General features: G+C 71.3%; 57 protein-coding genes and 2 tRNA genes (1 of these 59 cut by a window edge). 23 read left to right on the top strand and 36 right to left on the bottom strand.

The features are described from left to right. The 3 genes from ACFQS1_RS30885 to ACFQS1_RS30875 all read left to right on the top strand — a co-directional run. Positions 1–758 carry the 3' portion of an MOSC domain-containing protein gene (locus ACFQS1_RS30885; protein ID WP_378975220.1) on the top strand. The gene continues 37 nt to the left of window position 1, outside the view, so only the last 758 of its 795 coding nucleotides appear in the window; its start codon lies beyond the left edge, outside the window; its stop codon occupies positions 756–758. Between the two features lie 63 nt (positions 759–821). Then, positions 822–1,736 carry an expansin EXLX1 family cellulose-binding protein gene (locus ACFQS1_RS30880; protein WP_378975218.1) on the top strand — a complete coding sequence of 305 codons (915 nt, stop codon included), beginning with the start codon at positions 822–824 and terminating at the stop codon, positions 1,734–1,736. A gap of 107 nt (positions 1,737–1,843) precedes the next feature. After that, positions 1,844–1,999: a hypothetical protein gene (locus tag ACFQS1_RS30875; RefSeq protein WP_378975216.1), complete on the top strand. Its 156-nt coding sequence runs from the start codon at positions 1,844–1,846 to the stop codon at positions 1,997–1,999. Here ACFQS1_RS30875 and ACFQS1_RS30870 read toward each other — a convergent pair. Next, positions 1,986–2,414, bottom strand: a complete 429-nt coding sequence (locus ACFQS1_RS30870) for an SRPBCC family protein (RefSeq protein ID WP_378975214.1) — start codon at positions 2,412–2,414, stop codon at positions 1,986–1,988. The two genes, ACFQS1_RS30875 and ACFQS1_RS30870, sit on opposite strands and share 14 nt — an antisense overlap. A gap of 23 nt (positions 2,415–2,437) precedes the next feature. On the opposite strand from ACFQS1_RS30870, the gene ACFQS1_RS30865 reads away from it, so the two are divergent. Continuing rightward, positions 2,438–3,013 carry a TetR/AcrR family transcriptional regulator gene (locus tag ACFQS1_RS30865; protein WP_378975212.1) on the top strand — a complete coding sequence of 192 codons (576 nt, stop codon included), beginning with the start codon at positions 2,438–2,440 and terminating at the stop codon, positions 3,011–3,013. Here the strand turns inward: ACFQS1_RS30865 and ACFQS1_RS30860 are convergent. Then, positions 2,995–4,365 carry a DHA2 family efflux MFS transporter permease subunit gene (locus ACFQS1_RS30860; RefSeq protein WP_378975210.1) on the bottom strand — a complete coding sequence of 457 codons (1,371 nt, stop codon included), beginning with the start codon at positions 4,363–4,365 and terminating at the stop codon, positions 2,995–2,997. The two genes, ACFQS1_RS30865 and ACFQS1_RS30860, sit on opposite strands and share 19 nt — an antisense overlap. 63 nt (positions 4,366–4,428) lie before the next feature. Here ACFQS1_RS30860 and ACFQS1_RS30855 point away from each other — a divergent pair, with 63 nt between their 5' ends. Continuing rightward, positions 4,429–5,118, top strand: coding sequence for a TetR/AcrR family transcriptional regulator (locus ACFQS1_RS30855; protein WP_378975208.1), 690 nt, complete (start codon positions 4,429–4,431; stop codon positions 5,116–5,118). 4 nt (positions 5,119–5,122) lie between these two features. Here the strand turns inward: ACFQS1_RS30855 and ACFQS1_RS30850 are convergent. The 6 genes from ACFQS1_RS30850 to ACFQS1_RS30825 all read right to left on the bottom strand — a co-directional run bounded on the left by ACFQS1_RS30850 (position 5,123) and on the right by ACFQS1_RS30825 (position 8,787). Next, positions 5,123–5,206 (bottom strand) — tRNA-Leu (locus ACFQS1_RS30850). A gap of 235 nt (positions 5,207–5,441) precedes the next feature. Next, positions 5,442–5,918, bottom strand: a complete 477-nt coding sequence (bcp, locus tag ACFQS1_RS30845) for a thioredoxin-dependent thiol peroxidase (RefSeq protein WP_378975206.1) — start codon at positions 5,916–5,918, stop codon at positions 5,442–5,444. After that, a complete protein-coding gene (locus tag ACFQS1_RS30840) occupies positions 5,915–6,916 on the bottom strand; it encodes a hypothetical protein (RefSeq protein WP_378975204.1) in 1,002 nt (333 codons plus the stop codon). The genes bcp and ACFQS1_RS30840 overlap by 4 nt, the downstream gene beginning before the upstream one ends. After that, positions 6,913–7,662, bottom strand: a complete 750-nt coding sequence (locus ACFQS1_RS30835; RefSeq protein ID WP_378975202.1) for a DsbA family protein — start codon at positions 7,660–7,662, stop codon at positions 6,913–6,915. The genes ACFQS1_RS30840 and ACFQS1_RS30835 overlap by 4 nt, the downstream gene beginning before the upstream one ends. Further along, the gene (locus tag ACFQS1_RS30830; RefSeq protein WP_378975200.1) at positions 7,659–8,126 is read right to left on the bottom strand and encodes a MauE/DoxX family redox-associated membrane protein; all 468 of its coding nucleotides are present in this window, start codon (positions 8,124–8,126) and stop codon (positions 7,659–7,661) included. Before ACFQS1_RS30830 ends, ACFQS1_RS30835 begins: the two co-directional genes overlap by 4 nt. A 124-nt stretch (positions 8,127–8,250) precedes the next feature. Further along, a complete protein-coding gene (locus tag ACFQS1_RS30825; protein ID WP_378975198.1) occupies positions 8,251–8,787 on the bottom strand; it encodes a sigma-70 family RNA polymerase sigma factor in 537 nt (178 codons plus the stop codon). A 104-nt stretch (positions 8,788–8,891) separates the two neighbouring features. On the opposite strand from ACFQS1_RS30825, the gene ACFQS1_RS30820 reads away from it, so the two are divergent. The 5 genes from ACFQS1_RS30820 (at position 8,892) to ACFQS1_RS30800 (ending at position 16,320) form a co-directional block, all read left to right on the top strand. Then, a complete protein-coding gene (locus ACFQS1_RS30820; RefSeq protein ID WP_378975196.1) occupies positions 8,892–10,553 on the top strand; it encodes a copper resistance CopC/CopD family protein in 1,662 nt (553 codons plus the stop codon). Positions 10,554–10,696: 143 nt separating this feature from the next. Continuing rightward, positions 10,697–14,134: a hypothetical protein gene (locus tag ACFQS1_RS30815; RefSeq protein WP_378975194.1), complete on the top strand. Its 3,438-nt coding sequence runs from the start codon at positions 10,697–10,699 to the stop codon at positions 14,132–14,134. A gap of 302 nt (positions 14,135–14,436) precedes the next feature. Beyond that, positions 14,437–15,027 (top strand): oligoribonuclease, encoded by a 591-nt coding sequence (orn, locus tag ACFQS1_RS30810; protein WP_378975192.1) that lies wholly within the window; start codon positions 14,437–14,439, stop codon positions 15,025–15,027. Between the two features lie 89 nt (positions 15,028–15,116). Continuing rightward, positions 15,117–15,192: transfer RNA gene (locus ACFQS1_RS30805), tRNA-His, on the top strand. An 87-nt stretch (positions 15,193–15,279) separates the two neighbouring features. Further along, entirely contained in the window at positions 15,280–16,320 is a 1,041-nt protein-coding gene (locus tag ACFQS1_RS30800; protein WP_378975190.1) for a hypothetical protein, read from the top strand. Positions 16,321–16,371: 51 nt separating this feature from the next. Here the strand turns inward: ACFQS1_RS30800 and ACFQS1_RS30795 are convergent, their stop codons facing one another. The 3 genes from ACFQS1_RS30795 to ACFQS1_RS30785 form a co-directional block, all read right to left on the bottom strand. Next, the gene (locus ACFQS1_RS30795; protein WP_378975188.1) at positions 16,372–18,399 is read right to left on the bottom strand and encodes a cellulose binding domain-containing protein; all 2,028 of its coding nucleotides are present in this window, start codon (positions 18,397–18,399) and stop codon (positions 16,372–16,374) included. A 277-nt stretch (positions 18,400–18,676) separates the two neighbouring features. After that, a complete protein-coding gene (locus ACFQS1_RS30790) occupies positions 18,677–19,084 on the bottom strand; it encodes a hypothetical protein (RefSeq protein ID WP_378975186.1) in 408 nt (135 codons plus the stop codon). Between the two features lie 182 nt (positions 19,085–19,266). Continuing rightward, positions 19,267–20,097: a S1 family peptidase gene (locus tag ACFQS1_RS30785; RefSeq protein WP_378975184.1), complete on the bottom strand. Its 831-nt coding sequence runs from the start codon at positions 20,095–20,097 to the stop codon at positions 19,267–19,269. Between the two features lie 194 nt (positions 20,098–20,291). Between ACFQS1_RS30785 and ACFQS1_RS30780 the strand changes: the two genes are divergently transcribed. The 4 genes from ACFQS1_RS30780 to ACFQS1_RS30765 are packed head-to-tail and all read left to right on the top strand — an operon-like array spanning position 20,292 to position 25,040. Next, a complete protein-coding gene (locus ACFQS1_RS30780) occupies positions 20,292–21,551 on the top strand; it encodes a hypothetical protein (RefSeq protein WP_378975182.1) in 1,260 nt (419 codons plus the stop codon). A 20-nt stretch (positions 21,552–21,571) separates the two neighbouring features. Further along, complete coding sequence (locus ACFQS1_RS30775; protein ID WP_378975180.1) at positions 21,572–22,729, top strand: sensor histidine kinase; 1,158 nt, start codon at positions 21,572–21,574, stop codon at positions 22,727–22,729. Further along, the gene (locus ACFQS1_RS30770) at positions 22,726–23,148 is read left to right on the top strand and encodes a response regulator (RefSeq protein WP_378975178.1); all 423 of its coding nucleotides are present in this window, start codon (positions 22,726–22,728) and stop codon (positions 23,146–23,148) included. The genes ACFQS1_RS30775 and ACFQS1_RS30770 overlap by 4 nt, the downstream gene beginning before the upstream one ends. Positions 23,149–23,153: 5 nt before the next feature. Next, complete coding sequence (locus ACFQS1_RS30765; RefSeq protein ID WP_378975176.1) at positions 23,154–25,040, top strand: response regulator; 1,887 nt, start codon at positions 23,154–23,156, stop codon at positions 25,038–25,040. 33 nt (positions 25,041–25,073) lie between these two features. Here the strand turns inward: ACFQS1_RS30765 and ACFQS1_RS30760 are convergent, their stop codons facing one another. The 3 genes from ACFQS1_RS30760 to ACFQS1_RS30750 form a co-directional block, all read right to left on the bottom strand. After that, positions 25,074–27,035 (bottom strand): L-lactate permease, encoded by a 1,962-nt coding sequence (locus ACFQS1_RS30760; protein ID WP_378975174.1) that lies wholly within the window; start codon positions 27,033–27,035, stop codon positions 25,074–25,076. Between the two features lie 138 nt (positions 27,036–27,173). Beyond that, positions 27,174–27,467 carry a hypothetical protein gene (locus tag ACFQS1_RS30755; protein WP_378975172.1) on the bottom strand — a complete coding sequence of 98 codons (294 nt, stop codon included), beginning with the start codon at positions 27,465–27,467 and terminating at the stop codon, positions 27,174–27,176. After that, positions 27,467–28,627 (bottom strand): hypothetical protein, encoded by a 1,161-nt coding sequence (locus tag ACFQS1_RS30750; protein ID WP_378975170.1) that lies wholly within the window; start codon positions 28,625–28,627, stop codon positions 27,467–27,469. Before ACFQS1_RS30750 ends, ACFQS1_RS30755 begins: the two co-directional genes overlap by 1 nt. Before the next feature lie 160 nt (positions 28,628–28,787). Here ACFQS1_RS30750 and ACFQS1_RS30745 point away from each other — a divergent pair, with 160 nt between their 5' ends. After that, positions 28,788–29,192 (top strand): cupin domain-containing protein, encoded by a 405-nt coding sequence (locus ACFQS1_RS30745; RefSeq protein ID WP_378975168.1) that lies wholly within the window; start codon positions 28,788–28,790, stop codon positions 29,190–29,192. A 116-nt stretch (positions 29,193–29,308) separates the two neighbouring features. Here the strand turns inward: ACFQS1_RS30745 and ACFQS1_RS30740 are convergent, their stop codons facing one another. The 14 genes from ACFQS1_RS30740 to ACFQS1_RS30675 are packed head-to-tail and all read right to left on the bottom strand — an operon-like array spanning position 29,309 to position 41,923. Further along, positions 29,309–29,866 (bottom strand): isochorismatase family protein, encoded by a 558-nt coding sequence (locus ACFQS1_RS30740; RefSeq protein ID WP_378975166.1) that lies wholly within the window; start codon positions 29,864–29,866, stop codon positions 29,309–29,311. A gap of 10 nt (positions 29,867–29,876) precedes the next feature. After that, the gene (locus ACFQS1_RS30735) at positions 29,877–30,596 is read right to left on the bottom strand and encodes a DUF6390 family protein (protein ID WP_378975164.1); all 720 of its coding nucleotides are present in this window, start codon (positions 30,594–30,596) and stop codon (positions 29,877–29,879) included. Between the two features lie 3 nt (positions 30,597–30,599). After that, entirely contained in the window at positions 30,600–31,643 is a 1,044-nt protein-coding gene (gene hypE / locus ACFQS1_RS30730) for a hydrogenase expression/formation protein HypE (RefSeq protein ID WP_378975162.1), read from the bottom strand. Continuing rightward, the gene (gene hypD / locus ACFQS1_RS30725; RefSeq protein WP_378975160.1) at positions 31,640–32,743 is read right to left on the bottom strand and encodes a hydrogenase formation protein HypD; all 1,104 of its coding nucleotides are present in this window, start codon (positions 32,741–32,743) and stop codon (positions 31,640–31,642) included. Before hypD ends, hypE begins: the two co-directional genes overlap by 4 nt. Further along, positions 32,727–32,981: a HypC/HybG/HupF family hydrogenase formation chaperone gene (locus tag ACFQS1_RS30720; RefSeq protein ID WP_378975158.1), complete on the bottom strand. Its 255-nt coding sequence runs from the start codon at positions 32,979–32,981 to the stop codon at positions 32,727–32,729. Before ACFQS1_RS30720 ends, hypD begins: the two co-directional genes overlap by 17 nt. An 8-nt stretch (positions 32,982–32,989) precedes the next feature. Further along, positions 32,990–35,557 carry a carbamoyltransferase HypF gene (hypF, locus tag ACFQS1_RS30715; RefSeq protein WP_378975156.1) on the bottom strand — a complete coding sequence of 856 codons (2,568 nt, stop codon included), beginning with the start codon at positions 35,555–35,557 and terminating at the stop codon, positions 32,990–32,992. A gap of 1 nt (position 35,558) precedes the next feature. Next, entirely contained in the window at positions 35,559–36,155 is a 597-nt protein-coding gene (locus ACFQS1_RS30710) for a hydrogenase maturation protease (RefSeq protein WP_378975154.1), read from the bottom strand. Then, positions 36,152–36,274 carry a DUF6893 family small protein gene (locus tag ACFQS1_RS30705; RefSeq protein WP_378975152.1) on the bottom strand — a complete coding sequence of 41 codons (123 nt, stop codon included), beginning with the start codon at positions 36,272–36,274 and terminating at the stop codon, positions 36,152–36,154. The genes ACFQS1_RS30710 and ACFQS1_RS30705 overlap by 4 nt, the downstream gene beginning before the upstream one ends. Further along, a complete protein-coding gene (locus tag ACFQS1_RS30700; protein ID WP_378975150.1) occupies positions 36,274–37,509 on the bottom strand; it encodes a hypothetical protein in 1,236 nt (411 codons plus the stop codon). Before ACFQS1_RS30700 ends, ACFQS1_RS30705 begins: the two co-directional genes overlap by 1 nt. Beyond that, positions 37,506–38,144 (bottom strand): DUF6084 family protein, encoded by a 639-nt coding sequence (locus tag ACFQS1_RS30695; RefSeq protein ID WP_378975148.1) that lies wholly within the window; start codon positions 38,142–38,144, stop codon positions 37,506–37,508. The genes ACFQS1_RS30700 and ACFQS1_RS30695 overlap by 4 nt, the downstream gene beginning before the upstream one ends. Further along, positions 38,141–38,707: a DUF5947 family protein gene (locus ACFQS1_RS30690; RefSeq protein ID WP_378975146.1), complete on the bottom strand. Its 567-nt coding sequence runs from the start codon at positions 38,705–38,707 to the stop codon at positions 38,141–38,143. The genes ACFQS1_RS30695 and ACFQS1_RS30690 overlap by 4 nt, the downstream gene beginning before the upstream one ends. After that, positions 38,704–39,153 (bottom strand): hypothetical protein, encoded by a 450-nt coding sequence (locus tag ACFQS1_RS30685; protein WP_378975144.1) that lies wholly within the window; start codon positions 39,151–39,153, stop codon positions 38,704–38,706. The genes ACFQS1_RS30690 and ACFQS1_RS30685 overlap by 4 nt, the downstream gene beginning before the upstream one ends. Before the next feature lie 2 nt (positions 39,154–39,155). Then, positions 39,156–40,910, bottom strand: a complete 1,755-nt coding sequence (locus tag ACFQS1_RS30680) for a nickel-dependent hydrogenase large subunit (protein WP_378975142.1) — start codon at positions 40,908–40,910, stop codon at positions 39,156–39,158. After that, complete coding sequence (locus tag ACFQS1_RS30675; RefSeq protein WP_378975140.1) at positions 40,907–41,923, bottom strand: NADH-quinone oxidoreductase subunit B family protein; 1,017 nt, start codon at positions 41,921–41,923, stop codon at positions 40,907–40,909. Before ACFQS1_RS30675 ends, ACFQS1_RS30680 begins: the two co-directional genes overlap by 4 nt. Positions 41,924–42,069: 146 nt before the next feature. Here ACFQS1_RS30675 and ACFQS1_RS30670 point away from each other — a divergent pair, with 146 nt between their 5' ends. After that, the gene (locus ACFQS1_RS30670; RefSeq protein WP_378975138.1) at positions 42,070–42,399 is read left to right on the top strand and encodes a hydrogenase maturation nickel metallochaperone HypA/HybF; all 330 of its coding nucleotides are present in this window, start codon (positions 42,070–42,072) and stop codon (positions 42,397–42,399) included. Positions 42,400–42,443: 44 nt separating this feature from the next. After that, positions 42,444–43,076: a hydrogenase nickel incorporation protein HypB gene (gene hypB / locus ACFQS1_RS30665; protein ID WP_378975136.1), complete on the top strand. Its 633-nt coding sequence runs from the start codon at positions 42,444–42,446 to the stop codon at positions 43,074–43,076. Between the two features lie 6 nt (positions 43,077–43,082). Here hypB and ACFQS1_RS30660 read toward each other — a convergent pair whose 3' ends face one another. After that, the gene (locus ACFQS1_RS30660) at positions 43,083–43,553 is read right to left on the bottom strand and encodes a hypothetical protein (protein ID WP_378975134.1); all 471 of its coding nucleotides are present in this window, start codon (positions 43,551–43,553) and stop codon (positions 43,083–43,085) included. Between the two features lie 316 nt (positions 43,554–43,869). Beyond that, a complete protein-coding gene (locus ACFQS1_RS30655) occupies positions 43,870–44,847 on the bottom strand; it encodes an NADH-quinone oxidoreductase subunit B family protein (RefSeq protein WP_378975132.1) in 978 nt (325 codons plus the stop codon). Between the two features lie 84 nt (positions 44,848–44,931). Here ACFQS1_RS30655 and ACFQS1_RS30650 point away from each other — a divergent pair, with 84 nt between their 5' ends. Continuing rightward, positions 44,932–45,465: a helix-turn-helix domain-containing protein gene (locus ACFQS1_RS30650; RefSeq protein WP_378975130.1), complete on the top strand. Its 534-nt coding sequence runs from the start codon at positions 44,932–44,934 to the stop codon at positions 45,463–45,465. Further along, positions 45,465–46,571, top strand: coding sequence for a type III PLP-dependent enzyme (locus ACFQS1_RS30645; RefSeq protein ID WP_378975128.1), 1,107 nt, complete (start codon positions 45,465–45,467; stop codon positions 46,569–46,571). Before ACFQS1_RS30650 ends, ACFQS1_RS30645 begins: the two co-directional genes overlap by 1 nt. A 260-nt stretch (positions 46,572–46,831) precedes the next feature. Here ACFQS1_RS30645 and ACFQS1_RS30640 read toward each other — a convergent pair whose 3' ends face one another. The 3 genes from ACFQS1_RS30640 to ACFQS1_RS30630 all read right to left on the bottom strand — a co-directional run bounded on the left by ACFQS1_RS30640 (position 46,832) and on the right by ACFQS1_RS30630 (position 49,688). Next, positions 46,832–47,683 carry a helix-turn-helix domain-containing protein gene (locus ACFQS1_RS30640; protein ID WP_378975126.1) on the bottom strand — a complete coding sequence of 284 codons (852 nt, stop codon included), beginning with the start codon at positions 47,681–47,683 and terminating at the stop codon, positions 46,832–46,834. Positions 47,684–47,762: 79 nt separating this feature from the next. Continuing rightward, positions 47,763–48,623, bottom strand: a complete 861-nt coding sequence (locus tag ACFQS1_RS30635) for a helix-turn-helix domain-containing protein (protein WP_378975124.1) — start codon at positions 48,621–48,623, stop codon at positions 47,763–47,765. Positions 48,624–48,824: 201 nt separating this feature from the next. Next, entirely contained in the window at positions 48,825–49,688 is an 864-nt protein-coding gene (locus tag ACFQS1_RS30630; RefSeq protein ID WP_378975122.1) for a helix-turn-helix domain-containing protein, read from the bottom strand. A gap of 202 nt (positions 49,689–49,890) precedes the next feature. On the opposite strand from ACFQS1_RS30630, the gene ACFQS1_RS30625 reads away from it, so the two are divergent. Then, positions 49,891–50,091, top strand: a complete 201-nt coding sequence (locus ACFQS1_RS30625) for a DUF397 domain-containing protein (RefSeq protein ID WP_378975120.1) — start codon at positions 49,891–49,893, stop codon at positions 50,089–50,091. Between the two features lie 8 nt (positions 50,092–50,099). Further along, the gene (locus ACFQS1_RS30620) at positions 50,100–50,309 is read left to right on the top strand and encodes a DUF397 domain-containing protein (RefSeq protein WP_378975118.1); all 210 of its coding nucleotides are present in this window, start codon (positions 50,100–50,102) and stop codon (positions 50,307–50,309) included. A 34-nt stretch (positions 50,310–50,343) separates the two neighbouring features. Here the strand turns inward: ACFQS1_RS30620 and ACFQS1_RS30615 are convergent, their stop codons facing one another. Further along, positions 50,344–51,420: a DNA glycosylase AlkZ-like family protein gene (locus ACFQS1_RS30615; protein WP_378975116.1), complete on the bottom strand. Its 1,077-nt coding sequence runs from the start codon at positions 51,418–51,420 to the stop codon at positions 50,344–50,346. 90 nt (positions 51,421–51,510) lie between these two features. Between ACFQS1_RS30615 and ACFQS1_RS30610 the strand changes: the two genes are divergently transcribed. After that, positions 51,511–52,455 (top strand): helix-turn-helix domain-containing protein, encoded by a 945-nt coding sequence (locus ACFQS1_RS30610; RefSeq protein ID WP_378975114.1) that lies wholly within the window; start codon positions 51,511–51,513, stop codon positions 52,453–52,455. A gap of 31 nt (positions 52,456–52,486) precedes the next feature. Here ACFQS1_RS30610 and ACFQS1_RS30605 read toward each other — a convergent pair whose 3' ends face one another. Further along, the gene (locus tag ACFQS1_RS30605; RefSeq protein ID WP_378975112.1) at positions 52,487–52,690 is read right to left on the bottom strand and encodes a hypothetical protein; all 204 of its coding nucleotides are present in this window, start codon (positions 52,688–52,690) and stop codon (positions 52,487–52,489) included. Positions 52,691–52,764: 74 nt separating this feature from the next. Here ACFQS1_RS30605 and ACFQS1_RS30600 point away from each other — a divergent pair, with 74 nt between their 5' ends. Beyond that, entirely contained in the window at positions 52,765–53,445 is a 681-nt protein-coding gene (locus tag ACFQS1_RS30600) for a helix-turn-helix domain-containing protein (protein WP_378975110.1), read from the top strand. Here ACFQS1_RS30600 and ACFQS1_RS30595 read toward each other — a convergent pair. Then, the gene (locus ACFQS1_RS30595) at positions 53,327–53,779 is read right to left on the bottom strand and encodes a DUF6232 family protein (RefSeq protein ID WP_378975108.1); all 453 of its coding nucleotides are present in this window, start codon (positions 53,777–53,779) and stop codon (positions 53,327–53,329) included. The genes ACFQS1_RS30600 and ACFQS1_RS30595 overlap by 119 nt on opposite strands. Positions 53,780–54,199: the final 420 nt, after the last annotated feature.

Here is a 54,199-nt window from a genome sequence, read left to right as displayed (position 1 = left end):
GCTGCCACCGGATCGACCACGACGTGGCGCAAGTGGAACCGTGGGGTCTCGCCGGCGATCGCCGGTGGGCGATGGTCGACGCCGACGGCGTCGCGATCACCCAGCGCGAGAGTCCGGTGCTCACCCAGTTGCGGGTGACGCACCGGCCCGGCGGCCTGGTGCTCGCGGCGCCGGGCCGGCCCGAGCTGGCGGTCGACGAGCCGGCGGACGGGCCGAAGGAGTTCGTGCGGGTGTTCCGCAGCCACCTGCCCACCCCGGCGCGGATCGCCGAGAGCGAGTGGAGCAGCGCGTTCCTCGGGCGGCCGGCGCGGCTGGTGTGGCAGGCGGACGCCGGGTCCCGCGCGATCGGGGGCGTCGACGAGGTGGGCGATCCGGTCAGCTTCGCGGACGGGTGGCCGATGCTGCTGGCCACCGAGGCGTCGCTCGAGGCGCTCAACGGGTGGCTGCCCGAGGCGGTCCCGATGACCCGGTTCCGGCCGAACATCGTCGTGGCGGGGGCGGCGCCCTGGGCCGAGGACGAGTGGTCGGCGCGGTCGGCGAAGCTCCAGATCGGCGACGTGGTGTTCCGGGCCGGGCCGGGCTGCCCGCGCTGCGTCGTCACCACGGTCGACCAGGAGACCGGCGAGAAGGGCAAGGAACCGCTGCACACGCTGGGCAAGTACCGGCGGGTCGGCAGCGGGCTGCTCTTCGCGATCAACATGGCGCCGCTGTCGCGGGGATCGCTGCGTGTGGACGACGAGATTCGGCTGATCGAGTGAAGACCCTTAGGTCTGTCTTAGGAAGGTTGCCGGGAACGGTCGCGCCGCGAAGGATCCCTCAGCGTGACCGGATCTCGTCTGCTCTCGCCCCGCTGGCTCGCCGCCGGCGGCGCCGTGATCCTCGCCGCGGTGCTCGGCGTGACGCTGCTGCTGACGAACTCCGGCTCGGCCTGCGCGGCGCCGCCGTCCACGTCGGCCAAATCGGGCAAGGCCACCTTCTACGACCTCGGCGGCGGCACCGGCAACTGCTCGTTCCCGTCGGCGCCGGCCGATGACCTCTTCGTGGCGCTCGGCCCCGTGCAGTATTCGGCGGGCGCGGCCTGCGGCACGTACCTCGACGTCACCGGGCCCAAGGGCAAGGTGCGGGTCAAGGTCATCGACTCGTGCCCGGAATGCGCGGCCGGTCACCTCGACCTGAGCCGTACCGCGTTCAAGAAGATCGGCGCGGAGGTCGACGGGATCATCCCGATCAGCTACAAGACCGTCACGGGCGTCGGCGCCGGCCCGATCAGCGTGCGGGTCAAGGAGGGGTCGTCGCGCTACTGGCTGGCCGTCCTGATCGACAACCACGGCAACCAGCTGAAGTCGGTCACGGTCAACGGCAAATCCACGCACCGCGAGGACTACAACTACTGGGTGATCGACGCTGGCGCCGGCGGCGGTCCCTTCAAAATCAAGATCCTTGACGTGTACGGCCACAGCACGGTCGCCACGGGCGTGAAGCTGTCGCCAGGCGCGACGCAGAAGACATCGGCTCGCCTGTCCGGCGGCGGTGTGTCCAGCGCCAAGACCACGCCGTCGTCCGCGAAGAAGAAGGCGAGCCCGTCGCTCTCCCCATCGCCGGCCGCGCCGGCGGTGTCGTCGGCGGGCGCCCCCGCGGAGTCGACCGCGGTCGCCGCGCCTGCCGGGGACGTCGAGCTGCCGCCCGCCGAGCCGGCGGTGGACCTGGCCGCCGGCGCCGCCCAGGCCTGCGGCTGACCCTTCGCTCGCATCACTCCAGCTTCCGCGCCCCACTCCCGCCGCGCACCGGACCCCACCCGGGTGCGCGCGGACCGCCGGCCGCCGGCGGCGACGCCATCACCCCCATGGGCGTCGCCGACCCGGCGGCCCGCGGCGATCCCGTCGAAGCGGGCCAGGCGGCACTCCACCCGGCGGCCGACGGCTCGATGGTCGCGCTGGTCCTGGCGGTCGTCGACGTCAGCGCGGCCACCGGCTTCGTCCGGGCGCTCAGCCGGCGCTGACCTGGCTCGCCGCCTTCTCGAAGGCCGCGCTCTCCTGCCGCATCACCCGGGCGATCATGCCGCCGAAGAAGAGCGCGAACAGGCCCGAGCCGCGCCCCACGACCTCGATGGACACGGTGTTGCGAATGCCGTCGCCCGCGGGCGCGAGCAGGTGGCGGCCGATCATGCGCAGGCCCATCCGCCGGGTCTCCCAGGTGAACTCGGTCATCGGCTCGATGCGCGTCACGGTCCAGACGGCGGTGGTCTGGCCGGGCTGCTTGACCCGGGCCGAGCTGCCGACCCGCAGCTCGCCCGGCGTGAGGAGCTCGACGTGCTGGACGGTCGGCATGAACGTCGGCCACTTCACGACGTCGGTGGTGAGGCGCCAGACGACCGACGCCGGTGCGTTGATGACGGTGCTGTGCTCTCGATACATACGGTGACTGTACCATTTGGTACATGCCCAGCGACTCCCGTGAGACCCTGCTCACCAAGGTGATGGACGCCGTCGCGCGGGACGGCCTCGCCGACCGCAGCCTCCGCGAGATCGCCGCGAGCGTCGGCACCAGCCACCGGATGCTGATCTACCACTTCGGCTCCCGCGAGGGCCTGCTCGCCGCGATCGTCGAGGCGATGGAGGCCCGGCAGCGGGCGGCCCTGGCCGGCGACGATCCGCACGAGGTGATGGCCTCGGTCTGGGAGCGGGTCTCCAGCCCCGAGGTGCGCCCGTTCGTGCGCCTGTTCTTCGAGGTCTTCGCGTTGTCCCTCCGCGGGGATGCGCCGTCCGCCGGCGGGGATTCGCCGTCTACCGGCGGGGACGCACCGGCCACGCTCGGCAATTCGCTCACCGAGCCCTGGCTGGAGGAGGCGGCCGTGGTGGCCGAGCGGCTGGGCGTGGCGCCCGATCGGGCCGCCCTGCGCCTCGGTGTGGCGGTGACCAGGGGTCTGCTGCTGGACCTGCTGGCCGGCGCGCCCAAGGAGGAGGTCGACGAGGCGTATGCGTACTTCATGCGCCTTTATGAATCTCGCGGATGAGCGCGGCCCGCCGCATCGCGGCCGGGAAGGTCGCGGATGAGCAGAGCCGGCAGCAGTGCGAGCGCGGTGATGCCGAGCGCCCAGCCGAAGCCGTGCGCGAACGCCGACGCCGGAAGGGCAGTGCGAAGAAGCGACTGCAGCACGAGGCTGATCACCGCCGCGCCGAGGGCGGCGCCGGTGCGGATGAGGATGGTCGACGCCACGGTCGCGTGCGGGATCGCCGGCTTCGGCAGCGACCGGTACGCGCCGGCCAGCACCGCCGGCGTGACCGCGCCGTGGCCGAGGCCCATCACGAAGGCCGCCCCGATCAGCAGCGGCCACCCCGCGCCGGCGTCCACCCGGGTCCACGGCAGCATCCCGGCCAGCACCAGCACGATGCCGGCGAGGGCCGGCCGCCGCGAGCCGAACCGGTCGGCGATCCGGCCGGCCAGCGCCATCGTCACGATCGCCCCCGCGCCCAGCGGCGCCACCAGCAGGCCGGCGCCGAGCACGCCGCGACCGCCCACCGCCTGTGCGTAGAGCGGGATGAGCAGCAGCACGCCGGACATCGCCAGCGAGTAGCAGAACAGCACGCTCACCGCGATCGTCATCGGCCGGTCGGTGAACAGCCGCAGGTCGATCAGCGCGCGCTCGCGCCGCCGCAGCGCGTGCCCGACGAACGCCACCAGCAGCGCGACACCCGCCAGCAGCGTTGCGACGCGGCCGTAGACCAGCAGCGCGGCCGCGGGCGAAAGCAGGGCGAGACCGGCGACATCCAGGTCGGTCCGCTCGCGCTCACCGGTTTCGGGCGGCAGCAATCGTACGGCGGCCAGCAGCGCCGCCGCGCAGACCGGCACGTTGATCAGGAACATCCAGCGCCAGGACAGGTGATCGAGCAGCAGCCCGCCGAGGATCGGTCCCAGCGCGGGCGCCAGCATGGCCGGGATCGAGACGACGGCCATCGCCCGGGCCATCCGCTGCGGGCCGGCCTGGCGGGCGAGCATCGTCTGCGCGACCGGCACGAGCAGGCCGCCGCCGACGCCCTGGAGCACGCGGAACAGGATGAGGCTGCCGGGCGACCAGGCGGCGCCGCACAGCACCGATCCGGCGAGGAAGAGGGACAGGGCGGTGATCCAGACCAACTTGGCGCCGTAGCGCCCGATGGCCCAGCCGGTGACCGGGACCGTCATTGACAGGGCCAGCAGGTAGCCGGTGAGGACCCACTGGATCGTCGCCAGCGGGGCGCCCAGGTCGCGGCCGAGCACGTGCACCGCGACATTGACGATCGTGGAGTCGATCAGCGTCATGATCGCACCGAGCGCGACCACCACGGACGTGTTCCGCAGAGCGGGGTCGAACTTCGTCGTGGTCATGCCGTACAGCGTAGCGCTTCGCCGTACGCTGTATCAGTTTTTGTACGGTGTATGGTGAACGCGATGGGCGATCAGCAGGGCCGGGTCCCCGTGTGGGCCCGCGAGAGCACGCGCCGGCGCACGGCGCTGAGCCGCGACGCGATCGTGCGCGCCGCCGTCGCGATCGCCGACGCGGAAGGGCTCGACGCGGTGTCGATCCGCCGCGTCGCCACCGACCTCAACGCCCGCGCGATGAGCCTGTACACGTACATCGAGAGCAAGGAAGACCTCCTCGACCTGATGGCCGACGAGGTCGCCACCGAGACGCTGCCGGCCGGCGAGCTGCCGTCCGACTGGCGCGAGGCGACGATCGCCATCGCCCGCCGCGAGCGCGCGACGACCCTGCGGCACCCGTGGCTGGTCGAGCTGGTCACCCGCCGGTCGGTGCTGGGCCACGTCGGCCCCAACATGCTGCGGCACAGCGAGGAGTCGATCGCCGCCCTGGACGGGCTCGACGCCGACGACGCGTGGAAATGGCGCCTGCTGACCGCGGTCGCCGATTACAGCACCGGTTTCGCGGTCCGCGAGTCCCGCGAGCACGAGCAGGCCCGCACCGGCCAGGGTCGGCTGCTCGAGCCGTACCTGACCCAGCTGGTGGCGACCGGGGAGTATCCACATCTGGCCCGCATGCTCGAGGCCGGCCGCCCCGAGGACGACAACTTCGAGCGCGGTCTGCGCTGGCTGCTGGACGGCTTTGCCCGCGAGCTCACCTAAGAGGTGCGGAAGAGGGGACTCGAACCCCTACGTCCTCTCGGACACTGGGACCTAAACCCAGCGCGGCTGCCAATTACGCCACTCCCGCCGCATCTGGCTCCACCGGGCCAAACGTTGAAAAGAGTCTAGACGGTCCGCGGCCATCCGCCCGCCCGGCACGGCGGCCGCCTTGCGGATCGAAGCCGCATGACGGCCGCCGTGGGACGGGGGACCTGTCGGTCGGAGTGACTTGCCGGAATGATCGGCAGATCGGGGGCGAACCTGCGGAAAATCCTCCCGCGGAGCCCGGATCTCGAGCCGGCCGGCGGAGGTCCCGGCGGCGCTCAGTCGATGCCCAGGTCGCGGCGGAGCTTGGCGACGTGGCCGGTGGCCTTGACGTTGTACATCGCCTTCTCGATGACGCCGTTCTCGTCGATCACGAAGGTGGAGCGGATCACGCCCATCAGCGTGCGGCCGTAGCTCTGCTTTTCGCCGAACGCGCCATACGCCGTCAGCACGCTCTTGTCCTCGTCGCTGACCAGGGGGAACGTGATGGCGTCGCGCTCGCGGAACTTGGCCAGCTTGGCCGGGGCGTCGGGGGAGATGCCGACCACCTCGTAGCCCTCGGCCCGCAGCGAGGCCAGGTTGTCGCGGAAGTCGCACGCCTGGGTGGTGCAGCCGGGGGTCATCGCCGCGGGGTACGCGTACAGGATGACCTTGCGGCCGCGCAGGTCCTTGAGCGTGAGCCGGTCGCCGTTGTCGGTGGGCAGCGAGAAGTCGGGCGCGGCGTCGCCGGCGGAGAGTCGGGCGGTCTCAGTCATGCGATGACGATAGTCCGGTCCGCCGACGATTCCGGCGTACCCGGAGGCAGCGCCGCGCGCAGGCGGAGAACGCCGGTCAGGGCCATCGCGACGCCCACGCCGAGGGCGATCATCACGAAGGCGCGGGACAGCCCGGCCGGGCCCGCGGTGGGCAGGACCGCCGCGCCGAACGCGCCGGTCTGCGCGAAGCCGGCGAACAGGGCCAGGCAGGCGCCGGCGAGGGCGAGGTAGAACGGCGGATGGCGGAACACCGCCGCGAGCGGGAGCAGGCCGGCCAGAACGAGGACGAGGGACGGGGCGCCGCCGTCGAGGGCGGTGCTCACGGCGTACGCGAAAGGTGCGAAAGCCCCAGCGAGCGCGACCGGCCGCAAGGCCCCGGACCACCGCCTGAGCAGGCCGAGTGCCGATACGAGGACGAGCGCCGCGCTGATCCACCAGAGCCAGGCGCGCGGTGCCGGCTCCCAGTCGAGCGTGCCCTCGACCTCGAAGGTGCGCACCTGCTCGCGCAGTGGGACCGTCCACGAGCGGAGGCGATGCGCGCGCGACGGGTCGGCAACCGCCTGCGGCGGCAGATCGGCGCTGAGCCAGTGGGTGCGCCGGTCGTGCCAGCGCACCGTGGTCGAGGACGAGAGCTTGCGCCAGCTGGGCGGCGCGGTGGGGTCGGCCGCGGCGGGCACCGGGTTGTCGCCGGTCCGGGTCGCATTGAGGTACGCCGCCGGCGAACGCACGTTTTCCCAGGTGCCGTCGGGGCGGATGTCGAGATATGGCTCGCCGGAGTAGCCGAGGACCTCGACGGAGTGGCCGGTCTTGTTGGTGAGCTCGAGCCGTGCCCCGGCCTCGACCGTGCGGATGCTCAGGCCCTTCTCGGGGGTGCTGATCCCGGTGACCGTCGTGCGATAGGCGGTCGCGTCGGGCGCGTCGCCGCCGTGCGCGAACGCGGGCGTGGCCGGCCCGAGCAACGCGCCGGCCACGATCACCGGGAGGGCGAGCCGTCTCACCCCGCGGCCGCGTCCACGGCCTTGGTCAGGACGTCGGCGGTGGGCACCGAGCCGTTGGGGCCGGTCACCTGCTTGCCGTTGACCACGACGGTCGGCGTGCCATTGAAGCCGCGCGCAGAGAACGTGTCGGTGACCTTGCCGACCCACGCGTCGTACGTCTTGCCGGTCACCGCCTTGGCGAAGTCGTCGCCCAGCCCGACGCCCTTGCCCAGCTCGATCAGCTTGGCGTCGCTGAGGCCGTCGCTGTTCTCCTCGGGCTGATTGTCGTAGAGGGCGTCGTGGTACTCCTTGAACTTGCCGCCCTCGGCCGCGGCGGCCGCCGCCCCGGCCGACCGGGTGGAGTACTTCGTGCCGTTCGACGCGTCGTCGAGGATCGCGACGGTGTGGTATCGCACGGTGACCTTCTTGTCGGTGACCATCTGCGCGATCGTGTCGCCGGCGGCGTTCTCGAACTGATGGCAGATCGGGCACATGAAGTCCTCGTACACGTCGATCGTGACCGGCCCGGTGCCGAGCGCGAACGCGGTGCCGTCGTCGACCGCGACGCTCGGCGTGACGACGCCGGCCGCGTCGTTCTTGGACTGGCTGGCGTAGACCCCCCAGCCGATCAGGCCGGCGATCAGCAGCACCGCCACCACCGCCACGGAGGTCCAGATTGTCACCCGGCGGCGCTTGGCCGCCGCCTTCTGCTGCTCGACGATCCGCCGGGCGGCCGCTCGATCCCGCCCCCGATTGCCCTTGCTCATCGTTCTCCCATCAACAGACCGTCCAGCGAGAACCGGGTACGCGGTTTCGCCAGCAGAATCCCGGCGAGGATCAGGAAGCCGACGTCGCGCAGGATCTCCAGGCCGTACTGTGCGGTGCGCCCGGCGGCGAGGTCGCCGCCCTTGCTGAAGCAGCCGCAGTCGATCTGCAGCCCCCGGGCCCACGCCGACACGATCCCGGCGATGAAAATCACCAGCAGCAGCGCGGCGATGGCGGCGCTGAGCCGGACCGCGAGGCCGATCAGCAGCAGCAGGCCGAGCGCGATCTCCAGGAACGGCTGGACCGCTCCGATGACCTTGGCCGTGTCGTACGAGAACAGCCGGTAAGCGTTCACCGCGCGCCCCGAGGCGGCCAGGTCACCCACCTTGAGCAGGCCCGCCGTCAGGAAGACCGCGGCGAGGCCGAGCCGGGCCACCGTGGAGATCCACGGCCAGGCAGCCGTCATCCGGGCAGACAACTGCCTGGTTTCCATCGTCGTCACGCCCTGTTAGTCGAAGTCCTCCATGCCGAGGTTCCCTCAGTCTCCTGTGCTTTGTCTGGGAACCGGCAGGGACTTCCTACCCTGGTTTTCAGACGGCCCGCGCTTGTGCGACGGCGGTCACCAGCTCGTCGCGTGCCCTGGCCACCCGCGACCGGATGGTGCCGACGGGCACCTCCTCGACGTCGGCGGCCTCGGCGTAGGACAGGCCGAGCACCTGGGTGAGCACGAACGCGGTGCGCCGCTCCTCGCTGAGCCGGGCGAGCAGATCGGCGGTGCCGAGCCGATGCGCCGGGTCGGGCACGGGCAGGTCGGTGACGGCCTGGGCGGCGAGGCGCGCGTCGAGCCGCCGGCGGCGGACCACCGCGCGGAGGTGGTCGGCGCAGGCGCGCCGGGCGATGCCCAACAGCCACGTACGGGCGGAGGAGCGGCCCTCGAAGCCGGGCAGGGCCTTGACCGCCCGCAGGAACGTCTCCTGGGTGAGGTCGTCGGCGGAGCCGGGGTCGACCAGGGCGGCGGTGAAGCGCCACACCTCGGGCTGGGTGGCCCGGACGAACTCGGCCAGGGCGGCGGCGTCGCCCGCCCCGGCCCTTCTGGCCAGCTCCGTGGTGCTCTCGCCCTCGGTCATGGTCGGAGATGGTACGGGAAGCGGAATTGTCGGAGGCTTCTGGAACCATGTGGGGCGCATCGGCGACTACCCGCCGGTGGGTACTTCCGACCGGATCGTGGAGCATGGCGCGCATGACCTTTGATCGTCGCCGGGCGCTGGCGGGCGCCGCCGGCCTGTTGATCGGGCTTTTCGGCGTGCTGCTCGGCGCCTCGCCGGCCAGCGCGCACGCCGCGCTGGTCGCCACCGACCCGGGCAACGGCACGATCGTGCCCGACGCGCCGAACAAGGTGACGCTGACCTTCAGCGAGTCGGTCCAGCTGGTCAACGGCAAGATCCAGGTGATCGGCCCGGACGGCTCCCGCGCCGACCAGGGTGACCCGACGGTGGACGGCAACACGGTCACGGTCCCGCTGCGCTCCGGCGGCGGCCGGGGAACCTATCTGGTGAGTTTCCGGGTGATCTCCGCGGACAGCCACCCGGTCGGCGGCAGCATCACCTATTCGGTGGGCGCCGCCTCGACGCCGCCGTCGGCGACGATCGACGACACCAAGGTCGATCCGGTGGTCCGGGCGCTGATCCCGGTCGGCAAATACCTCGGGTACGCCGGGCTGGTGTTGCTCGTCGGGCCGGCGCTGGTGCTCGCCCTGCTCTGGCCGCACCGGCTGAGCCGCCGCGGGCCGTCCCGTCTGATCTGGACGGGCATGGGCCTGGTCACGGTCAGCACGCTGGCGGCGATCTGGCTCCAGGTGCCGTATTCGCTCGGCACCGGCCTGTTCGACGTGCGCGTCGGCGACCTGCGCGACGTGCTCGGCAGCACGTTCGGCGCGGTCATGCTGGTGCGGCTGGGGGTGCTCGCCGCGGCGGCGTTCCTGTTGCGGCCGCTGCTGCGCGGCAACGGGGCGGGCGAGTCCAGGACCGACCTGGCGCTGCTCGGCGTGCTCGGCGTCGCGGCACTGGCCACTTGGCCGCTCACCGGCCACCCGACCGCCTCCCCGGTGGCCGGTGTCTCGGTGGTGATCGACGCGATCCACCTGGCCGCCATGTCGGTGTGGCTGGGCGGGCTGGTGATGCTGGTCGGCTTCCTGCTGCGCCGGGCCAGCGAGCGCGAGCTCGAGGCGATCCTGCCGATCTGGTCGCGCTGGGCGGCGACCGCGGTGAGCGCGCTGATCCTGGCCGGCGTGGTGCAGGCGCTGATCGAGGTGTCCACGCTCAGCGGGCTGGTGGACAGCACGTACGGGCGGCTCATCCTGGTCAAGGTGGCGCTGGCCGCGTGCGTGCTCGGCGTGGCGTGGTTCTCGCGGCGGCTGGTCCGCTCCCGGCAGGCCGAGTCGTCGCCGGGCCGGCTGCGCCGGGTGGTCGCGGCCGAGCTCGCGATCACCGCGGTGGTGCTGGGGGTGACGGCCGCGCTCGTGCAGATCGCCCCGCCGCGCACCGCCGAGGCGGCCGACACCGGCTCGACCTCGTCGACGGTGAGTCAGACGCTGACGAGCAGCACGATGGCGCTGCAGGTGGACATTTTCCCGGCCACGGTGGGCAACAACTCCATTCACCTGTACGCGTACACGCCCGACAACAAGCCGCTGACCGTCGTCGAGTGGACCGGCACGGCCGCGCTGCCGGCCAAGGGGATCGAGCCGATCGAGATCCCGCTGCTGCGGATCACCGACTTCCATGCCGTGGGCGACATCGCGCTGCCGCAGGCCGGCCAGTGGACCTTCAAGTTCACCGCGCGGACGAGCGACATCGATCAGCAGACCCTGACCATGACCGCCACCATTTCCTGACCCGATCGGCCCCGCGCCCCGATCTGCCGATGCGGGTCGGGGCGTTGTTATATCTATCAGCGATTTAGCGGCTATTTGACCACTTTGGGGATATTTGGATCTGTATGGTCGGCGCAGTACGGCCTCAGAAGGGGGAGAAGCTGATGCGGGTGCTCCGCACCATCCTCGGAATGCTGCTGCTGACCATCGGCCTGCCATCGCTGCTGGCCGGCGCCGGGCTGTGGGCGGCCATGCAGCACCGCGACCAGGGCGGCGCGTTCGGCGGCGACCTCCAGCGGCTGATCACCCCCGGGTACGCCGTCGTGGTACCCGACGTCGATCGCCTGCTGCGCTCCGACGCGCCCTTCACCCGGATCGGCGACACCCAGCTGCGCGTCACGGCCGCCACCCAGGACGGCCCCGCCTTCCTCGGCATCGCCCCGACCGCGGCCGTCGACCAGTACCTCTCCGGCGTCCCGCACAGCACGGTCGACAAGGTCGACATCGGCACCGGCTCCCTCCCCGTCGCCAGCACCGTCCTGGGCGGCCGCCGCGCCCCCGAGACGATCCCCGCCCGCGCGACGTTCTGGCTGCGCACCGGCGACGGCGAGCTGGCCTGGACGCCGGGCGAGGTGACCGGCGGCCCGTACAGCCTGGTGGTGATGAACCCCGGCGCCAAGCCCGGCCTGCGCCTGACCGCCGGCGCCGAGATCCGCCCCGGCTGGCTGAACTCCAGCACGTGGGGCCTGCTCACCCTGGGCACGCTGCTGGTGATGGGGGGCCTGATCGTCCTGGCCTGGCCCGGGCGAAGGCGCGAGGTGGTCTACGTGGTCGAGCCCAGTCAGGTGCCGGACCTCATGGCCGCGATCGGAACGCCGTTGCCGCTGGCGCTCACCGCCGGCCGGCCGGGCGGCGCCCACCGGCCCCGAACGCTCGCCGACGCCCAGAAGGCCGCGGCGCTGCCGCCGGCCACACCGCAGTTCGTCTGGCCTCCGGCCGGGACGCCGGCCCTGTCCGGCCCCGAGGCGGTCACGATGCGAGCCGCTCCCGACGCGGCCGAGTACGCGGCGGCGACGGCGATCCCGGGCGGTGCGGCCGGGCCTTCGCGCGATGATGCCGCTTTCGCCGCCGGGTTCGCCGACGGTTCGGCCGCTTTGGCCACCGCCGGCTCGGGGGAGCGCGCCTCGGAGCCGGCGAGTGCCTCCGCGGATCGGTCGCCGAAGCCCGGGGAACCGCTCAGCTTCATCCAGCAGTCGTCCGTGCCTGGGCCGATGTCCCTGCCACTGGGCGACCCGCCATCCGGGCCGGACCCCATCTTCGGCCGCCGTGGCGAACGCAGCCGCCGCCGCAACCCGGGGCCCAGCGACCTGCCGATGTTCCACGCCTCGGCGGTCGACGCCTGGGTCGCGGAGACGGCCGCCGAGCGCGCACGCGAGACCGAGGCGACGGCGGCGGCCCGGATGGCCGAGGTGGCTCGCCGCAAGGGCATCGCCGACGCGCGGGCGGCGAGAGGCGAGTTCGAGCCGGCCGGGGCCGCTTCCGCTGGGCGTGACCCGATGTCGATGCAGCATTCGCGTACGGCCGGGCAGCGCGTCTCCATGGTCACCGGCCCCCAGGCTACCGACTGGGCCGCCAACGGCTTGACCAGGGCGGACGCCCGGCGGGTCGGCCGCCAGCCCGCGCCCGGCAACGGTCCGGCGGCACCGTCCCTGTTCCCGTCGCCTGCCCAGGCTCGCGACGCGCCGGCCGCCGGTGCGTCGCCGACCGCGAGCACGGCGCCTGCTTCCGCTGCGTCGCCTGCTTCCGCTGCGTCGCCTGCCGCCACTGCGTCGCCTGCCGCCACTGCGATACCTGGCGCGGCGACCGACTCTGCCGCGGCGGATCAGCCCGTCGAGGACAGCCGGGCGGTAGCAGCCATCGGCACTGATGCCGGCGTCACGATCGGCACCCGCTCCGGCGACGGCGACGGGACCGGTTCGTCGGTTGACGCCTCCGTGGCTACGCCCGACAAATCGACGCCGGCGGGTTCGCGGTCGGCGGGTTCCGTGCGGTCGGGTGGCGAGGAGTCCTCGCCGTTCCCGAGCGTTCTGGGGCTGGGCCGGGCATCCATCGCGGCGCAGGAGCGGGCGCCGGGTGACGCAGAACTCGGCCCGTCCGCTGGGAAGGCGAACCCGGCAAGAGCTACCGTGCAACGCGAAGAATCCTCGTCACCTGCGGAAGCCTCTTCCCTCGCGACGCCCGTGGCCGGCCAGCCCCCCAAGTCCGCCGGCCCGGAAAAGGTACAGCCCGCCACGCCGGCCGCCTCCGCAGTGCCGTCAGCTTCGGCGACCACCGCGAGCGCCGGCGCCGAGCCGCCCCTAACCGCCAGTAGGGCGCGGCAGGCCGCGGGGGCGGACACCGGGGCAGGTCGCGAAGACCCTGGTCCGGTGTCCGCTCCCAAGTCGAGCCCCATCATCGCGTCATCCGGCGCCGCCCCCGACGACGTCGCCAAGTCGCACCCCGCGCCGCAGGTGACCGGAATCCCGCCGGCCCCGACGCCGTCGTCGATGCGAGTGGCCTCGGGGACGCAGGAGGTGTCGGCCGTGATGCACGCGATGGCCCGCGGCAAGCGCATCGGTGGACCGGCCGCCACCGGATCCGCGTCCAGCTCGACCGAATCAGCCAGGCCCGCCGAGCCCGCTGCATCAGCCAAGCCGGCGGCATCAGCCAAGCCGGCGGCATCAGCCGGGCCCGTCGCATCAGCCGGGCCCGTCGCCTCAGCCGGGCTGGCCGGCTCAGCCGGGCCCGCCGCCTCAGCCGGGCCGGCCGGCTCAGCCGGGCCCGCCGCATCAGTGGGCGCTGTCGAGCCGGCCGGATCAGCCGAGGCGGTCAAGCCCGGCGGATCGGTCGAAGCGGTCGGGCCGACCGCACCGGCCGGGAAGCGGCCCGACTTTCCCTTGGCGCAGCGCCCGATGCCGGCTTCCGGTGGCGTTCGGAAGCCGGCGCCCGCCGCCTGGCGCAAGGCCGCGGAGAACGTGGCCGCCCGCGCCGCCATTGAGGCCCAGTCCGACCCGGCAGCAGCCGTCGAGGCGGAGCCGGAGTCGGCGGTCGGCCCGGCGGGGAAGGTGGAGAACGCGACCAAGCCCACCAAGACGACCCGCGCCCGCGCCACCAAGGCGAAAAGCAGCGAAGCCAGCACGTCCACCAAGGAAAGCGGCACGACTGCCAAGGCGGCCAAGGCGACTCCGGCGGCCCGAGGTGCGGCCAAGGCGACCCCGGCGACCCGAACTGCGGGCAAGGCGACTCCGGCGGCCCAAGGTGCGGCCAAGGCGACCCCGGCTAAAAAGGCCCCGGCCAAGTCGACCGCTGCGCGGCCAGGTTCTGCGGCCGCGAAGTCCGGCTCGGCGGCGACCGGCAAGAAGGCCGATGCCGCGAGCGAACCGGCCGTCGGCGGGCTCGCGTCCCGGCTGTCGAGCTATCAGAAGGAGGCCGCCGAGTTGCTCGCTGCCTCCGCCCAGCGCCGTCGCCGCCGAACCGTTACCAACTCCGCGTCGGTCGAGCCGGCCCCGCCCGAGCCCGTCCGGCGTCGCCGCGCCGCGCCGGCCCGGCCCGACGACGACTGAGCCGGCATCCGCCGCCGTGCCTACCTTGATCAGGTTCGACTTCGACCTCGCTTCCCGGTGTGCCCGGTGCGGGAGACCGCGAAAGGGCCCTCCGCGCTGCCGACGCGGAGGGCCCTTTACCGGGGGAACGGAGTAACCGAAGGGGGGCTTCGTCCGTTAAGCCCAGTTTATCCCGTGAAGCGGCCAACTGGGAAGTCCTCCCCCGAAAGCGGACAAAACACGTCACCGGGCGGGTCGTGCCCGGACGGGTGGCTGGTCAAGACGTGACAGCGACACGCCGTACGCGGGCGTAGGCTGTCGGCGTGGCTGATCTTCTGGTGTGGATCGACTGTGAGATGACCGGTCTCGACCTGGGCAAGGACAAGCTGATCGAGGTCGCGGCGCTGGTCACCGACCCCCAGCTCAACGTGCTGGGCGAGGGCGTCGACCTGGTGATCCACGCCGACGACGAGGCGCTGGACGCGATGCCCCCGGTGGTGCGCGACATGCACGCGAAATCCGGGCTGACCGACGAGGTCCGGCGCTCGGTCATCACCATGGCCGAGGCCGAGGAGCAAGTCCTCGCGTACGTGAAGGAATTTGTCCCCAACCCCCGCACCGCGCCCCTCTGCGGCAATTCGATCGCCACCGACCGGGGTTTTCTCGCCCGCGACATGCCGGCGCTCGACTCCTTCCTGCACTACCGCATGATCGACGTCTCCTCGATCAAGGAGCTGTGCCGCCGGTGGTACCCGCGGGTGTATTTCGGCCAGCCGCCCAAGGGCCTCGCCCACCGGGCGCTCGCCGACATCCGCGAGAGCATCCGCGAGCTCGAGTACTACCGCCGCACGGTCTTCGTCCCGCTGCCGGGCCCGGACGTCGAGCAGGCCAAGGCGATCGCTGCCGAGCTGTAGGGGAATCGCGGGTAACCCGCTCGACGACCCCCGCGAGGATGCGGCTATGATTGGCCGGCACCGCGGGGCGAGTTCCCCGCACGGCGATGGTGGTCGTAGCTCAGCTGGTAGAGCACCGGGTTGTGGTCCCGGTGGCCGCGGGTTCAAGTCCCGTCGACCACCCCACGCGGGGAAGGCCTGGCCCATCATGGGCCGGGCCTTCCGTGTATGTACAGGCCCGCGCGACGGCGAGGCAGCGTCTACGATGCGTCGGTGATCGGACGCCCCTCGCACACCCTGCCCGAGATCTGCGCCGACCTGGCCGATGCCGTGCTCCGGCTGGACGGCCCCGAGTCGACTCGCAACCAGCGCGCCGTCGTCGACCGTGTTCCGCTGGCCGACGCGGCCGAGCTCAGCGCCGGCCTGCGCAAGCTCACCCCGGCCCTGGACGAGGTGGCGCTCGGCAACGGCGGGTTCCTGGCCACGCTGGCGGCCGGCCTGGTCGAGATGGGCGCCGACCCGCTGCCGGTGCTCGGCGTGCTCGTCGACCGGGTCGCCGCTGGGCTCGAGGCGGCCGCGCAGTTCGGCCTGCTCGCCGACAAGCTGGGCGAGGTGTCCGCGCCCCGGAACGCCGACGAGTACCGCGCGCTGCGCGACCGGATCGTCGACGCGGCACCGGCGGCCGGGCTCAGCGTCGAGGAGGCCGGGCAGATCACCCAGGCCTGGTTCTCGGTGAACGACTGGATTCCCAGCCTGCTGCTGCCGTTGCAGCAGAAGCCCAGCCGCCTGGCGTTGCCCCAGCGCGACCGGCTCACCGCCGCCACGATCGCGATGAGCGAGCACGCCGAGGACGCGCCCTGGCTCCTCGGCCTGCTACGCGTGCTCGACGACGAGGGCCTGGTGGTGGCGCACCGGGAGAGCGGCCGGGTCTTCGAGCTGACGATGAGCGGCGTCGGCGACAACATCCAGCTGCACGTGCTGCTGGCGGCCGCCCTGATCGGCGACGATCGCATCCCGGGCGAGCGTCCCGACCCGGCCTGGGTCGCCGCGGCGACCGACGGCATGATGATGCCGGAGGGCGGCGTACGCACCCAGTTCGACCTGACCGACGCGTCCGGCGCCCCGATCTGGGCCGAGGGCCGCCCGGCCGACATCCCCGTGGTCGACGGCCGCCGGGTGATCGTCCTCGATCGACCGTCGTACAGCCGCGCCTACAACGTCGGTCGCCTGTATCCGCTGATGGTCCCCGAGCTCACCGCCGACCGCGCGCTCCCCGCCGAGGAGGCCGCCGCCTGGCTGGCGCGGTTTTCCTAGCGCCCCCGAGCCGGCCGTGGCGAAGGACCCCGGCCGGCTCACGAGAGCGACTCAGCCCGCTGAGCAGAGCGTTCCGTTCAGGGTGAAGGCCACCGGCAGCACGTTCGGCCCGCTGTAGCTGCCGACGAAGCCGACCGAGGTCGTCCCGCCGTCGGCGGCGAGCGTCGCGTCGCTGGTCACCCGCATGTCGGTGCCGGTCTGGGTGAAGGTCGCGTTCCATCCGCTGTCCACCCGCTGCCACGTGGCCGGCCAGGTGAAGTTCAGCGTCCAGCCGTTGAGCGGCGCCGCGCCGGTGTTGGTGATGTCGATCTGCCCGATGTAGCCGTTGCCCCAGTCGTTGGTGTCGGCGAACTTCACCGTGCACGTGCTGGTGGCGGGCGCGCCGGTGGTGAAGGTCAGCGGCGGCGACGACCACGACAGGTTCCCGGCCGCGTCCCGGGCGAGCACGTTGACCGTGTACCGCTTGCCCGGCTGCAGGTTGCGCACGGTGAACGACGTGCCGCCGGTCTCGGCGAGCTGCTCGCCGATCGCGCCATTGGCCCGGCGGATCTCGTACTTCACGGCGCGGGCGACGCCCGGCCACGAGATGGTCGCGGTGCGGTCGGTGACCGCCGAGGCGGTCGGGGCGCCGGGTGCGTTCGGGGCCGCGGCATTGCTCGCGCTCGGGTGCATGGTCACCAGCGTGATCGAGTACGGCGGCAGCGAGGTCGCGCTGCCGGCGTGGATGCCGGTGTCCCCGTTGCCGTAGGTCAGCACGGCCGGGGCCGCCGCCGACGGGGTGTAGCCGCTGTAGGCCAGGGCCACGTCGTGGGCCGCGTCCGGGTCCTTGTTGATCAGCAGGACCGCGAGGTCGCCGTTGGGCCGGCGGGCCGCGTGCGCGGTGATCAGCGCGTTGTCGGTGGCGGCGCGCACCATCTGGTCGCCCGGGTGCACGAACGACGACATCAGCTTGAGCGCGTGGTACGGCGCGAACGGCGTGTTCAGCGGTGGCTCGCAGACCGTGCCGTCGGCCGTGCAGGTGCCGCTGGAGAGCAGGCCGAAGTCGTTGTAGTCGGCCTGCCCGGCCACGGTCGACGGCGTGCCGATGCCGTTGTGCACGTTCCACCACTGCACGGTGAAGACGCCGTTGGCGATCAGGCTGCTGTACGCGTCGGCCAGGAAGATCGCGCCCGGCTGGGTGTTCTGCCCGACGCCGACGTTGAGCTCGGTGAGGCTGATCCCGAGCTTGCTCGCGTTCGCGCCGCCGTACTTGTTGATCTGGTTGCGGAGCAGGTAGATCGAGTCGTCCAGGTACTGCGTCTTGCCGATCGCCTCGGCCGCGCTGCCGCCGCCGGGGTACCAATGCACGTCGACGAAGTCGATGTGCGGGCCGGCCGCCTGCAGCACCACCTGGTTCCAGCTGCCGGCGTCGCCCTCGCCGGTGAGCGCGTCCGGCCAGTTCGCCGGCATGGTCAGCACCGCGCCGACCTTGATCGTCGGGTCCACCGCCTTCATCGCGTCGGCGTAGGCGACCACCTCGGCCGCGTACTGGGCCGGGCTCTTGTCGGCGTGGTCGTCGGCCTCCCAGGAGGAGCCGTAGTGGCCGTTGCCGTAGTTCTCGTTGCCGATCGTCCAATACTTCGCGCCGTACTTCTTGGTGACGTTGGCATACCGGACCCAGCCGGCCGCCTCCGCGGCGGTGCCGGTCCCGTAGTTGGCGATGATCATGGGCTCGGCGCCGGTCCGGCGGACCGAGGCCATGAACGTGTCGAAGTCGGTGTTGGGGGCGACATAGCCGCCGGGCGCGGTGTGCGTCTCCCAGTGGTAGATGTCGGCGTACGAGCCGCCCGGGTAGCGGATCATCTTGACGCCGGCCGCCCCGAGCAGGTCGGCGACGGCGTCGGTGCCGAGCGTGGTGTCCCAGATGGCGTCGTTGACCCCGAGCGCGGTGGCCGGGACGGTGGCCTGGCCGGCGCGGGCGTTGACGGTGACCTTGACGGGGGTGTCGGCGGCGTGGGCGACCTGGACGGGCGCCGCCAAGGCGGTCGCGGCGAGCAGGGCTGTGCCCAGCGCGACGCGACGGGGGATCGCGGTCTGCATGGCTCTCCAAAGAGCGATTCAAAGGGGAATGGGAGCGCTCCCAATCTTCCGGCCAATAACGAAGTGTGTCAATGCGCGTGATTGGCCGGGGATTTGCCGGTGATTGAGGGTTATTCAGGGCCCGCCGTGACCCGCGCCTGGCCGTACGTCAGCGGCCTGGTCTCCACCGCCCGGAATAGTCCTCATTGGCCGCGATATCGCCGAAATCGCCGCGAAATGCGACGCGGGGCCGCCACCCCGGGGGAAGGGTGACGGCCCCGCTGTGCCGAGCGAAGGATCAGTACTTCTTCCGGCCGTCGTGGCCGCCCCAGCCACCGTGGCCGTTGTGGCCGTTGTGGCCGTTGTGGTTGCCCCAGCCACCGTGGTTGCCCCACCCGCCGTGCCGGTCCCAGCTCACCCGCAGCGCCCACTTGCTGCGGTGGAAGCCGCCCGGCACGCGGATGCAGCGGAAGCTGTCCCACCGGTGGCGCATCTCGCCGAACCGGCCGATCCGGTTGCAGGTGAACGGGTCGCGGTAAACACCGACGATCTTGGAGCGGTCGCCGTGCTTGACGGACTGGGTCGCGGCCTTGCTGTCCGATGCCGCCGGCGAGGCCGAGGCGGCCGCCGCGGGGCCGGCGCTGAACGTCGCGCCCGCGACGATTGCCATTCCGGTCATCATCAGCATGCGAGTTGCTTTATTCATCGATTCACCTCTTCGTATCCGGTATTGCCCGATGTGATGATCATAGGCAAATTGCGGCATTTGTCCGGCCGAAAACGCAAACACGATTAGGTGAAAAGGGCGTCTGGACAATTCGATTCAGAGAAATGTGGTCCGGCGGCAAATGGCCGCCGGACCTGCGGCGATTCGTCCGAACGGATGAGTCAGCTTGCCGGTTTGGTCAGAAGACACCCCGAGATGGACAAATCGATCGTACGGGTCGATGTCAGACATGTGGTGAACCAGTACGTCTGCTCGCCGTAGCTCTGCCCCTGATATGCGTGCGTGGTGCCGTTCGCGTCGACCTCGCACGGGTTGTTCAGCGTGCACATCTGGCCGTCGTCGTTGCCGGTGTTGTTGATTCCGACGATCTGCCCGGAGGAGGCGTCCACGATCGGCGAGCCCGACGTGCCGTGGATGGTGTCGCAGTTGACGTCGTACCGGATCGAGTCGCGCCAGGTCCAGTCGCCCTCGCGCAGCGTGCCCACGAAGCCGTCGATCTTGCAGGTCCAGATCCGCTTCCAGTAGCTGGACGGGATCGAGATGCTCGCGCCGGCCGCCGGGTGTGCGGCCGAAATGGTCAGCGCGGTCGCGCCGTAGCGGCTCGACAGGGTGGCGTACGTCGAGGTGAGCCGGTAGAGCGTGACATCGGTGCCGGTCATCGTCGCGTACAGCACGCGGTCGGCGCGGACCGTGGTGAGCGCGCGGCCGCTCGCGTTCAGCAGCGAGCCCGACCGGCTGCTGGATCGGTTCTGCAGCACCTGGCCGGCGCGCAGGAAGCCGCCCTCGTAGCAGTGCCCGTTGGTGAGCATCATGGCCCGGTCGCTGCTGACCGAGCTGGGATAGCGCACGAGCGACGCCGAGCAGTTGCTGAGCGCGATCGTCGAGGCGAGCGTGGTGGCCGCGACGGCCTGGGCCGGCGCCGGGCCGGCGACGATCCCGGTGCCGGTCGCGAGGACGGCGGCGCCGAGGGCGAGGAGGCGTCGAAGACGCATGGGGGGTCCTTTCTGCTACGTGGCGGCCGGGGGTCGCCCGCCGCCGATGAGACCGGGGGTACCGGCGCCCGAACTTTCGCATCGGCATCTATGGCTGTCAATGCCGCTAAGAAAACCGACCGCCCGGTCGATAGGTAGGAAAAGGCCTCCCGCGAAGGGTGTCTCGATTGGCGGTACGTCAAGTGGGTCAGTGGGTGGACGATGAGCTCCCCCGGCTGAACCGGGCGATCCTGGCGCGGGAGATCCCGCCCGGCATGCTCGCCGACCAGGCACGCGACGTGCTGTTTCCGCAGCTCCCGGCGGTCGACGGGTTGACCGCGGAGCAGGCGCGGCAGCTGGTCGTGCGGCTCGGATTCGTCGGCGCCTCGGTGGCTCGGCACTATCAGGAGTGGAATCCGGGCGGCAAGGAGAGCCCCGAGCGGGCGTTCGACGGCCTGGAGGTCGACGGGCGGCCGTTCCGCGAGTACTTCGCGGGACTGGCCGAGCGCACCGGGTGCGGGCACTACGGCCGGGACAGCTACGCGTCATTGGTGCGGTGGAACGTCGGCACGCTCGAAGTGCGCCGCGGTCCGGAGCTGATGTCGGTGCTGCCGGGTGTCTTCGACGACGGCCGGATCCGCAGCTACACCGGCACCCCCGGCGAGGAGCGGTTCTTCCTGCTGATCAAGAAGAGCGAGGCGATCGAGCTCGCCGTCAACGACCTGCTCGCGCCGCTGAGCGGCGACCCGGCCGGGCTGGTCACCGACGAGGCGCTCGAACGCGTACGGGTGGCCACCGCCCTCATCGAGGCGATGCGCGGCCTGTTCCTCGAGTTCGCGTCGCTGCCGCCCGGCCAGAGCATGCCGGACGAGCACTTCCTCGACGTCTTCCGGCAGTTCGCGGTGCACTGGACCCGCGACGACATCCCGCCCAGCGGCGCACTCGACCCCGAGTCGCTCAAGCGCGACTTCCTGCTCGGCATCAACCTGCCGGGGTACGACCAGCAGGCGCGCCGGCTGTTCCCGGCGCTGCTGGACCACGAGCGGCAGGCGCTGGAAGAGCTGATGGCCCGGCCCACGCTGCCCGAGCAGCTGCTCAGCGAGCTCGGCATCGGGCCGGACGAGATCCCGGACGCCGCCGGGGTGGTGCTCGGCCGCCACCCCGGCCTGGCCGACTGGTACCGGTTGCTCGCCGCGCACGCCCGGGCGGCCGGCGCGCATCTCATGCTGAGCAAGAAGTTCCTGTTCAAGCCGCAGCACCGGCGCGACCTCGCCGGACAGGGCGACCGGCCGCTGGTGTCCAACCGGCGCGGCACGACCGGCATGAACGAGACGTTCCTGGAGCGGCTGACCCGGGCCCGGCAGGAGCACCCGCTCGCGCCACTGCGCTCGGCCCTGTCCGTCGAAACCGCCGAAAAGACGGCCGGACCGGAGGTACCGTCGGCCGCATCGGTCTCGGTCGCGCTGGTGGGGTGACGGGTGAACAGGAGTCTGTCGTGAGCACCGGCACCCGGCCTCCGGTGCGGGTCGGGCACGAGCAGTTGATGTCGCTGATCGACCACACCTCGGCCGTGATCTACATGCGCGACATCGACGGGCACTACCTGCTGGTCAACCGGGAGTACGAGCGGCTGTTCGACCTGAGCCGGGAGGAGATCGTCGGGCTCACCGACCACGACCTGTTCGAGGGCCCGATCGCCGACGAATTCCGGGCGAACGACCTGGCGGCCATCGCCCGCGGCGTGCCGCTCCAGGTGGAGGAGCAGGCGCCGGGTGAGGACGGCATGCACACGTACGTGACGGTGAAGTTCCCGCTGCATGACGCGCACGGCCACGCGTACGCGATCTGCGGCATCTCCACCGACATCACCGCCCGGAAACGTGCCGAGGAGGAGGTGCGCCGCCTCAACGACGAGCTCGAGCTGCGGGTCCGGCAGCGGACGGCCGAGCTGGAGGCGTCGACCCGGGAGCTGGACTCGTTCGCGTACTCGGTCTCGCACGACCTGCGGGCGCCGCTGCGCTCGCTCGAGGGATTCAGCCAGGTCCTGCTGGAGGACTACGCGAGCCGCCTGGACGAGGAGGCGCAGGGCTACCTCAAGCGGATCCAGGCGAACGTCGGGCGGATGGCCCAGATGATCGACGACCTGCTGCACCTGTCCCGGGCCACGCGGTCGCAGCTGCGGCGGGACGCGTTCGACCTGAGCGGGCTCGCGCGGGAGGTGGCTCTCGAGGTGTCCGCGGCCGATCCGTCGCGCACCGTTCGCTGGGAGATCTCCGACGACCTGCGCGCCCAGGGCGACCCGCACCTGATCCGGCTGGTGCTGCAGAACCTGCTGGGCAACGCCTGGAAGTTCACGGCGCACGCCGCCGACCCGGTCATTTCGGTCAGCATGCGCCCGCAGTCGGGCATCGACGTCTTCGAGGTCCGGGACAACGGCGCGGGCTTCGACATGAAATACGCCGACAAGATATTCGATCCGTTCCAGCGGCTGCACTCGGCCAGCGAGTTCGAGGGCACCGGGATCGGGCTCGCGATCGTGCACCGGATCGTCACCCGGCACGGCGGCCGGATCCGCGCCGAGGGCGCGGTCGGCGCGGGCGCCGCGTTCCGGTTCAATCTCACCCCCGCGCCGGCCGATTGGGAGCTCCGGTGACCGAGCGGCCGATCCTGCTGGTCGAGGACAACCCGGACGACGCGCTGCTGACCGTCCGGGCCTTCACCAAGAACGGGATCCGCAACGAGGTCGTGGTCGCCACCGACGGCGAACAGGCCCTGCTGCGTCTGCTGCCGGCGCAGGGCGAGGCGCTGCGGCCCGCGCTCGTCCTGCTCGACATCAAGCTTCCCAAAATCGATGGGCTCGAGGTGCTGCAGCGCCTGCGCGAGGACGAGCGCACCGAGAACGTACCCGTGGTCGTGCTGACCACCTCGAACGAGGAGCGCGACATCGCGGCGAGCTACAAGCTCGGCGCCAACAGCTTCGTGCGCAAGCCGGTGGTCTTCGAGAAGTTTCTCTCCGCCGTCAACGCCCTCGGGGTGTACTGGCTGATAGTCAACGAACCGGCCCCGGGGTGAGCGCCGTGCATGTGCTGATCATCGACGACAGCGACGACGACGCGGTGCTGATCGTCCGGCAGCTGGCCCGGGCCGGGCTGGATGTCAGCCATGTCCGCGCGGACACTCCCGGCGGCGTGGCCGACGCGCTCCGACGGCGCTCGCCGGACGTGGTGATCTGCGACTACAACATGCCGCTGTTCCGCGCCGAGGAGGCCCTCGAGCAGGTCCGCGAGCACGACGCCGACATCCCGTTCGTGCTGGTCAGCGGGCAGGTCGGCGAGGAGGTGGCGGCCGCCATGATGCGCGCCGGGGTGCGTGACTTCGTGCTCAAGGACCGGCTGGCCCGGCTCGCCCCGGCGGTGCAGCGGGAACTGCACGAGGCGGCCGAGCGACGGCAGCGGCGCCGGGCCGAGGAGGCGCTGCGGGAGAGCGAGGAGCGGTTCCGGCTGATCGCCGAGCATGCCCAGGACGTCATCTTCCGCTACCGGCTGCACCCGACGCCGGCCATGGAATACCTCAGCCCCGCGGTCGAGGAGATCACCGGCTACCGGCCCGATCAGTTCTACGCCGACCCCGAGCTGATCTTCCGGACCGTCGACCCCGAGGACCGGGGCACGCTCGAAGCGTCCTGGCGCTCGGTCGAGCCGGGCACGCTCACCATCCACTTCCGTCACCACGCCGGCGGCGCCGCCTGGGTCGAGCAGCGGGCCAGCTCGGTCGCCGACAAGACCGGCCGGGTCGTCGCGGTCGAGGGGATCCTGCGCGACATCACCGAGCGGACCCGCCTCGAGCAGCAACTGCGCCAGGCCGAACGGCTCGACTCGCTCGGCCAGCTCGCCGGCGGCATCGCGCACGACTTCAACAACATCCTCGCGGTGATCTCCGGCTACGCCGACATCCTCGCCGACGAGCTGGCCGACCACCCGGTCCGGCCCGACGTGCAGGCGATCGAGCAGGCCGCCGCGCGGGGCAGCGGCCTCACCCGCCAACTGCTGATCTTCAGTCGCCTGGAGCCGTCCCGGCCCGAGACCCTCGACCTCAACACGGTCGCGGCCGACATGCAGCGGCTGCTCGCCCGCACCCTCGGCGAAGACATCGAGCTGAGCACGATGCTCTCGCCCGACCTGCCGACCATCACCATGGACCGCAGCAAGCTGGAACAGGTCCTGATGAACGCGGTGATGAACTCCCGCGCCGCGATGCCGACCGGCGGCCGGCTGACCATCGCGACCGGCGTCGAGGGGGACGGCCGGTTCGTCGGCCTGAGCATCACCGACACGGGCGTCGGCATGGCGCCCGAGGTGGCGGCCCGCGCGTTCGAGCCGTTCTTCACCACGAAGGGCCGCGGCAAGGGCACCGGCCTGGGGCTGGCGACCGCGTACGGGGTGGTCACCGACGTGGGCGGCACGATCACGCTCGACTCGCAGCCCGGCCAGGGGACCACGGTCCGGGTGCGGCTGCCGGTCAGCACCGAGACGCCGTCCGGCACGGCCGCGCCGGCGCCGTCGTCACCGGCCGGCGGCGCGGGCCGGCGCATCCTGGTGGTCGAGGACGAGGACGGCGTACGCGACATCGTCTGCCGCATCCTGCGCAAGGCCGGCTACGAGGTGCACGCGGCCGGCGACCCGCAGGAGGCGCTGAAGCTCTGCCTGGACCGCGGGCTGCACGTGGACGCCCTGCTCAGCGACGTCATCATGCCCGGCATGTCGGGCACCCAGCTGGCCGCCGAGCTCCGCCAGAGCAGGCCGGAGCTGCCGGTGCTGTTCATGTCCGGCTACACGAGCGGCCCGGCGCCGGGCGGCCAGGAGCTGCCGCCGGACGCGCCGCTGCTGCACAAGCCCTTCCAGAACGACCAGCTCCTGCAGGCGATGGGCCAGCTCCTGGACCGCTCGGAGCCGACCGGCGCGTGACCGGCTCCGCCCATGCCCCGCGGGCCAGCGCCGTCAGGAGGGAATCATCCAGTCCAGGACCGGGGTGCCCTGCAGGGTCACCAGCACGCACATGACGGCCAGCAGCACCGCGCTCCACAGGATCACCTTGCGGAAGATGTCGCCCTCCCGGCCGGCCATCCCCACGGCCGCCGCGGCGATCGCGAGGTTCTGCGGGCTGATCATCTTGCCGAGCACCCCGCCCGACGAGTTCGCCGCCGCCAGCAGCAGCGGGTCGAGGCCGGCCTTGGTCGCGGTCTGCACCTGCAGCGCGCCGAAGAGCGCGTTGGACGAGGTGTCCGACCCGGTCACGGCCACCCCGATCCAGCCGAGGATCGACGAGAGGAAGACGAAAATGCCGCCCGCCTGGGCCAGGAACTCGCCCAGCGTGTTGGTCTGCCCGGACTGGTTCATGACGTACGCGAGCGCCAGCACGGCCATCACGGTCACGATCGCGTGCCGCAGCGACACGTAGGTATGGCCGTACGCGCGGACCGCCTTGCCCACGCTCACCCGCAGCAGGATCGCCGTGAGGATGCCCGCCACGATCATCAGCGTGCCCGCCGCCGGCAGCCATCCCAGCGTGAAGTTGGTCGACGAGAGCGGCTTGCCGTTCGCGCCCAGCACGTGCAGGCCCGGCCAGGCGAAGACCACCGTCCACGGCTCCTTGGCGAGGGCGTCCTTGACCGCCCCGATGCTGGCGATCGAGAAGATCGCAATAATGATCAGATACGGGGCGTAGGCGCGGGCGATCTCCGCGGCCGAGTCGCGCTGGTCGATGCTTGCGCCGCTTGGGGCGTACGCCTCCCGCGCGCCCCCGCGGGGACCGCCACCCGTTGGGACGCCTTCCGGTGCGGTGCCGCCGCCCGAGCCTGCCTCGCCCGCGTTCGTCGCCCCGGTCGTGCCGCTTCCCGTCGTGCCGCTCCCGGTCGTGCCGCTTCGGGTCGTGCCGCTTCCGGTCGTGCCGCTTCGCGTCGTGCCGCTCCCGGCTGTTCCGCTCCCGGTCGTGCCGCTTCCGGCTGTTCCGCTTCCGGCTGTGCCGTCCCCGGCCGCGGCGTCGGTGGCCTCGTCGGCCGTGCCCGTGCCCGCGCCCACGATCACCGGTTCGGCGCCTTCGTGCAGCGGCGGCACCTCGGCCGGTCGCCAGATGCGCAGCAGCAGCACCACGGACGCCGCGGACGCCAGCGACGCGATGATGTCGGTCAGCGGAACCGACACGTAGTTGCTCGCCACGAACTGCCCCACCGCGAACACCACGCCCGACACGATCGCCGCCGGCCACGTCTGCCGGATGCCCCGCCGCCCGTCGATCACCGCGACGAGGATGAGCGGCACGATCAGCGCGAGCACCGGCGTCTGCCGCCCCACCATCGCCCCGAGCGTGTCGGTGTTGAGCCGGGGATCGTCGGCCACCCCCGACGTGACCGTCCCCAGCGTCACGATCGGCGTGGCCAGCGCCCCGAACGCCACCGGCGCGGTGTTGGCGATCAGCGCCACCGCCGCCGCCCGGATCGGCGGGAACCCCAGCGCCATCAGCATGACCACGGTGACCGCCACCGGCGTCCCGAATCCGGCGAGCGCCTCCAGCAGCGCCCCGAAGCAGAACGCCACGATGATCGCCTGAATGCGCATGTCCGGGCTGACCCGCGCCATGGACCGCCGCAGCACGTCGAAGTGCCCGCTCACCACCGTCAGGTTGTAGACCCAGATCGCGTTCAGCACGATCCAGAGAATCGGGAAGAACCCGAACGCCGCCCCCTCGGTCGCCGACAGCAGCGCCGTCCCCGCCGGCATCGAGTAGACCGCGACCGCCACGACGAGCGCCACGACCAGCGAGATCACGCCCGCGAGCCAGGCGCGCATCCGCAGCACCCCGAGCAGAATGAAGAGCGTGAGCAGCGGCAACACCGCAAAGATGGCGGACGCCGCCACCGAGTCGGCCACCGGGTCGGTCACGATCTGGAACTGATCAGCCATGTCAGCCACCCGAGAATCGATCACTTTCCATGAAACCTAGCCTGTGACCGCCGTCATAGGTAAGGCCCCGACCGGAGTCGATCACCAGCTCGCCGAGTGCACGATGAGCCGACGTCACGGAGGTGGAGGCTGGCTTCGTCAGTCATTCATCGGAACGAGCCGGAAGTTGGGGATTTGCGGCACCCGCTCCTCGCTGGAGAGGTGGATATCTCGCACGACCGCGCCGTCCGGGATGATCGTGCGGCAGGTCCCGACTCCGAGCAGGCAGGTGTCACACCAGAAGGAACCGTATCCGACATCTCGGTCAAGGTCGCCGGTGAAGATCAGGCGCAGGGTGTGATGGCCGCAGTTGGGGCAGGCGAGGTCAGCATCCCGAGGAAGCGCGTCGTAGGCCGCGTCATACGCGTCCATCCAGTCCTCGTAGGTCGCCATCACTCCGTCCTCGGCTCGGGCCGTATTGGTTGATTGTCCCACCACTCGCTCTCGTGTGCCTCTGCCCTGTCCTCCCATTCGATCTTCTCCTCGTCGGTTTGCGGGAACGGCAGCCCGAGGGCGAGCTGGTCATGGTGGAACTTCTCGTGCACGAGCGTGCGGGCGAGGTCCTCCTCGCTGCGGAAGCCCGTTGAATAAAGGACGATCGAGCCGTCTGGGTAGGTGCAGCCGCAGACGCCGCGCTGCGATTTGTCGGCGAGGGAAATGTCGAGGCCCGAAATGTCGATCCCGTACTTCTCGGCGACGGCTTGCGCCACCTCGAGGCGGAAGTACTGCACCCTTCCCGCGCCTCGCCCCTTGGCCCGGTTGAGGGGTGTCGCCGCAGGCTTGCTGGCGACCCCGCCCAGGCGGCGGAGGAGTCTGGTCAGCGCCTCGAGCGCGTTGACCAACTGGTCAGTCAGCGTGTGAAGGCGGCGGATGCTGTCCACGAGGCCGCGAAGCCAGCGCGCGATGCGGCTCGACCACTGGGCGCACAGCGTGGACACCTGCGTCACCATCAATGGGGTGGCCAGGCCAAGGCTGGCGATCTCCTCCAGGGCATACGAGATCAAGCGGCCGACGACCATGGCTATCGCGTCGCGGACCATGATGCGGACGCCGGCGATCAGCTCGCCGGCTACCTCGACCGCGGTGGCCATCGCGTCGCCGGCTCGGGAGAGCGCGGTCAAGGCGTGTTGTTGATTGGTGGACCAGTCGCGGTAGGCATCGCCGGCTTCGCCGAGCCACTCTGCCGTATCCCAGCGGGCGGAGCGGATCAGCTCGTCCGCTTCCATGCCCAGGGCGACCGACATGTTGCGCCAGGTGCGGGACTGGGCCGATATCTCTGCCGGATCACCGGCGAGCCAATCGAGCGCTTCGGACAACGGCTTCACGTGCTCGATCAGCCAGGCGATGCCGTACTGCAGGAGTGTGCCGACCGGGTCGGTGACAAAACCGAGCGCGTCGAGGCCGGCCGAGACGCCGCCGATCGAGGTGTCGACCCAGCTGCCCCCGTTGATGCCGGACCGGACCTGGTCCACATCCTCGGCCAAGGACAGGCCGGCCCAGGAGCTGACCGGGCCGTCCACAGCCGGGGCCAGCAGCGCGTTGGGGCTGGTCATGTCCGCCCTGCCCTTCGCCTGACGAAATGAGGGTCGCTCCTCACACGACGGCGGAGGCCGGGTGGGTTCAGCGGCCGATGCGGACGAAATGCCGATCGGCGCGGGCGCGGTGCCGTAAACAAGGCATATGGGACTAAATTGCGCACGTTGGGCGGCTGGAATGACGGCCGCCTCGCTGCTGCTGCTGGGAGCGCCGGCCGTGGCCGCCACGCCGCCGGATCCGGGGGTCACCGGGAAAGTGCTGTGGCAGCGGACCGTGGGCGGCCGGGATCTGGTGCTTCGCGAGATCCACATCCCGCCGGGCGCGGACAACGGCTGGCACTACCATGACGGGCCGCTGTACGCGTGGGTGAAGAAGGGCACGCTCACCCACTACGACGCGACCTGCAACCCGGACGGCGTCTACCGCGCGGGACGGCTCCTCGTCGAGCGGAGCGGGCGCGACCAGGTGCACATCGGGCGGAACCTCGGGAAGATCGAGGTCGTGCTGAAGGTGCTGTACGTCCTTCCTGCGGGCAAGCCGCTCTCCGAAGACGCCCCCAATCCGGGCTGCGACTTCGAATAGACCCGCCGGCACGGACCGCGGGCGAGAGCTGTGGGCCGGAGCAGTCGCCTAAAGCGTGCGGTGGGCCGGGTGTGGGGCGGTGGACCGGGCGTGAGCCGGTGGGACGGGCGTGGGTGTCAGGGCTTGAAGTCGATGTCGGCTGTGGTCACGGTGCCGGCGGTGCGGCCGGGGGCGGCGTGGAACTGCCAATACAGGTTGGTGTGGGCGATCACTTCGTCGGGGGTGGGCGCGCCGTAGGCGGTCAGATCCTCGGTGGTGTGGGCGTCGGCGATCAGGGTGGTGTCATAGCCGCGGGTGATGGCGCCGTGCAGCGTGCAGCGGATGCAGGCGTCGCTCTGGGCGCCGGAGACGAAGAGGTGGCCGACCTCACCCGCGGCGAGCACGGACTCGAGGTCGGTGTCCTCGAAGGAGTCGCCGTAGCGCTTGTGTACCACCGGCTCGCCGGCGGCGGGGGTGACCTCGGCGGCCAGCTGCCAGCCGTCGCTGTGCAACGGCATGTTGTCGTCATCGCTGTGCTGCACCCAGACGACGGGGACGTCGGCGGCGCGGGCCTTGCCGATCACGGTGACGATGTTGGCCAGGACGGCGTCGCGGGCGTGCGCCCGGGCGACCACCGACTTTTGCACGTCGATGACGAGGAGGGCGGACCGGGAGCGGCCTTGGAGTGTTGTCATGGGGGTGACGTTAGGCCGGGGGTACGACATTTTCGGGGAAGAGCGCCCGCCTCTGCCGCTCCTCCAGCGACTCGATCCGGGACGCCTGCTCCGGCGTGATCACGTCGCAGACCCAGTCCCAGTGCAGCGCCACCCGATCGCCGGGGGAGAGGCCCGCGAGCAGCGACCGCCCGCCCGCCGACCAGGCCACCTCCTCCGCGCGCGGCGGCCCGGGGTGGAGCGCCGACCCGTCCCAGACCAGCGGGCGTGCGGTCACGGTGGCGGTCTCGCCGCGCACGGCGAGGACCGTTCCGGTACGGATCCGGCACCGGTCCAGCACCGACACGGCGGTCGGGTTGCCGGTCCGCCGCAGCAGCGCGGTCCAGGGGTAGACCTCGAAGACGTGAAAGCTGTGGTGCGGAAGGGCCCGCCCGGCGGCCGACTCCCAGGTCCCACCGTGCTGCCCGGCGAACCGTGACCGCAGATATGGCACTAAATCGGGAAAGTCGGCCTGAGCGGTGGGCAGCGAGTCGCCCACCCAGTAGGCCGACACGACCGCCGGGTCCAGCGGATCCCCGGGATTGAGGAACGACAGGTACGCCCACGCCCCCTCGAACCCCCGGGCCCGCCGGGCGATCTCGGCCGGCAGGTCGGAGCGGAGCATCGCCTCCGCTCCGTCCGGCCCGCAATACCCCAGCTCATTGGGCGGATACGCATATCGGGCGAACAGCAGCGCCCCCGAATCCGACATGACTCAGCAGATCCGCGGCAGCTGCTCGCCGATCGGCATGTTGACCACCCGGGTCCCGCCGAGCGCGGTCCGCGTCACCACCATCCCCGGATGCTCCGCCACGCACCGCCCGATCACCCGTGCCCCGCCCCCGTACGGATGCGCACGCATCGCATCCAGCACCGCCTCGGCGCTCTCGGAGGGCACGAACGCCAGCAACTTCCCCTCATTGGCCACCTGCAGCGGGTCGAGCCCGAGCAGGCTGCACGCATCCGCCACCGACGCCGGGATCGGCAGCGATGTCTCGTCCAGCGCAACACCCACCTTCGCCGCCCGGGCGATCTCGTTCAGCGACGCCGCCACCCCGCCCCGGGTCGGATCCCGCAGCACGTGCACGTCGGCCCCGGTGGCCAGCATCGCCGCCACCAGCCCGTGCAGTGGCGCCGTGTCGCTCGACACCGTCGTCTCGAACTCCAGCCCCGACCGCACGCTCATCACCGCGACCCCGTGCACCCCGATGTCGCCGCTGATGATCACCGCGTCCCCGGGGGCGGCGAGCGTCGGCCCGATCGTCACCCCGGCGTCCACCACCCCGACGCCCGCGGTGTTCAGATAGACCCCGTCCCCGCTGCCGTTGTCCACCACCTTGGTGTCCCCGGTGACGACCTGCACCCCGGCCGCCGAGGCCGCCGCGCCCACCGCCGCCGCGATCTTGCCGACCGTGGCGAGCGGCGTCCCCTCCTGCAGGATGAAGGCGATCGACAGATAGAGCGGCGCGGCCCCCGACATGGCCAGGTCGTTGATGGTCCCGTTGACGGCCAGGTCCCCGATCGAGCCGCCCGGGAAGAACATCGGCTTCACCACGTACGAGTCGGTGGACAGCGCTATCCGCCCGCCCAGCAACGGCACCACCGCGCTGTCGGCGAGCGAGATGGCCGACCCGTACGCCGGCAGGAACAGGTGCTCGACCAACTCGCCCGACATCGCCCCGCCGCCGCCGTGCCCCATCACCACCTGCGGCGTGTCCCGCAGCGGCACCGGGCAGCTCCAGTTGTCGAAATCAATCATGAGATCTGCACCAGGTCGAGCCGCCGATAGGCGTAGTAGGCCGCGCACGCGCCCTCGGACGACACCATCGTCGCGCCGAGCGGATTCCGTGGCGTGCACTGTTTGCCGAACGCCGAGCATTGATGCGGCTTGATGAGGCCCTGCAGCACCTCGCCCGACCGGCACAGCGACGATTCCGCCGTATGGATGTCGGTCACCGAGAATCGCTGCTCGGCGTCGAATTCGCGGTACCGCGACGAGAGCCGCCACCCGCTGCCCGGGATCATGCCGATGCCGCGCCACGTCCGGTCGGTCACCTCGAAGACGTCCCGCAGCATCTCCATCGCCGCCGGGTTTCCGTCGTCCCGCACCGCCCGCGGGTAGGCGTTCTCCACCTCGTGCCGGCCGGCCTCGAGCTGCACGACCGTGCGCCGGATCCCCTCGAGGATGTCGAGCGGCTCGAACCCGGTCACCACGATCGGCACGCCGTAGCGGTCGGCCAGCGGCGGATACTCCCGCGTGCCCATCACGCTGCACACGTGCCCGGCCGCGAGGAACGCCTGCACCCGGCAGGTCGGCGACTCCATGATGGCCGCGATCGCCGGCGGGACCAGCACGTGCGAGACGAGCAGCGAGAAATTCGTCACCCCGAGCCGGCGCGCCTGATAGACCGTCATCGCATTGGCCGGCGCCGTGGTCTCGAACCCGATCCCGAAGAACACCACCTGCCGATCCGGATTTTCCCGGGCGATCTTCAGCGCGTCGAGCGGCGAATACACCACCCGCACGTCGCCGCCCGCGCTTTTCACCCCGAACAGGTCCTGGCTGCTGCCCGGCACGCGCAGCATGTCGCCGAACGAGCAGAAAATGACGCCCGGCTGCGCCGCGATGGCGAGCGCCTTGTCGATGGTCTCGAGCGGCGTCACGCACACCGGGCACCCCGGACCGTGAATCATCTCGACCCCGGACGGCAGCAACTGGTCGATGCCGTGCCGGATGATGGAATGCGTCTGCCCGCCGCAGACCTCCATCATCGCCCACGGGCGGGTGGTCGCCGCGTGAATCTCCTCGACCAGCTTCTTGGCCAGCGTCGGGTTGCCGAACTCATCGAGGTATTTCACCGAACTCCTCCTCGAGGATGCCCATTTTCTCGAAATTGACCAGCGTCTGCCGCGCGGACTGCTCGTCGAGCAGTTGGATGGCGAAGCCGACGTGCACCACGACGTACTCGCCGACCGCCGCGTCCGGCACGTATTGCAGGCAGACGCTCTTGCGCACGCCCCCGAAATCGACCTCGGCCATCGGTACGCCGTCGGCCTCGGCGATGCTCAGAATGCGCCCGGGAACCGCCAGACACATAGGACCTCCTAGAACGAGCCAACTACCAGTTGCCCCAGCGCGAGGCCGCCGTCGTTCGGCGGCAGCAGCCGCGGCCGCAGCGTCGTGAAACCACGTTCCCCCAGCTCGAGCACGGCGGCCTCGACCAGCAGCGCGTTCTGGAACACGCCGCCGCCGAGCACCACCACATCGATGCCGAACCTTTCCCGCCCGCGTTCGGCCATTTCCCCGATCAGCGCCGCCACCGCCGCGTGGAACCGGGCCGCCACCATCGGCGCCGGCACGCCATTCAGCACATCGAACGCGATCCGGCGAATCACCGGACCGGCGTCGGCGACATCCGGTCCGTCGTTATCGGCGCGCATTTCAAACGCGTACGGATGACCGCGCTCGGCCGGAACCAGGCGCGCTTGTCCTTCGAGGAGGATCGCCGCTTCCGCCTCGTACTCGACGGTGTGCCGCACGCCCGCCAGCGACGACACCGCGTCGAACAACCGGCCCATGCTCGACGTCGGCACGCAGTCCGCGCCGCCGGCGAACTGCCGGGCGAGCAGGTCGCGCTCGGCGGCCGGGCAGGCCCGCACGGCCGGCAGATCCGGGTGCCAGGGCACGCCGGCCGCGTGCAGGTGGGCGAGGGCCATCCGGTACGGGCGCAGCACACTCGCATCCCCGCCGGCGAGCGGGACGTAGCCCAGCCGGGCCGCGTGCCGATAGTCCTTGTAGTCGGCGATCAGCATCTCGCCGCCCCACACCGCCCCGTCCGGGCCGTACCCGGTGCCGTCGAACGCGATGCCGATGACCTGCTCGTCCGGTCCCAGCCCGTGTTCCGCCATCACCGAGGCGACGTGCGCATGGTGGTGCTGCACCCGGCGCACCGGCCGCCCGGCCGCGTGCCGCTTGGCCCAGTCGCTCGACCGGTATCCCGGATGCAGGTCCGCCACCACGGTCTCGGGCCGCACTCCGGTCAGCTCCTCGAGGTGCCGCTCGGTCCGGGTGAGCGCTTCGATCGTGGACAGGTCGTCCATGTCGCCGATGTGCTGGCTGAGCCAGGCGTAGCGGCCGCTCGCCACCGCGCACGTGTTCTTGAGATCCGCCCCGGCGGCCAGGATCGGCGCCACCTCGAACGGCAGCGCGAGGGGCAGCGGCGCGTACCCGCGGGACCGCCGGACCGGCAGCTCGGCGCCCGCGACGTGCCGGCTCACCGAGTCGTCGCAGGGCACCCGGATGTCGCGGTCGTGCCGCAGCCACGCGTCGGCCAGCGGCCCGAGCCGGTCCAGCGCCGCGTCGTCGCCGGTGACGATCGGCTCGCCCGAGAGGTTGCCCGAGGTCATCACCAGCACGTCCGGGCCAGGCGGGTCGCCCGGCAGGCCGAACAGCAGCACGTGCAGCGGCGTGTAGGGCAGCATGATCCCGAGGTCCGGGTTGTCCGGCGCGACCTCGGCGGCGATCCCGGCGGTTGGCCGCCGGGGAACCAGCACGATCGGCCGCCGGATGTCGCCGAGCAGCTCTTCGTCGCCGTCGGTGAGCACGGCGAGCCGGCGCGCGGCCTCGACGTCGGCCACCATCACCGCGAACGGCTTGCCCCCGCGCCGCTTGCGCCGCCGCAGCTCGGCGACGGCCGCGCTGTTCCGCGCGTCGCAGGCGAGGTGGTATCCGCCGAGCCCCTTGACCGCGACGATCCGCCCGTCCGACAGCAGCCGCCGGCACGCGGCCAGCGGATCGCCGCCGGGGGAGACAGCAACCGGGGCGGCGGCCGTGCCGGCGGGGGCCGTGCCGGCGGGGGCCGAGGCGGCGGCCGGGCCGACCAGCTCCAGCGTGGGACCGCAGGCCGGGCAGGCGATCGGCTGAGCGTGGAAGCGCCGGTTCGCCGGGTCGGTGTACTCGGCCGCGCAGGCCGCGCACATCGGAAAGCCGGCCATGGTGGTCTGCGCGCGGTCGTACGGGAGGGATTTGATGATCGTGAATCGTGGACCGCAGTTGGTGCAGGTGATGAAGGGGTGCCGGTAGCGGCGGTCGCCGGGGTCGCGCAGCTCGCGCAGGCAGTCGGCGCAGGTCGCGACGTCCGGGGAGGCCAGCGTGCGGGCCGCGCCGCCGTGCGACGACGAGATCGTGAAGCCGGTGCCGCCCTCGAGCGGCAGGTCCTCCGATCGCACCTCGATCACCATGGCCAGCGGCGGCGAGTCGGTGCGCAGCCGCCGGCCGTACGCGTGGACGGCGTCGGCGTCCCCCTCGACCTCGACCACCACGCCGTCGGCGGTGTTGGCCACCGAGCCGGACAGGGCGAGAGCCGACGCCATCGCGTACGCGAAAGGCCGGAAGCCCACGCCCTGCACCAGCCCGGACACGGTGTATCGGCGGCGCAGCCGCCGGGCCTGGCCGACCAGCTCCAGGCCGCTCATCGCCCGCGCGGCCGCCCCCGCGTCGATGAGCTCGACGGCGAAGCCGAGATGGATCAGCACCCAGGCGCCCGGGTCCGGCGGCGAGTCGAGCATGCCGATGTTGACTCGCCGCTTGGCCCCCTCGACGTCGACGAGCGCGAGCTGCCCCGCGTAGCCCTCGACGATCTCGACGACCTGACCCGGAATGCCCAGGCACATGTCAGCCTCCCCAGGGGTCCGGGGTCTCGGCCTTGATCGGGCGGACCGCGCCCTTGGGCTCGGGCCGGACCTCCCGCATGATCTGCGCGACCGGCGAGTAGACGCCCGAGGTCGCCGGATCGCTGTCGTCCGGGCCGGCCAGGATGCGGTCGATGAGCGCGTGCACGGCCTCCATCGCCGCCGGGACGGCCTTCTCCACCCGCGGGGTGAGGCCGATGTCCTCGAACGCCGTGTCGATCCGGCAGCCCACCAGGTACGTCGGCGGCAGCTTCTCGCCCAGCTTCTCGACCGCGCCGAGCACCCGGCTGGGGATCATCATGTGCGCGTCGAAGCCGGTGGGCTCGATGTCGTCCGGCCCGATCTCGAGCACGACCAACTCGCCGGGCGTCTCGTCCTCGTCCGGCAGCGCGTCGACCAGGATCAGCCGGTCGACGCCGAGCAGGTCGAAGGCGAGGAACATGCCGCGGATGCCGTAGTCGACGATCCGCACGTTGGGCGGCTGCGGCGGCTCCTCGGCGAGCAGCCGCCGGACGACCTCGGGGCCGAAGCCGTCATCGCCGAAGAAGATGTTGCCGATGCCGGCGACCAGAATGTTCACATCGACCTGATCTTGAGGTAGCGCTGGATGTCGGGCAGCGACGCGACCACGAGGCTCGCCGCGTAGGCGGCCGCCGCGGCGGCCGCGATGGTGGTCAGGGCGCCTATGAGTTTCAGCATCAGTTCCCCTCGGTGATGGGTTCGAGCTCGTCGGGAGCGAAGTAGAGGTACCGGCCGTACCAGTCGTGCAGGTCGGCCGCCGGGTCGTCGAGCAGGACCAGGGCCACGTGCGTGCCGCCGTCCACATCGGAGACGACCGCGGTGACCCGGGCCTGTTTGCCGGCGAAGAACAGGTCCTGCGCGTCGGCCCGCCGCGACGGGTGCACCCGCACGAGGCTGCCCTTGCCGACGCGTACGCCCGAGATCAGCACCGACTCGGGGCCGGGCTCGTCGGTGGCCGGATCCCACCAGGGCGTGTCGTCGAGCCGGGTGCCGTGCAGGCTCTGCAGGCCGGCCGGGCTGAGCGCGTCGCAGCGGTCGACGATCGCGCGGGCGCGCGGGTCGGTGGCGCGGGCCTCGGCCTTCTCGTCGTCGGTCATCGTCATGACCCGCAGGGTGAGGATCTCGTCGATCTCGGTGGCGTCGAAGAGGTCGCCCGGGCTCTGCGGGGCGAGGGCCGGGTGGTCGTACAGGATGATCGGCGCGCCGAGCAGCAGCGCGTCCGAACCGGCCAGCACCGGCCAGCAGCGTTCCTGGTGGCAGCGGGCGGCGGCGCCGGCGGCGTCGGGCGGCGGATCCTGCACCGAGACGAAGGTGGCGTCGTGCGCCTCGACCAGCAGGTGCGCGCCGAGCAGCGAGTGCCGGGTCGCCTCGTCCTTGTCGCCCACCGGGGAGGGGTGCTCGTTGGCCACCGCGATGCTGAGCCGGAGGAAGTCGCCGTCCGGCTCGGCGTGCGCCCGGAGCCGCGCGGTCAGTGGCCACCGGCGGCGCACGATCCGCCCGGCCGCTTCCTCGTCGATGCCGCCGCCGACCAAAACCGGAAAGTCGGACTCGTCGCCCAGAACATGCTCGAAGGTCAGCTCGTGCTCGACGGCTTCGTCCCAGCTGAGCACGGTCTCGTCGCCGACCCGCAGGGCGGCCACGGGCTGCCCGGTAGCGTCCAGCACCTGGCGGGTCTGCAGCTGAAGGAAGCGCAGATGGATGGTCACCGCCGGGGCTTCGCCGCCCGGGCGTACCGGAACAGCGAGCGCCATGGCCGGCGCCTCCGCGAAGGCCGGCGACGCCGCCGCCGGCGGGCCGAGCACGCCGAACTGCCAGCGCGACCGGTTCTTGGCCGCGCTCGCCCGATAGGGATACAGCAGGTAGCCCTCGTAGAGCACGGCGTCGGCGACCGCCCGGGCCGCCTCGACGCTCACCGCGACTCCTCGGCCGCGGCGAGCAGGCGCCGCATCGTCTCGTCCCAGCTGATCAGGTCGTGCCGGGCCCGGAACGCCGCGAGCTCCTTGAGGATGTCGGCGCTGACCAGCACGTAGCCGCTGTTCGGGAAGAAGGCGTCGATCATGTCGCGCCAGACGGCCACCGGCAGCGCCCAGCGCGCCTCGCACGCCCACGGGACCTGCTCGACCTCGAATCCGGTCGCGCCCTTCGTGAAGATCGTGCCGGAGAACAGCAGGTTGAGCGGCACGTCGCCGGCGTCGAGCGCGTGCAGGTAGCGGGTGCCGATCACCTCGAGGTCGTACGTGCACGGCAGTGCCAGGTCGGTCTCGATGTCGCCGGTGAAGCCCGGGACGGTCGCGTTCGCCTGCATCCACTGGAACGGCTTGAGCGTGTCGGCCCAGCGCTCCCGCTCGCCGAACAGCCCGCGCAGCGCGTCCTGCTCGGCGGGGTCGTAGCGGCGGCGCTGCGGCTCGATGCGCACCTGGCAGCGCAGCGCGATCGCGTGCACCCGCCGGCCGGTCGACTCGGCGATGCGCAGGCGGCAGGTGAGCTGCGGGGACGCCGCGTACGGCTCGGCCGCCACGTCCAGCACGGTGAAGGTGTAGGCGCTCATGAGGCCCGGGCCCGCACTCGCTCGAACAGCTCGTCGATCGCGGCGTGCGCCTGCTGGCCCCCGTCGAAGCCGCGCCACAGCGTCCGCAGCCGCCCGACCAGCTCGTAGCAGACGTCGATCGGCACCAGGTAGCCGTCCCGGCCACGCCGCAGAAGCAGCGCCTCGACGTCCGGCCGCAGGTCGGCGACCACCGGGATGTCCAGCTCGGACTCGGTGGCGCCGGCCGGGCCGGGGTAGAGGGCCACCATCCGCCCCAGCGCCGAGTTGTGGAACAGGAACGCCAGCCCCACCGGAATCTGCAGCTCGTCCCAGCCCCGCTCGTCCAGGAACGCGCCGACCGCCCGGTAGCGGTCCGGGACCGCCCGATAGCGCAGATGGGCGGCGTCGTCGGTGAACAGCAGGTAGCACGGCCGGCAGGCGCAGAGCAGCTGCCGCGATTGCAGATCGACGACGTGTCCGTGCGCCCGGTCGATGGTGACGGCGCACATCTCGCAGCGCTCCGGCCGGTCGGCGGCCGGGCGGTTGCGGACGACCCGCCGGAGCGTGGTCAGCGAATCCCTCATGTCGCGGGCCTGGTGAACAGCGACGACACCGGGATCAAGGGCTTCGCGGTCTCCACCACGACCGAGGTGATCTCGGGCGCGACCGACTCGATCAGCCGCTCGACGTCGTGCGGCCGGTGCTGGGCGCGCAGCCGGCAGACGCCGTCGTCGGTGATCTCGACCAGCGAGACCCCGGTGCCGCGCAGCGCCAGCCCGATCCGGGTCGCCGCGTCGTGCGGGTGCAGGCCGTGCACGAGCAGCAGGCCGGCGACCAGGTCGTCGCCGGCCAGCGCGTCGAGCGCCTCGTCGGTCAGCACGCCGCTCTCGTGCAGCAGCTCGAGCATCCGCTGCAGCCCGGCGCCGTACAGGTCGGCGACCGTGCGCACCAGCTCCTCGCCGCCGTCGCCCACGCCGGCGAGGAGCATGTCTATCCGCGCGGCGGACTCCCGCCAATCGGTGCCGGCCACGCTCACTCGGCCCCGGCGGACTGGGTGGGGGTGTGCAGCAGCTCCAGCTTCTTGCCGCCACCCAGGTACATGTGCACGCCGCACGGCAGGCAGGGGTCGAAGCTGCGCACCGTACGCATGATGTCGATGCCCTTGAAGTTCTCCCGGTCGTTCTCCTCGAAGATCGGCTGACCCTGGACGGCGTCCTCATAGGGCCCCGGCGTGCCGAAGCTGTCGCGCGGGTTGGCGTTCCAGGGCGTCGGCGGATAGGGGTGGTAATTCGCGATCTTGCCGTCCCGGATGACCATGTGGTGCGACAGCACGCCCCGCACCGCCTCGGTGAAACCGCAGCCGATGCCCTCGTCGGGCACCTCGAACGGCTCCCACGTCTTGGTGCGCCCGGCCCGGATCTCGGCCAGCGCCTTCTCGGCGAAATGAAGAGCGCAACCCGCCGCGTACGCCTGGAAGTAGGTCCTCGCCCGGTTCCGCTCGATCGTGTTGCTCCATCGCGGGATCTTCCACTCGAACTCGACCGGGCCCTTCAGCGCGGTCTTCGGCAAGTTGATCCGCACCGAGGAGCCGGTGGACCGGACGTAGCCGATGTCGACCAGGCCGGCCAGCGCGGTCACCCACAGCCGGGCCAGCGGGCCGCCGCCGGTGTCCAGCGCCAGGTAGTCCTGGCCGTCGTACCAGCGCGGCGACATCACCCAGCTGTACTTGCCGTCGAGGTCGCGCTTCTGCGGACGCGGGTTGGTGTGCTGGTTCCACGGGTGGCGGCGGTCGACCGGGTTGCCCAGCGGGTCGCGCGCCACGAACATCTCCTGGTCGGCCCAGTCCTCGTAGTACGAGGAGCCGAGCAGGATGCGGATGCCCAGGTTGATCTCGACGAGGTCGGTGGTGATCAGGTTGCCGTCGACCACGATGCCCGGGGTCACGTACATCTTGCGACCCCAGTCGCTCATGTCCGCGTACTTGAAGTTGCAGGACTCCGGGTCCTGGAACGAGCCCCAGCAGCCGAGCAGGATGCGGCGGTTGCCGACCATCTCGTACCCGGGCAGCGCCTCGTAGAAGAAGTCGAACAGGTCGTCGTGCATCGGGACGACCTTCTTCATGAACTCGACGTAGCGCATCAGCCGGGTCAGGTAATCGGTCATCAGCTGGACCGTGGCGACCGTGCCGACCCCGCCCGGGTAGAGCGTCGACGGGTGGACGTGCCGGCCCTCCATCAGGCAGAACATCTCCCGCGTCATGCGGCTCACCTGCAGCGCCTCGCGGTAGAACTCGCCGGTGAACGGGTTCAGCGAGCGCATGATGTCGCCGATGGTGCGATAGCCGTGCATGCCGGCGTGCGGGGCGTCGGTGCGGTTGGCCCGCTCCAGCACGCCCGGGTTGGTCTCGCCGACCATCCGCTCGCAGTAGTCGACCCCGACCAGGTTCTCCTGGAAGATGTTGTGGTCGAACATGTACTCGGCCGCCTCGCCGAGATTCACGATCCACTCGCCCAGATGCGGCGGCTTCACGCCGTACGCCATGTTCTGCGCATAGCAGGAGCAGGTGGCGTGGTTGTCGCCGCAGATGCCGCAGATCCGGCTGGTGATGAAGTGGGCGTCCCGCGGGTCCTTGCCCTTCATGAAGATGGAGTAGCCGCGGAAGATCGAGCTGGTGCTCTTGCACTCGGCCACGATCTTGTTGGCAAAGTCGATCTTCGTGTAGATGCCGAGGCTGCCGACGATCCGGGTGATCGGATCCCACGACATCTCCACCAGCTCGGAGGTCATGCTCGTGCCCCCACCTTTTTGCGGCGCCACTTGGGCTCCTGATCCAGGGTGTGCGTGGTGATCGCGCGTAGCTTCTTGATCGTCGTGCCGTACCAGCCGACGGCCGTGGTGGACAGGCGGCCGCCGGGCGGCTCGTCCATGAACGGCATGAACTTGTCGGGGAAGCCGGGCATGGTGCAGCCGATGCAGATGCCGCCCACGTTGGGGCAGCCGCCCACCCCGTTGAGCCAGCCGCGCTTGGGCACGTTGCACTTCACGACCGGGCCCCAGCAGCCGAGCTTGACGATGCACTTGGGCGAGCCGTACCCGGTGGCGAAGTCGGCCTGCTCGTAGTAGCCGGCGCGGTCGCAGCCCTCGTGCACGGTCATGCCGAACAGCCAGGTGGGGCGCAGCGCTTCGTCCAGCGGGATCATCGGCGCCTGGCCGGTGGCCTGATAGAGCAGGTACGTCAGCGTCTCGGCCAGGTTGTCGGGCTGGATCGGGCAGCCCGGCACGCAGACGATCGGGATGCCGGCCTTCGACTTCCACTGCCAGCCGAGGTAGTCGGGGACGCCCATGGCGCCGGTCGGGTTGCCGGCCATGGCATGGATCCCGCCGTACGTCGCGCAGGTGCCCACCGCGACCACCGCGGTCGCCTTGGGCGCGAGCCGGTCGAGCCACTCGCTGGTCGTCATCGGCTGGCCGGTCTCGGGATTGTTGCCGAACCCGCACCAGTACCCGTCCTCGTGCAGCGACTCGTCGGGAATCGATCCCTCGACGACCAGCACGAACGGCTCGAGCTCGCCGCGGTCGGCCCGGAAGAACCAGGCCAGGAAGTCGTCGGCGCCGTCCCGCGGACCGCACTCGAAGTCGATCAGCGGCCAGTGCACCGCGATGCGCGGGAGGCCGGGCAGCGCGCCGAGGGCGATCTCCTCGACGCTCGGCTGAGTGGCGGCGGTCAGCGCGACCGAGTCCCCGTCGCAGCTGAGGCCCGCGTTGATCCACAAGACATGGATGAGGGGATCGTCTGGCATGGAGGACCCATCTTTCCGGGGTCGTCCCTGACCCCTGCGGCAGTGGGGTCGACGCTCGGCCCATACGTGTGAGGCAGGTAACACAGTAGTCCTGCGGTGTGTGACAATGTCAATCCGTTCGGTGAGGCTATCCACGAGGTCACGTCATGCACGAGCTCGCGATCGCGGAAGACATCGTGGACCTTGTATGCGACCGTGCCGACGGACGTCCTGTGCGACGCGTGACCGTCCGCATTGGAAAGCTGACCGCCGTGGTGCCGCAAGCCATGCTCTTCTGCTTCGACCTGGCCACCGAGGGCACGGTCGCGGAGGGCGCTCGACTCGAGATCGAGGAGCGCGCGGGGGTTGCGCGGTGCCGTTCCTGCGGAGCGCTGGTCGAGCTGCCCGACCCGATCCTGCTGTGTCCCTGCGGCAGCGCCGATCTGGACGTCACGGCCGGGCGCGAGCTGCAGGTCGTCTCGATGGAGGTGGGCTGAGAAGGATGTGCGCGACCTGTGGATGCGGCCATGCGCATGACCATGTGGAGATCACCCTCGAACAGAAGGTGCTGGCCAAGAACGACGAGCTGGCCGCCGCGAACCGGGCGTTGCTCGAGGGCCGGGGGATCTCCACGATCAACCTGATGAGCTCGCCCGGGTCGGGAAAGACCACCCTGCTCGAGCGAACCATCAGCGAGATCGGCGACCGGCCGGTCGCGGTGGTGGAGGGCGATCAGGAGACGCGGATCGACGCCGAGCGCATCCGCCGCACCGGCTGCCCGGTGGTGCAGGTCAACACCGGCGCCGGCTGCCACTTGGACGCGGCCATGTTGCGCGACGCCGTCGACCGCTTGGCCCCCGGCCGCGGCACGCTGTTGTTCGTGGAGAACGTGGGGAACCTGGTCTGCCCGGCGTTGTTCGACTTGGGGGAGCGGGGAAGGGTCGTCGTCATCTCGGTGACCGAGGGGACCGACAAGCCCCTGAAGTATCCATACATGTTCGCAGCTGCCGATCTGGTCGTGGTGAACAAGGTGGACCTGTTGCCGTACGTCGATTTCGACCTCGAGGCCTGCCGCTCGCACGTCGCCTCGGTGAATCCGAAAGCCGAGGTCCTGGCGCTGTCCGCGACCAAGGGGGAGAACCTCGACGCCTGGTACGCATGGCTGGCCGGCTGAGGCCGGCTAGCTGAGGCTGGGCGCCCGGCTGCGCGACCACACCTGGCGCAGCTCGGCCCCCGCGAGCGTGCGCAGCACCCGCAGCACCCGGTCGGCCCGCAGGTAACTGGCGATCTCGGCGGTCACGTCGTGCATCGCGGAGACCGGCGTGATCACCACCGGCACGCCGCCGGCGTCGAGCAACCCCTCCACGGTGGCCGCGTCGCGGAGCAGGTCGCCGTGCCGGTGCCGCACCCCGATGGCGACGATCTCGTGCCGGGGGAGGCGGGCGCGCAGGTCGGCGACCAGCGCGTGCTGCGCCGAGCGTGCGTTCGAACCGAAGACGACCAGCAGCGCCTCGGCGCCGGCGATCTCGGCCAGATGGGACAGCACCATCTCGGGGTGCCAGGCGCCGTCGCCCTCGCGGATCGCGGCGACGGTCACCGTGGCTCGCGCCTGCGCCTCCCACCAGCCGGTCTCCGGCTCGCGGAAGACCACGGGGACATGGGACCGGCCGGAGCCCCGGGTGCATTCGATCGGGATCGCCGTCAGCGCGCGTCGCGTCGAGAATCGTTGCCAGAGCAAGGCAGTCCCACCTCTTAGGTCGTCGTCACGCCGGGTAGCCGGTGGTATCCGGCCCGGTCACCAGGCTGCATGACGGCTCGTGGACCGCACCAGACCCAGTGATGTCCACCCAGTTGTGGTTCGGATCCCTACCCCTCCGATCGAGGGAAACCCCAGGTCAGCGTCCTGACCGGACAGTTGTGTCCACCGGGTTCGAGACCGCTTCGTGCTCTCGGGGGATAGCAGGCGACTACCCCTGCGGGGTCGCCACCCGAAGCGTGAATCCCCGCAGCGTACGGATGAGGGGCGCGTATCCGGCCGGATCGTCCGCCGCGGGCGTGGCCGACTCCATGAACGGCATGAACTTGTCGGGGAAGCCGGGCATCGTGCACGCGATGCAGATGCCGCCCACGTTGGGGCAGCCGCCCACGCCGTTGATCCAGCCGCGCTTGGCCACGTTGCAGCGCACCACCTGGCCCCAGCAGCCGACCTTCACCAGGCAGTTGGTCGAGCCGTACCCGGTCGCGAAGTCGCTCTGGTCGTAGTAGGACGCCCGGTCGCAGCCGGAGTGCACGGTCGACTCGAACAGCCAGCGCGGCCGCAGCGACTCGTCCAGCGCCATCTCGCCGCCCTGGCCGGACACCTGGTAGAGCAGGTGCAGGATCGTCTCGGCCAGATTGTCGGGATGCGTCGGGCACCCGGGCACACAGACGATCGGCAGCCCCGCCTTCGACGTCCAGTCCCAGCCGAGGAAATCGGGCACGCCCCTGGCGCCGGTCGGGTTGCCGGCCATCGCGTGCACCCCGCCGTACGCCGCGCAGGTGCCCACCGCCATCACGGCGGTGGCCTTGGCCGCCAGCCGGGTCAGCCACTCGCTGGCCGGGATCGGCTGCCCGGTCTCGAGGTCGTTGCCGAACCCGCTCCAGTAGCCCTCGGCCTTGTTCGTCTCGTCCGGCACCGAGCCCTCGACGATCAGGATGAACGGGTCGAGCTCGCCCCGGTCGGCCCGGTGCCACCACTCGATGAAGCTGCCCGGGCCGCCGTCGGGCCCGCTGTCGAAGTCGAAATACGGCCAGTGCAGGGCGATCGGCGGCACCCCTGGCAGGGCGCCGGCCACGATCTCCTCGATGCTGGGCTGGGTCGCGGCGGTCAGTGCCACCGACTCCCCGTCACAGCTCAGGCCGCCGTTCATCCAGAGGATGTGCAGCACCCGCTCATCCTCGTCCACGCGGGGATGCTATGCCTCCCGCCCCGAATGTGAAAGATGCCCATCACTCGATCGGGTGGGCCCGGTCACCGTAAGCTGTCGGGAGTGGAGAACATCGAGATCCTCCCGGTCGAGGTGGTCGCGCAGGCGTTCCCGGCGCGACCGGCCGCGCTGCCCGACGTCCGCGACTTCGTGCGCCGCCAGCTGACCGGCAGCCCCGTCTCCGACGACGACATCCGCATCCTCTGCGACCGGGTCGCCGAGGTCCTGCTCGACGCCGCCGGCGAGGCCGGCACCATCCAGGTCTCGCTGCGGATCTTCCCCGATGGCGCCGAGGTGGACGTGCTCTTCGCGCCCGACACGGCGCCGGCCCGGATTCCCGCGGTCGGCGCGACCACCGCGCACGTGCCGGAGCAACGCGCGCCGCTCGCGCCGATCTCGCCGGCCGCGGCGGAGCGCACCACGTTCGCGCTCTGGCTGGCCGGCCGCCTGCGCGAGGAGGGACTGACCATGGAGGCCGCGGCCCGCAAGCTCGACGTCTCCACCAAGACGATCAGCCGATGGGTGGCCGGCAGCACCGAGCCCCGGTTACGCGATCTCTACCGGATCCGGGAAACCTTCGGCGAGCCCTTCCACTGATGGCCGAGATCGACACCCCCTACCTGCTGATCGACATCCCGGTGGCGGTCGCGCAGTATCGCCGGATCGCGGCGGCCTTCCCGGGCACGCCGGTCTACTACGCCGTCAAGGCCAATCCCGAGCCGCTGCTGGTCCGCGAGCTGGTGGCGGCCGGCTGCCACTTCGACGTGGCGAGCCGCAACGAGGTCGACCTCTGCCTGTCCGCGGGCGCGCCGCCGGCCACCCTGTCGTTCGGCAACACCATCAAAAAATCCGACGACATCGCGTACGCGTACGGGAAAGGTGTCCGGGTCTTCGCCTTCGACAGCCTCGGCGAGGTGGAGAAGCTGGCCGAGCACGCCCCCGGAGCGACGGTGATCTGCCGGGTGCTGGCCTCCAGCCAGGGCGCGCGTTGGCCGCTGAGCCGCAAGTTCGGGTGCGCGCCCGAGATGGCGATCGACCTGATCCGGTGGGCGGCGCGGCACGGGCTCGACCCCGCGGGCATCTGCTTTCACGTCGGCTCGCAGCAACTCGACCCGGCGCGCTGGGAGCCGAGCATCGCCGACGCCGCGCTGCTGTACGCGAAGCTGCGGTCGGAGGGGATCGCGCTGCGGTTGCTCAACTGCGGCGGCGGTTTTCCGGTCGACTACCTGGCGCCCTGCCCGCCGATCTTGGCCTACGCCGACGCGATCGCCGCCGCCGTCGATCGGCACTTCGGTACTGCCCGGCCGGAGCTGATGATCGAGCCGGGGCGCTACATCGCGGCCCCGTGCGGCGTGCTGCACACCGAGGTGGTGCTGGTGTCGCGCAAGTCCTATGCGGACGAGCCGCGCTGGGTCTACCTCGACGTGGGCCGCTTCGGCGGGCTCGCCGAGACCGAGGACGAGGCGATCCGATACCGGATGACGACGCCGTACGACGGCACCCGCACCGGCCCGGTCATCCTGGCCGGCCCGACCTGCGACAGCGTCGACATCCTCTACCAGAACACGACCTACGACCTGCCGCTGGCGCTGCGCCCCGGCGACCAGGTGCGGATCCACGGCACCGGCGCCTACACCGCCACGTACGCCTCGGTCGGCTTCAACGGATTCCCCCCGCTCCGCACCATCGTCCGCGGACGCTGAAGCGCCACTCAGGCGAACATCGCGGCCACGGACCCTGCGCGCGGGTGTGGATGCGAGGCCACGGTCTGGCTCGCCAATGCGGCCGTGCTGCGCGCGATCGTGGCGAGCTGGGCGTCGACGTACCCGCTCTCGCCGCATCGCTGACCCTGGGCCGGCGAGCGGCTGTACTACCTGGCCGCGAGCGGGGTGCCCCCGTCTGACGACCGGACGGTGCTGGTCGAGACATTGACGCACCTGTGGGTGTCCGCGCTGTACGGGGGTTAGAGCTCGGCGCGGACGCGGCGGATCTCCTTGATGGCGGCGTCGCGGGTGAGGCCGGAATCGATCAGCGTGTCGGCCGCGTCGTGATATCCCGCGATCACGTCCTTGTCACGGACCAGCAGGTTGCGCACCGGGGACTCGACGAAGACCACGTCGGGATCCTCGGCGCCGGGGAAGCCGAGCAGCTCGAAGCCGCCGCCCGGACCGGGAATCAGGCCGTGCCGCAGCGGCACCACGACCACCCGCACCCGGCCCTCGCCGATCACCTCGACCAGCCGGTCGAGCTGGGCGCGCATCACCTGGCCGCCACCCACCCGCCGGGCCAGCACCGCGCCGTCGAGCACGGCCTGGATCTCGGGCCCGCGGGCGGCGACCTCGGCCTGGCGGCGCTGGAGGAGGTCGAGCGCGCCCTGCACGCCGGGGTCGTCGGCCTTCTTGCCGGCCGCGGCGGTGAGCGCCATCCGCGCGTACGCCTCGGTCTGCAGCAGGTCGGGGATGTGCAGCGCCTGATAGGTGGTGATGCGCGAGGCGGTGCTCTCGTACGCCACGAAGTCGCGCACTTCGGGCTCGAGCTGGAACCCGCTCCACCACTGCCGGCGCCGGGCCGTGATCGCGAGATCGGTGAGCCTGGCGACCTCGCCCGGGTCGTCGAGGCCATAGATCTGCAGCAGCGCCTGCGCGTCGAGCGGCTGCACCGTGACCGCGCCGGTCTCGATCCTGTTCAACTTGGACAGTGACCAGTGCGTGCGCGAGGTGACCGCGTCGGCGCTGAGCCCGCTCAACCGGCGCAGCTCGACGAGCCGCGCGCGAAGGCGCTCGCGGGCCACGGCCTGGCCGACCTGCTCCGGCATGTGGATCCCACCCCGTCCCGTCCTGTCCCGCGACGCTCCCGGTCCAGCCCACGTTACCCCGCGGGTCGCACCGCGGCCGTCAGATCTCGCCCCGGATCTCGCGCACGAACGCGGCGGCGTCGGCGCCGGTCCGGCCGGTGGTCCGAAGCGCGTCGAGGGTCTGCCGATACGTCTGCGCCGGGGCGCCGCACAGAAGCTGGTCGCCGGTCGCCGCCTCGATGAAGGCGATCGGCAGGTCCGGGTCGTCCTCGTGCTCGAGCAGCTCGAACACCCCGCCGAGACCCGGGTGGCCGCCGAGCCCGGTCGGCAGGACCACCAGCGTCACGTGCGGCAGCGCGGCCTGCTCGGCGAGGTGGTCCAGCTGCTCGCGCATGACGTCGGCGCCGCCGATGCGCCGGCGGAGCACGACCTCGTCGACGATGGCGACGATCTCCACCCGGTCGCCCGCCGCGACCCGGCCGGCGACCCGGCTCTGCCGTTCGAGACGCACGTCGGCCCGCGCGGCGACGCCCGGGTCGTCTTCGGACAGACGCAGGATCGTCGCGGCCGCCGCCATCGCGTATCGCCGGGTCTGCAGCAGACCCGGCACCACCAGCGGCTGGTAGACGCCGATCCGGGTGGCCTCCGACTCGTACGCCACGAAGTCCTGATAGGCCTCGGACATGCCGTGCCGCGCCCACCAGAAGCGGGACCGGGCGATGTGGTCGAGCAGAAGCAGGTTTTCGGCCGTCGGCCCGTCGAGGCCGTAGAGCTCCAGAAGCTCCTCGAGCCTGCGCGGCGACGGCAGGCTCCGCCCCGACTCCATCTCCTCGACGGCCGATTCCGGCCAGTCCAGCCGCTCCGCCACCTCGGCGGGTGAGAGGCCCTGAGACGCGCGCAGCTCGCGCAGGCGTGCGCTGAGCCGATCGCGGGCGATCGCCGGTCCGATGGTTTCTGGCATGACGAGCCTCTCTTGGGTGGGAGGTCCGACTTCGGCGTCGTCCTGAGGTGGGTGGGAGGGGTCTCCTCTCGGTGGAGAGCGTGGTGGCGGGTTCCGTCCACGATACCGACAACGTTTCTCTCGTGGAGAGACGAGCGACTGTCCTGGCCCGAAATGGACCATGACGGGTTTCGTGATCCGTGAATTCGGCTCTTACGGCCGTCAGGCCTTCATCGCGCCGGCCAAGGCCCGGTCGAGGCTGTCGCCGGCCGGATCGGTGGCGAGCAACTCGTCCATGATCTCGCGGAACGGCGTCGTATCGGCCGCGTCGGTCAGCAGGAAGCCGGTGGCCGGCGTCTCGATGAAGACGACGTCCAGATCCTCGTCCTCCGAGAAGGTGAGCAGCTCGAAGGTGCCGCCCAGCCCGGGATGCACGCCGAGGCGGAACGGCAGCACCACGACCTGGACCTCGGGGCGGGCCGCCATCGCGACCAGGTGATCGATCTGCGCGGCCATCACCTCGTCGCCGCCGACCGGGCGCAACAGCACCGCCTCGTCGACGGCCAGGCTGATCCGCGGCGGAAAGTCGCCGTCGAGGCGGTCGCGCAGGGTCTCCTGCCGCTTCAGGCGCACGTCGACGACCTTGCGGACGTCGGGGTCGTCGATCGGCTTGCGCAAGATCGACGACGTCATGGCGAGGGCGTACTCCGGGGTCTGCAACGGCCAGGGCAGCAGCGAGGCGTGGTAGCCGTAGAGGTGGGAGGCGTCGTTCTCGAACGCGATGAAGTTGATGAAGTCCTCGTCGAGGTACTCGTGCTCGTCGCGCCACCACATGCGCCGGCGGGAGATCAGCGACAGGTCGACCAGGCGGCGGATCTCGGCCGGATCGCGCACGCCGTAGTGGTGGGCCAGCGCCTCCACCTCGACCGGCTGGATCGTCACCTTGTTGTTCTCGATCCGGTTCAGCTTGGAGAGCGACCAGTGCATGGCCCGCGCCACCTCGGCGGCCGGCCGGTCGCCGCGCAGCGTGCGCAGGTGGGTGGAGAGGCGGACACGCGCGATGGCCGGGCCGACGGGCTCCGACATGCCGGGTTCCTCCTTCGCCGCTCGGTGACCATGCCTAACGCTAGCTTAGGTGACCTGCAAAGTGCAGTTAGGAAATTGCCGCGACGGCTTCCTTCCGCTAGGCTCCGGAAGGTTCCTGCCTGAGTTCCCCCCAAATCGGGCATATACTTCTTCCGGCCGTGCAACGTGGCCTCCGGCCGGTCTAGATAGGTGGTGACGGACCGTGGACGGTCGTGGGAGCGCTCCGGCCTGGCGGAAGAGCACGCGCAGCAGCAGTGGCGCGTGCGTCGAGGTGGCGCCCCGGCGCGACACCATCCTGGTCCGCGACTCGAAAGACCCCGAGGGCGCGATCCTCACCTTCGACCGGCAGGTCTTCGCCGCCTTCATCGACGGCGTGACGCGCGGCGAGTTCGACCTGCGCTGAGGCGTGCGATGACCTCGGCGACAGATCTCTCCGGCGCGGTCTGGCGACGCAGCAGCCGGTCCGGCGGCGACGGCGACTTCGTCGAGGTCGCCGACAACCTGCCCGGCATCGTCGCCGTCCGCGACTCGCGCGACCCCGACGGGCCCGCCCTGATCTTCAACCTGCGCGAGTGGGAGGCGTTCGTGGGCGGCGCCAAGGACGGCGAGTTCGACCTGTAGCGCCGCGACCCGAGGCCGCGCGGATCTCAGACGCTCAGGCGGCGATCGAACCCACCGGCGTCAGCCCGAGCCAGTCCGCGAGCTCGGCGATCTCGGCCGTCACCGCGCTCTCGTCGAACGCGAGGTCCTCGTGGATCGCGTCGACCCGCAGGACCCGCTCCTTGCGGTCGGCGGTCGCGTCGACCTTGCCGACCAGCTGGTCGTCCACGAGGATCGGCAGCGCCCAGTAACCCCACCTCCGCTTCGCGACCGGCTTGTACATCTCCAGCTGGTAGTCGAAGCCGAACAGGTCGGTCATCCGCTTCCGGTCGTAGACGAGCCGGTCGAGCGGGGACAGCAGCGCCACCCGGCCCTCGAACGGCCGATCCAGCTGGGCCGGGTCGACCCGCCACCGGCCGCGGACGCCCTCGACCACGGCCTCCTCCCCGACGAACGGCTCGACCTGCGCGGACCGGCCGCGCACCAGGCCCATCGCGCTCAGCTCCCGCTCGCCGCGGCGGCGCTGCGCCTCGCCGAGCGGCACGTCCGGGACGTCCGGGTAGACCCGCTCGGCGAGGTCCCAGAGCCGGTCGCCGCGGCGCCGGGCGGCGAGCGCGATCTCGCCGCGCTGCACCATCAGGTCGAGCAGGCGGTCGAGGTTGCGGTTGTTGTTCCAGCCGCTCGACCGCCACGGGCGTACGCAGGTGTCGGGCAGCTCGCTGGTGGTCAGCGGGCCCTCGGCGGTCAGCCGCGCCAGCACGTCGCGGCGGCACGCGTCGTTGTCGCGTACCCAATCTCTGAGGTTTTCCTGCCAGGGGTCGAGCTTGCCGGGGCCGGGCCACGCCCGCATCTCGGCGCGGTAGAGCGCGATGTCCTCGGCCGGCCGGATCATGCCGCGCAGCTCGATCAGCGTGCGGTCCGCGAGCGCCTCGGTCAGGTCGGCCGGGGAGTAGCCGGACCCGATCCGGCTCCACGCGACCAGGTGGGCGCTGGGCGCGACGGCCGCGGTCTGGTCGTGCTGCAGCAGGGTCAGGCCGTGCACCAGGTCGATCAGGTTGTCCGGGCGCGCCGCGTCGAGCAGCTGAGCCCGCACCGCGATGCCCCGCGCCCGCGCCCGGGAGAGCTTGTGCATCAACCGACCCTAACGGCGTCGAAGGTTGCATCGTGATCTCGTGGCATTGCTCTCATAGCCGGGATTCGAGCCGGTTCGTAAAGTGGGCGCGTGGTTGAGCGGCTTGATCTGCTGCCCGCCTCCGAGGAACACGCCTACCGCGTGCTGCTCCGGATGGCGGGCGCCGGCGCGGACGAGTTCGCCGAGCAGGCCGGGATCGGGCCGGGCGAGGCGACGGCGCTGCTGGCGCGGCTGCAGCGCAAGGGCCTGGTGTCGAGCGGGCCGACGTTCCACGCGCTGCCGCCCGACGTGGCCCTCGGCGAGGTGTTGCTGCGCGAGCAGGAGTCGCTCGAGTCGGCCCGGCAGCTGGTCGCCGCGCTGAGCGAGGAGTACCGCCGCAACACCCGGCGGCGCAGCGCCGGCCATCTCGTCGAGATCGTCGTGGGCGCCGAGACGCTGCGCGCGCGGCTGCGCGAGATGCAGGATTCGGCGCACGACGAGATTCTCTGGTTCTGCCGGGCCAACCCGCTCGCCATGCAGGGGCCCGACAACGCCGAGGAGACGAGCGCGCTCAAGCGCGGCGTGCGCTATCGGGCGATCTACGAGCGGGCGCTGCTGGAAAAGCCGGGCGAGCTGGCCAGCATCGTCGAGGCCGTCGGGATGGGCGAGCAGGCGCGGGCGTTGCCGGCCCTGCCGGTACGCCTCGCGATAGCCGACCGGTCGCTGGCGATCTGCCCGCTGGTGCCGGACGCCGAGTGGGGCATGGCCGAGCCGAGCGCCGCCGTGATCCGCTCCGGTGAGCTGCTCGGCGCGATGATGGCGCTGTTCGAGAGCTATTGGGAGCGGGCGACGCCGGTGCTCGGCGAGGCCGCCGGGGAGCCCGACCGGCTGCTGCTGTCGCTGGTGGTGGCCGGCATGCCGGACAAGTCGATCGCCACCCACCTCGGCGTGAGCAAGCGGACCGTGCAGCGCCGCCTCGACCGGCTGATGGCGGTGGCCGGCGTCGACAGCCGGGCCGGCCTGGCCTTCCAGGCGGCCAGGCGAGGCTGGCTGTAGGGCGACGCCCCGTCATCGCCGATCGGCACCATCATCGGCGGACGGCGGCCCGGCGGGATCGCGTGCCCGGGCCCGGCCGCACCGGCGCCACACACCCGGCGTCCACCGCGGGGGCGTGCGGGATGACGTCGTCGGTGCGAAGCGTTGTCGCCGGCGCTGCTGGGGTGGTGGCGCGGGCGGGTGCGGCCGGGGTCCTCGGCGGCCCCGCCACGACCGGCACCGTCACGCCGGGCATGATGGGCCTCCTTCGCGGTGGGGCAGCGGTACAAATTTTCAGTACCGGTGCGGCCTTCTCAAAAGGGCAAACCCATGCCGCACAAGCGCCATGGCGCGATGTGGACATCGCGGTGGTGTCTCGGGCGAACGCGGTCAGTGCGTCCAGCGAATGAAGCGCTCGGGCATGGCCGTGGTCTCCCTGGCGGGGAGCGAGGGCGGGCGTCGATCTTCCCGGCTGGGGCGGCGGCGGCTGCCGGGTCCGCCGCCACCCCCGTGGCGCCAGTTTGCGCGCGCACTTTGGGCCGGTCAATTACGGAGACGGACGTGCTCACCACAATGGGTGAACGTCGGCCATCGATCGGGCACAATGCGGCCGTGGACAGTCCCACGTTCGTGCGGTTCCAGCTCGGCGCCCAGCTGCGCCGGCTGCGTGACGAGGCCAAGGTGCCGACCGAGCGGGCCGCCGACGTGATCGAGGTGTCCGCGAGCACGCTGCGCCGCATCGAGTCGGGCCGGGTGGGCATCAAGGGGCCGGCACATCCGCGTCTCCTTCACGCTGGCCGAGTGGGCGGCGTTCACGACCGGCGTGAAGGGCGACGAGTTCGACCGTCAGTCATAGGCCCGGCCGGCCGGAAGGCCCCGGCCGTCGAGATTCTCAGCCGTACGGATCCAGGTCGCGGTTGGCCTCGACCGCCCGGACGAGCGCGCGCCAGACGAAGCCGAACCGCTGTTGGTCGCGGGTGCCGAACAGCACCACCCGCTGCCCCCGGATGACGGCCTGGATCTCCTGATAGCGCGGGTTGCGCTGCGCGTCCCCGATGACGCCGATCGCCACGCCGCACGCCGAGACCAGCCCCGCGCACATCATCAGCGCCGAGCCGTAGGCCACCGCGAACGGCGCCGCGATCGCCAGCTCCAGGCCCGCGGTGACGGCCGCGACCTTGACCATCGGGTAGCGGTAGGTGAGGCAGCGGGTCATCCCGCGCAGCTCCGGTATCGCGATCCGGAGCCCGTCCACCTCGACATGCCACGTGGTAACCCTGATCTCCGCGCCCTCGTAGAGGACACGCCACAGCGGCTTGCTGCGGCTCGCGCTGCTCGTTGTCATCTCGTGACCCCTCCGTGACCCCGTTGTCTCCATTAGAAGGGGTGATCGCGGCTTGCAGGTAGCGAGAGGCTGTCCGCGAATCACGATGTGCGAAATCCAACTTGCAAAGTGCAGATAGCCGTGTGTCAGGCGGGCGGCTCTCAGCCGGCTTTTGAAAATCCTTTCCGGTACGCGTCGACGACCGGCCCAAACGCAGCAGCGCAGCCCCGCCGATCGGCCCCAGCTCGCTGCAACTCAAGCCCGTCCCGGGACCGCCGGGCTGAGCCGCGGTGAGGGGCCGCCGGGCTGAGCTGCTAGACGAGTGATGACCGGGGTTACCTGCGTGGATGGGGGTGGCTGCGGGGTGACGGGTGAGGGTCTCCATGATCGACGTTGCTGAGCAACGATGACCATGGAGGCCATGTGCACGTCGATTTGGAG

It is taken from the genome of Paractinoplanes rhizophilus, assembly GCF_042664765.1.
GTDB lineage: Bacteria > Actinomycetota > Actinomycetes > Mycobacteriales > Micromonosporaceae > Actinoplanes > Actinoplanes rhizophilus.
This window is presented reverse-complemented; position numbering and strand designations above follow the sequence as displayed.

Bases quoted from the DNA above. Each gene is read 5' to 3' on its own strand.
- ACFQS1_RS30750 (WP_378975170.1), bottom strand. From the start codon at position 28,627: ATGACCAGCCCCAACGCGCTGCTGGCCCCGGCTGTGGACGGCCCGGTC.
- ACFQS1_RS30760 (WP_378975174.1), bottom strand. From the start codon at position 27,035: ATGGCTGATCAGTTCCAGATCGTGACCGACCCGGTGGCCGACTCGGTG.
- ACFQS1_RS30595 (WP_378975108.1), bottom strand. From the start codon at position 53,779: ATGACAACGAGCAGCGCGAGCCGCAGCAAGCCGCTGTGGCGTGTCCTC.
- ACFQS1_RS30690 (WP_378975146.1), bottom strand. From the start codon at position 38,707: ATGAGGGATTCGCTGACCACGCTCCGGCGGGTCGTCCGCAACCGCCCG.
- ACFQS1_RS30820 (WP_378975196.1), top strand. From the start codon at position 8,892: ATGGCGCGCATGACCTTTGATCGTCGCCGGGCGCTGGCGGGCGCCGCC.
- ACFQS1_RS30645 (WP_378975128.1), top strand. From the start codon at position 45,465: ATGGCCGAGATCGACACCCCCTACCTGCTGATCGACATCCCGGTGGCG.
- ACFQS1_RS30620 (WP_378975118.1), top strand. From the start codon at position 50,100: ATGACCTCGGCGACAGATCTCTCCGGCGCGGTCTGGCGACGCAGCAGC.
- ACFQS1_RS30745 (WP_378975168.1), top strand. From the start codon at position 28,788: ATGACGGCCGCCTCGCTGCTGCTGCTGGGAGCGCCGGCCGTGGCCGCC.
- ACFQS1_RS30635 (WP_378975124.1), bottom strand. From the start codon at position 48,623: ATGCCAGAAACCATCGGACCGGCGATCGCCCGCGATCGGCTCAGCGCA.
- ACFQS1_RS30630 (WP_378975122.1), bottom strand. From the start codon at position 49,688: ATGTCGGAGCCCGTCGGCCCGGCCATCGCGCGTGTCCGCCTCTCCACC.
- bcp (WP_378975206.1), bottom strand. From the start codon at position 5,918: ATGACTGAGACCGCCCGACTCTCCGCCGGCGACGCCGCGCCCGACTTC.
- ACFQS1_RS30825 (WP_378975198.1), bottom strand. From the start codon at position 8,787: ATGACCGAGGGCGAGAGCACCACGGAGCTGGCCAGAAGGGCCGGGGCG.
- ACFQS1_RS30790 (WP_378975186.1), bottom strand. From the start codon at position 19,084: ATGAATAAAGCAACTCGCATGCTGATGATGACCGGAATGGCAATCGTC.
- ACFQS1_RS30795 (WP_378975188.1), bottom strand. From the start codon at position 18,399: ATGCAGACCGCGATCCCCCGTCGCGTCGCGCTGGGCACAGCCCTGCTC.
- ACFQS1_RS30670 (WP_378975138.1), top strand. From the start codon at position 42,070: ATGCACGAGCTCGCGATCGCGGAAGACATCGTGGACCTTGTATGCGAC.
- ACFQS1_RS30640 (WP_378975126.1), bottom strand. From the start codon at position 47,683: ATGCCGGAGCAGGTCGGCCAGGCCGTGGCCCGCGAGCGCCTTCGCGCG.
- ACFQS1_RS30605 (WP_378975112.1), bottom strand. From the start codon at position 52,690: ATGCCCGGCGTGACGGTGCCGGTCGTGGCGGGGCCGCCGAGGACCCCG.
- hypF (WP_378975156.1), bottom strand. From the start codon at position 35,557: ATGTGCCTGGGCATTCCGGGTCAGGTCGTCGAGATCGTCGAGGGCTAC.
- ACFQS1_RS30705 (WP_378975152.1), bottom strand. From the start codon at position 36,274: ATGCTGAAACTCATAGGCGCCCTGACCACCATCGCGGCCGCCGCGGCG.
- ACFQS1_RS30755 (WP_378975172.1), bottom strand. From the start codon at position 27,467: ATGGCGACCTACGAGGACTGGATGGACGCGTATGACGCGGCCTACGAC.
- ACFQS1_RS30720 (WP_378975158.1), bottom strand. From the start codon at position 32,981: ATGTGTCTGGCGGTTCCCGGGCGCATTCTGAGCATCGCCGAGGCCGAC.
- ACFQS1_RS30855 (WP_378975208.1), top strand. From the start codon at position 4,429: ATGGGCGATCAGCAGGGCCGGGTCCCCGTGTGGGCCCGCGAGAGCACG.
- ACFQS1_RS30830 (WP_378975200.1), bottom strand. From the start codon at position 8,126: ATGACGGCTGCCTGGCCGTGGATCTCCACGGTGGCCCGGCTCGGCCTC.
- ACFQS1_RS30815 (WP_378975194.1), top strand. From the start codon at position 10,697: ATGCGGGTGCTCCGCACCATCCTCGGAATGCTGCTGCTGACCATCGGC.
- ACFQS1_RS30740 (WP_378975166.1), bottom strand. From the start codon at position 29,866: ATGACAACACTCCAAGGCCGCTCCCGGTCCGCCCTCCTCGTCATCGAC.
- hypE (WP_378975162.1), bottom strand. From the start codon at position 31,643: ATGATTGATTTCGACAACTGGAGCTGCCCGGTGCCGCTGCGGGACACG.
- ACFQS1_RS30835 (WP_378975202.1), bottom strand. From the start codon at position 7,662: ATGAGCAAGGGCAATCGGGGGCGGGATCGAGCGGCCGCCCGGCGGATC.
- ACFQS1_RS30865 (WP_378975212.1), top strand. From the start codon at position 2,438: ATGCCCAGCGACTCCCGTGAGACCCTGCTCACCAAGGTGATGGACGCC.
- ACFQS1_RS30735 (WP_378975164.1), bottom strand. From the start codon at position 30,596: ATGTCGGATTCGGGGGCGCTGCTGTTCGCCCGATATGCGTATCCGCCC.
- ACFQS1_RS30785 (WP_378975184.1), bottom strand. From the start codon at position 20,097: ATGCGTCTTCGACGCCTCCTCGCCCTCGGCGCCGCCGTCCTCGCGACC.
- ACFQS1_RS30615 (WP_378975116.1), bottom strand. From the start codon at position 51,420: ATGCACAAGCTCTCCCGGGCGCGGGCGCGGGGCATCGCGGTGCGGGCT.
- ACFQS1_RS30600 (WP_378975110.1), top strand. From the start codon at position 52,765: ATGCCGCACAAGCGCCATGGCGCGATGTGGACATCGCGGTGGTGTCTC.
- ACFQS1_RS30870 (WP_378975214.1), bottom strand. From the start codon at position 2,414: ATGTATCGAGAGCACAGCACCGTCATCAACGCACCGGCGTCGGTCGTC.
- ACFQS1_RS30875 (WP_378975216.1), top strand. From the start codon at position 1,844: ATGGGCGTCGCCGACCCGGCGGCCCGCGGCGATCCCGTCGAAGCGGGC.
- ACFQS1_RS30680 (WP_378975142.1), bottom strand. From the start codon at position 40,910: ATGACCTCCGAGCTGGTGGAGATGTCGTGGGATCCGATCACCCGGATC.
- ACFQS1_RS30675 (WP_378975140.1), bottom strand. From the start codon at position 41,923: ATGCCAGACGATCCCCTCATCCATGTCTTGTGGATCAACGCGGGCCTC.
- ACFQS1_RS30695 (WP_378975148.1), bottom strand. From the start codon at position 38,144: ATGAGCGCCTACACCTTCACCGTGCTGGACGTGGCGGCCGAGCCGTAC.
- ACFQS1_RS30860 (WP_378975210.1), bottom strand. From the start codon at position 4,365: ATGACCACGACGAAGTTCGACCCCGCTCTGCGGAACACGTCCGTGGTG.